Annotated in this window: 52 protein-coding genes; 19 read left to right on the top strand and 33 right to left on the bottom strand. The window is 42.3% G+C overall.

Annotated elements, in window-relative coordinates:
- The 4 genes from ACTCNA_RS05575 to ACTCNA_RS05560 form a co-directional block, all read left to right on the top strand.
- A partial coding sequence (locus tag ACTCNA_RS05575) for a hypothetical protein (RefSeq protein WP_462946909.1) occupies positions 1-276 on the top strand: 276 nt, incomplete at its 5' end.
- 441 nt (positions 277-717) lie between these two features.
- Positions 718-1107 (top strand): hypothetical protein, encoded by a 390-nt coding sequence (locus ACTCNA_RS05570; RefSeq protein WP_462946908.1) that lies wholly within the window; start codon positions 718-720, stop codon positions 1105-1107.
- Positions 1104-1349: a hypothetical protein gene (locus ACTCNA_RS05565; RefSeq protein ID WP_462946907.1), complete on the top strand. Its 246-nt coding sequence runs from the start codon at positions 1104-1106 to the stop codon at positions 1347-1349. The genes ACTCNA_RS05570 and ACTCNA_RS05565 overlap by 4 nt, the downstream gene beginning before the upstream one ends.
- Before the next feature lie 11 nt (positions 1350-1360).
- The gene (locus ACTCNA_RS05560; RefSeq protein ID WP_462946906.1) at positions 1361-1741 is read left to right on the top strand and encodes a hypothetical protein; all 381 of its coding nucleotides are present in this window, start codon (positions 1361-1363) and stop codon (positions 1739-1741) included.
- A gap of 3 nt (positions 1742-1744) precedes the next feature.
- Here ACTCNA_RS05560 and ACTCNA_RS05555 read toward each other — a convergent pair whose 3' ends face one another.
- Positions 1745-1873, bottom strand: a complete 129-nt coding sequence (locus ACTCNA_RS05555; RefSeq protein WP_462946911.1) for a DUF4395 family protein — start codon at positions 1871-1873, stop codon at positions 1745-1747.
- Positions 1867-2475, bottom strand: a complete 609-nt coding sequence (locus tag ACTCNA_RS05550) for a hypothetical protein (protein ID WP_462946905.1) — start codon at positions 2473-2475, stop codon at positions 1867-1869. The genes ACTCNA_RS05555 and ACTCNA_RS05550 overlap by 7 nt, the downstream gene beginning before the upstream one ends.
- A gap of 228 nt (positions 2476-2703) precedes the next feature.
- Between ACTCNA_RS05550 and ACTCNA_RS05545 the strand changes: the two genes are divergently transcribed.
- Both ACTCNA_RS05545 and pulA read left to right on the top strand, forming a co-directional pair.
- On the top strand, positions 2704-3249 hold the full coding sequence (locus ACTCNA_RS05545; protein ID WP_462946904.1) for a hypothetical protein: 546 nt from the start codon (positions 2704-2706) through the stop codon (positions 3247-3249).
- The gene (gene pulA, locus ACTCNA_RS05540; protein ID WP_462946903.1) at positions 3249-5195 is read left to right on the top strand and encodes a type I pullulanase; all 1947 of its coding nucleotides are present in this window, start codon (positions 3249-3251) and stop codon (positions 5193-5195) included. Before ACTCNA_RS05545 ends, pulA begins: the two co-directional genes overlap by 1 nt.
- Here pulA and ACTCNA_RS05535 read toward each other — a convergent pair.
- The 5 genes from ACTCNA_RS05535 to tsaE form a co-directional block, all read right to left on the bottom strand.
- The gene (locus tag ACTCNA_RS05535; RefSeq protein WP_462946902.1) at positions 5179-5964 is read right to left on the bottom strand and encodes a Fic family protein; all 786 of its coding nucleotides are present in this window, start codon (positions 5962-5964) and stop codon (positions 5179-5181) included. The genes pulA and ACTCNA_RS05535 overlap by 17 nt on opposite strands.
- Positions 5965-6021: 57 nt before the next feature.
- Positions 6022-7509, bottom strand: a complete 1488-nt coding sequence (locus ACTCNA_RS05530) for a B12-binding domain-containing radical SAM protein (RefSeq protein WP_462946901.1) — start codon at positions 7507-7509, stop codon at positions 6022-6024.
- Between the two features lie 136 nt (positions 7510-7645).
- The gene (locus ACTCNA_RS05525) at positions 7646-8500 is read right to left on the bottom strand and encodes a LytR/AlgR family response regulator transcription factor (RefSeq protein ID WP_462946900.1); all 855 of its coding nucleotides are present in this window, start codon (positions 8498-8500) and stop codon (positions 7646-7648) included.
- A gap of 29 nt (positions 8501-8529) precedes the next feature.
- A complete protein-coding gene (locus tag ACTCNA_RS05520) occupies positions 8530-9750 on the bottom strand; it encodes an alanine dehydrogenase (RefSeq protein ID WP_462946899.1) in 1221 nt (406 codons plus the stop codon).
- A gap of 90 nt (positions 9751-9840) precedes the next feature.
- A complete protein-coding gene (gene tsaE, locus ACTCNA_RS05515; protein ID WP_462946898.1) occupies positions 9841-10263 on the bottom strand; it encodes a tRNA (adenosine(37)-N6)-threonylcarbamoyltransferase complex ATPase subunit type 1 TsaE in 423 nt (140 codons plus the stop codon).
- Between the two features lie 153 nt (positions 10264-10416).
- On the opposite strand from tsaE, the gene gcvH reads away from it, so the two are divergent.
- On the top strand, positions 10417-10797 hold the full coding sequence (gcvH, locus tag ACTCNA_RS05510; protein WP_462946897.1) for a glycine cleavage system protein GcvH: 381 nt from the start codon (positions 10417-10419) through the stop codon (positions 10795-10797).
- A 100-nt stretch (positions 10798-10897) separates the two neighbouring features.
- Here gcvH and ACTCNA_RS05505 read toward each other — a convergent pair whose 3' ends face one another.
- The 3 genes from ACTCNA_RS05505 to ACTCNA_RS05495 form a co-directional block, all read right to left on the bottom strand.
- Positions 10898-13453, bottom strand: coding sequence for an adenosylcobalamin-dependent ribonucleoside-diphosphate reductase (locus tag ACTCNA_RS05505; RefSeq protein WP_462946896.1), 2556 nt, complete (start codon positions 13451-13453; stop codon positions 10898-10900).
- A 303-nt stretch (positions 13454-13756) separates the two neighbouring features.
- Positions 13757-15010: a 3-deoxy-D-manno-octulosonic acid transferase gene (locus ACTCNA_RS05500; RefSeq protein ID WP_462946895.1), complete on the bottom strand. Its 1254-nt coding sequence runs from the start codon at positions 15008-15010 to the stop codon at positions 13757-13759.
- A 23-nt stretch (positions 15011-15033) separates the two neighbouring features.
- Positions 15034-15723, bottom strand: a complete 690-nt coding sequence (locus ACTCNA_RS05495) for a lycopene cyclase domain-containing protein (protein WP_462946894.1) — start codon at positions 15721-15723, stop codon at positions 15034-15036.
- Between the two features lie 123 nt (positions 15724-15846).
- Here ACTCNA_RS05495 and ACTCNA_RS05490 point away from each other — a divergent pair, with 123 nt between their 5' ends.
- A complete protein-coding gene (locus ACTCNA_RS05490; protein WP_462946893.1) occupies positions 15847-16086 on the top strand; it encodes a hypothetical protein in 240 nt (79 codons plus the stop codon).
- Complete coding sequence (locus tag ACTCNA_RS05485) at positions 16077-16274, top strand: type II toxin-antitoxin system RelE/ParE family toxin (protein ID WP_462946892.1); 198 nt, start codon at positions 16077-16079, stop codon at positions 16272-16274. The genes ACTCNA_RS05490 and ACTCNA_RS05485 overlap by 10 nt, the downstream gene beginning before the upstream one ends.
- A 107-nt stretch (positions 16275-16381) precedes the next feature.
- Here ACTCNA_RS05485 and ACTCNA_RS05480 read toward each other — a convergent pair whose 3' ends face one another.
- From ACTCNA_RS05480 to ACTCNA_RS05445, 8 genes are all read right to left on the bottom strand, one after another.
- A complete protein-coding gene (locus ACTCNA_RS05480) occupies positions 16382-17908 on the bottom strand; it encodes a glycoside hydrolase family 30 protein (protein WP_462946891.1) in 1527 nt (508 codons plus the stop codon).
- 2 nt (positions 17909-17910) lie between these two features.
- Positions 17911-20031: a beta-galactosidase gene (locus tag ACTCNA_RS05475; protein ID WP_462946890.1), complete on the bottom strand. Its 2121-nt coding sequence runs from the start codon at positions 20029-20031 to the stop codon at positions 17911-17913.
- Between the two features lie 106 nt (positions 20032-20137).
- Positions 20138-20617 carry an HNH endonuclease gene (locus ACTCNA_RS05470; protein ID WP_462946889.1) on the bottom strand — a complete coding sequence of 160 codons (480 nt, stop codon included), beginning with the start codon at positions 20615-20617 and terminating at the stop codon, positions 20138-20140.
- 50 nt (positions 20618-20667) lie between these two features.
- A complete protein-coding gene (locus ACTCNA_RS05465) occupies positions 20668-22233 on the bottom strand; it encodes a DNA adenine methylase (protein ID WP_462946888.1) in 1566 nt (521 codons plus the stop codon).
- Complete coding sequence (locus ACTCNA_RS05460; protein ID WP_163347340.1) at positions 22233-22529, bottom strand: helix-turn-helix domain-containing protein; 297 nt, start codon at positions 22527-22529, stop codon at positions 22233-22235. Before ACTCNA_RS05460 ends, ACTCNA_RS05465 begins: the two co-directional genes overlap by 1 nt.
- A gap of 981 nt (positions 22530-23510) precedes the next feature.
- Entirely contained in the window at positions 23511-26723 is a 3213-nt protein-coding gene (gene lacZ / locus ACTCNA_RS05455; protein ID WP_462946887.1) for a beta-galactosidase, LacZ type, read from the bottom strand.
- 121 nt (positions 26724-26844) lie between these two features.
- Complete coding sequence (locus ACTCNA_RS05450; RefSeq protein WP_462946886.1) at positions 26845-28137, bottom strand: cysteate synthase; 1293 nt, start codon at positions 28135-28137, stop codon at positions 26845-26847.
- Between the two features lie 292 nt (positions 28138-28429).
- A complete protein-coding gene (locus ACTCNA_RS05445; protein WP_462946885.1) occupies positions 28430-29662 on the bottom strand; it encodes a pyridoxal phosphate-dependent aminotransferase in 1233 nt (410 codons plus the stop codon).
- A 219-nt stretch (positions 29663-29881) separates the two neighbouring features.
- Between ACTCNA_RS05445 and ald the strand changes: the two genes are divergently transcribed.
- The 5 genes from ald to ACTCNA_RS05420 all read left to right on the top strand — a co-directional run bounded on the left by ald (position 29882) and on the right by ACTCNA_RS05420 (position 34451).
- Positions 29882-30994 carry an alanine dehydrogenase gene (gene ald / locus ACTCNA_RS05440; RefSeq protein WP_462946884.1) on the top strand — a complete coding sequence of 371 codons (1113 nt, stop codon included), beginning with the start codon at positions 29882-29884 and terminating at the stop codon, positions 30992-30994.
- A gap of 120 nt (positions 30995-31114) precedes the next feature.
- Positions 31115-31468: an ion transporter gene (locus tag ACTCNA_RS05435; RefSeq protein ID WP_462946910.1), complete on the top strand. Its 354-nt coding sequence runs from the start codon at positions 31115-31117 to the stop codon at positions 31466-31468.
- 306 nt (positions 31469-31774) lie between these two features.
- Positions 31775-32569, top strand: a complete 795-nt coding sequence (locus ACTCNA_RS05430) for a thymidylate synthase (RefSeq protein ID WP_462946883.1) — start codon at positions 31775-31777, stop codon at positions 32567-32569.
- 153 nt (positions 32570-32722) lie between these two features.
- Positions 32723-33220 (top strand): dihydrofolate reductase, encoded by a 498-nt coding sequence (locus ACTCNA_RS05425; protein WP_462946882.1) that lies wholly within the window; start codon positions 32723-32725, stop codon positions 33218-33220.
- Position 33221: 1 nt separating this feature from the next.
- Entirely contained in the window at positions 33222-34451 is a 1230-nt protein-coding gene (locus ACTCNA_RS05420) for a cation:proton antiporter (protein WP_462946881.1), read from the top strand.
- Between the two features lie 481 nt (positions 34452-34932).
- Here ACTCNA_RS05420 and ACTCNA_RS05415 read toward each other — a convergent pair whose 3' ends face one another.
- Entirely contained in the window at positions 34933-36054 is a 1122-nt protein-coding gene (locus ACTCNA_RS05415; RefSeq protein WP_462946880.1) for an aldose epimerase family protein, read from the bottom strand.
- A gap of 102 nt (positions 36055-36156) precedes the next feature.
- Here ACTCNA_RS05415 and ACTCNA_RS05410 point away from each other — a divergent pair, with 102 nt between their 5' ends.
- Positions 36157-37743: a sulfatase family protein gene (locus tag ACTCNA_RS05410; protein WP_462946879.1), complete on the top strand. Its 1587-nt coding sequence runs from the start codon at positions 36157-36159 to the stop codon at positions 37741-37743.
- Between the two features lie 113 nt (positions 37744-37856).
- Positions 37857-38810: a methylenetetrahydrofolate reductase [NAD(P)H] gene (gene metF, locus ACTCNA_RS05405; RefSeq protein ID WP_462946878.1), complete on the top strand. Its 954-nt coding sequence runs from the start codon at positions 37857-37859 to the stop codon at positions 38808-38810.
- A gap of 15 nt (positions 38811-38825) precedes the next feature.
- Here metF and ACTCNA_RS05400 read toward each other — a convergent pair whose 3' ends face one another.
- From ACTCNA_RS05400 to ACTCNA_RS05375, 6 genes are all read right to left on the bottom strand, one after another.
- Positions 38826-39884 (bottom strand): DUF4837 family protein, encoded by a 1059-nt coding sequence (locus tag ACTCNA_RS05400; RefSeq protein ID WP_462946877.1) that lies wholly within the window; start codon positions 39882-39884, stop codon positions 38826-38828.
- Between the two features lie 112 nt (positions 39885-39996).
- A complete protein-coding gene (tatA, locus tag ACTCNA_RS05395) occupies positions 39997-40206 on the bottom strand; it encodes a twin-arginine translocase TatA/TatE family subunit (protein ID WP_462946876.1) in 210 nt (69 codons plus the stop codon).
- Between the two features lie 44 nt (positions 40207-40250).
- Entirely contained in the window at positions 40251-41588 is a 1338-nt protein-coding gene (gene rseP / locus ACTCNA_RS05390) for an RIP metalloprotease RseP (RefSeq protein ID WP_462946875.1), read from the bottom strand.
- A gap of 21 nt (positions 41589-41609) precedes the next feature.
- A complete protein-coding gene (locus ACTCNA_RS05385) occupies positions 41610-42770 on the bottom strand; it encodes a 1-deoxy-D-xylulose-5-phosphate reductoisomerase (RefSeq protein ID WP_462946874.1) in 1161 nt (386 codons plus the stop codon).
- A gap of 5 nt (positions 42771-42775) precedes the next feature.
- Positions 42776-43621 carry a M23 family metallopeptidase gene (locus ACTCNA_RS05380; protein ID WP_462946873.1) on the bottom strand — a complete coding sequence of 282 codons (846 nt, stop codon included), beginning with the start codon at positions 43619-43621 and terminating at the stop codon, positions 42776-42778.
- Positions 43622-43713: 92 nt separating this feature from the next.
- Positions 43714-44715: an SRPBCC family protein gene (locus tag ACTCNA_RS05375; protein ID WP_462946872.1), complete on the bottom strand. Its 1002-nt coding sequence runs from the start codon at positions 44713-44715 to the stop codon at positions 43714-43716.
- A 204-nt stretch (positions 44716-44919) separates the two neighbouring features.
- Between ACTCNA_RS05375 and ACTCNA_RS05370 the strand changes: the two genes are divergently transcribed.
- Both ACTCNA_RS05370 and rnhA read left to right on the top strand, forming a co-directional pair.
- Positions 44920-47064: a S46 family peptidase gene (locus ACTCNA_RS05370; protein ID WP_462946871.1), complete on the top strand. Its 2145-nt coding sequence runs from the start codon at positions 44920-44922 to the stop codon at positions 47062-47064.
- A 182-nt stretch (positions 47065-47246) separates the two neighbouring features.
- On the top strand, positions 47247-47708 hold the full coding sequence (gene rnhA / locus ACTCNA_RS05365) for a ribonuclease HI (RefSeq protein ID WP_462946870.1): 462 nt from the start codon (positions 47247-47249) through the stop codon (positions 47706-47708).
- Positions 47709-47843: 135 nt separating this feature from the next.
- Here rnhA and ACTCNA_RS05360 read toward each other — a convergent pair whose 3' ends face one another.
- Positions 47844-48716, bottom strand: a complete 873-nt coding sequence (locus ACTCNA_RS05360; RefSeq protein WP_462946869.1) for an energy transducer TonB — start codon at positions 48714-48716, stop codon at positions 47844-47846.
- A 124-nt stretch (positions 48717-48840) separates the two neighbouring features.
- Between ACTCNA_RS05360 and ACTCNA_RS05355 the strand changes: the two genes are divergently transcribed.
- A complete protein-coding gene (locus ACTCNA_RS05355; RefSeq protein WP_462946868.1) occupies positions 48841-50730 on the top strand; it encodes a glycoside hydrolase family 97 protein in 1890 nt (629 codons plus the stop codon).
- Here ACTCNA_RS05355 and ACTCNA_RS05350 read toward each other — a convergent pair whose 3' ends face one another.
- The 7 genes from ACTCNA_RS05350 to ACTCNA_RS05320 all read right to left on the bottom strand — a co-directional run.
- On the bottom strand, positions 50731-51339 hold the full coding sequence (locus ACTCNA_RS05350; protein WP_462946867.1) for a ribonuclease HII: 609 nt from the start codon (positions 51337-51339) through the stop codon (positions 50731-50733). It abuts the gene before it with no gap.
- Positions 51340-51374: 35 nt separating this feature from the next.
- Complete coding sequence (locus ACTCNA_RS05345; protein ID WP_462946866.1) at positions 51375-52031, bottom strand: GDSL-type esterase/lipase family protein; 657 nt, start codon at positions 52029-52031, stop codon at positions 51375-51377.
- Positions 52024-52806, bottom strand: a complete 783-nt coding sequence (locus ACTCNA_RS05340; protein ID WP_462946865.1) for a DUF2961 domain-containing protein — start codon at positions 52804-52806, stop codon at positions 52024-52026. The genes ACTCNA_RS05345 and ACTCNA_RS05340 overlap by 8 nt, the downstream gene beginning before the upstream one ends.
- A 212-nt stretch (positions 52807-53018) precedes the next feature.
- The gene (locus ACTCNA_RS05335) at positions 53019-53861 is read right to left on the bottom strand and encodes a polysaccharide deacetylase family protein (RefSeq protein WP_462946864.1); all 843 of its coding nucleotides are present in this window, start codon (positions 53859-53861) and stop codon (positions 53019-53021) included.
- 251 nt (positions 53862-54112) lie between these two features.
- Positions 54113-55636, bottom strand: a complete 1524-nt coding sequence (locus ACTCNA_RS05330; protein ID WP_462946863.1) for a hypothetical protein — start codon at positions 55634-55636, stop codon at positions 54113-54115.
- 132 nt (positions 55637-55768) lie between these two features.
- Positions 55769-56320, bottom strand: coding sequence for a hypothetical protein (locus ACTCNA_RS05325; protein WP_462946862.1), 552 nt, complete (start codon positions 56318-56320; stop codon positions 55769-55771).
- Positions 56248-56604: IS66 family transposase (locus tag ACTCNA_RS05320; protein WP_462946861.1), on the bottom strand; the 357-nt coding region annotated here is incomplete at its 5' end. The genes ACTCNA_RS05320 and ACTCNA_RS05325, both read right to left, overlap by 73 nt.

Raw genomic sequence — 56604 nt, 5'->3', positions numbered from 1 at the left:
TTTAATAACCAGAAAAATAATGATTACGGTTTACAGCATAAGTTTTCAAGAACAAATTTTAATGCTACCAAAAATTATTATCAGTTAATGCAAATTGCCAACATCATTAACCAGTTTACATACAAGCAAAAAGCGATACAACATTATCTTAAAGATCATGGATTCACAATAAGATCAATAATTGCAGGTATTTTGAGTTATCTAAAATCCATGATATTTTCTGATAAACTCCTGATAGAGCAAATTTTAACCCAGAATATCCAAACACGATATTAAGTGCCATGAATTTGAGATGTCCTGCTCGTGAATTCAGGAAAAAACCAAAGTAAAAAACCTATGTAAATTTAAAATATCACAATTGTTTCCTGCTGAATTTCAGCAGGACGGTAGTGTATTGTCTTTTCCTGAAGATCGATCGTGGCGACTATTTTTAATGCAAAATAGAAACAAATAAGCTGGCAGCAGATTATAAAAGCTGATGAATTACCTGGAATTTAAAAACAGGATGTTTGATTTGGGGTATTTTAATACGCACCAGGTTTATGCCTGAAAGTCGGATTTTGACAGGAACAATTTTGTCCGTTGGGTTAAAAAAGGCCTTCTGATTCGATTTACGACTGTTTACGACAGGGGTATTACACATTTCCTGAGTACAAAAGCAAACCTGATTTTACCCTGTTCTTTGCAAACCGTATTTATCGTCCTTCATACATTAGTTTGCATACCGCCCTGGCATTTTACGGGATTATTCCTGAAGCAGTGATGCAGATTACAAGCGTTACCTCGCTTAAAACAGCAAGTTTCCAAAATGAATTCGGTGAGTACGAATACAAAAGTGTTCGGGAGAAACTGATGTTTGGTTATGATATTAAACCTATTGAGAATGGACATTCACTACAGCTCGCCCTTTCCGAAAAAGCTTTGCTGGACCTGCTGTATCTCTATCCCTTTTACAATACAGAACAGGAAATGGAAGATTTACGACTTGACGAGGATTTTTTACTGGATGAACTCAACCTCCAGCGATTGGAAAATTATTTATCAAAATTTAAAAGTAAAGTTCTCCAAAAAAGAGTGAATTTATTGAAAAGCACATATAACTTATGATGCAACTTGAATTGATAAAAAACTTCTTTCCCTGCAGAAATAAGAGAAAACGCCTCATTTCAAAAATATATGCTGAAACCCTAAATATTCATAATCTTGGGGAATTAAAAAATGAAGTGTTCAAAACCTTAGAAACAGTTGATTTAGACAAAAAAAAGAGAGATTTTGAACACCTGTTATTTAATAAAAGAAACAGTGAGCGCATTCTTTCGGTTGGAGAATTTTTTCAGGATTTAAAATAAAGGTGCACTAAGTGAACAAACCAAAAACCAAAATATCGTTAATCGCCTCCGTTCTGGTAACCATTGTCCTGCTTATTTTTGTCCTTCGTCCCGGAAAAGAAAAATCCGAATCGCTGGTAAAACTGAATGCGTTGGTAACTTTTGACGGCGAAAAATTCACAGTCTCCAACCACGATACCATCGATTACCTGAATGCAGAAATGACGGTGAACGGCTACTACAAACTCACCGGGATGAACCTCCGCGCAGGTGAAACTTACATCCTTTGGCCGGTGGAATTTGCCCATGTTAACAGGACACGACTGCCGGCGAAACAAACCCCGCATCAGTTTTCCATCTGGTGTGAATTGAATGATGGGAAAAACGGGTTTTATTCCCGTAAATTTAAGTGAGGTTTATTTGTACAATGGCAGAATAAAATAGGTATAAATGATGCAGCCTACACAAATTCCGAATGCAGACTCAAGCGTAGCAAAAAATATCAGGATGCCTGCAACCACCATCGATGCCGTGTGATTTACGATACCGGAACGGGAATGGGACCGTCCAAAAATACATCGAGCAGTTGGCCGGTCTCATCAAATACGGCAATGCGTTCTTTATTTATCCACATAGCGCAAACCGGTCCGCAGTACTGTTCCCATTCCAGAATAAGTTTCACTACGTAAACCGATTCAAATTCTTCCGGTGTAACCGGTTCTCCCCGGGAGTTGGCTGAAGGCGAAAGGTAATTTTCATGAAATTCAACCGAAGCCGAATAGACTAATTCCGCGGTCTGGAAAAAACTATCCGACTTGTTTGCATTGAATTGGTCGATTAAATTTGAGTAGTATTCCACAGCCTCTTTTGTAATTGCGTAGGGAATATAAATTCCGTCGAACGAAGAATAGAACCAGTATTTTGAAGCCGGTATTTCCATTTGCGAATAGGCAGCCTCAACTACCGAATCGCGCGGCGGATAATAAGCTTCAGCTTTTTGAATTAAATCTTCTTCAAACTCGTTCGAGAAATTTCGTTCAACCGTTTTTGTGAAAACCCGTTCGGGCTCTTCCTCGCTTTCTTTTTTACAAGAAATAATTCCCAATGTTAGCGCAAAAACCAGTGAAAGAGACAGAATTTTTTTCATGGCTGAAAATGTTTTTAAATCAGACTATAAAATTTGAGAAAAGGTTGCGTCAAAGAAATATTTTAACTGATTATGAAGTAAAAAGTTAGAGATTAGAGATAAAAACCTGCCCAGGTTTCAAATTGCCGAAACGTCTTACGCTTCTGGATATTAGCGGCTTGCCGGTGGTTGATAACTTAACTCCATGTTTCAAAAAAATTCTGCTATTTTTGTCGCAAAATGCAGCGGATGAAAAGGCTTTTGATTCTGATTTTTCTGACAATATTAACGCAACCACTTTGGGCTCAAAACGAAATCGGCCCCGAAGGACACAAACTTCTGTGGCTTTTGCTGATGTTTGTAGCCGCAATAGTGGCGTTATTCTATTTTGTGAAGTTGCCCGCTTTTTCGCAAATAAAAGGAAGGCCGTTCATCAAAAGGAAAAAGGTGAGTATTGCCCTGGTGAAAGATCGCTTGTATTATCCTGATGAACTTATGCTGACTGTTACAAACGAAGGCAATACTGCGGTTGACATCGACCGCCCATTGCTGGTTCTCAGCAGTATATGGTATAAACGGAAATTCAAGCTTAAAGGAACCAATAATGCTTCATTTTATCCGTTGTATTTGGATAGAGGGCAAAGTCATTCTTTAAAAATTGATTTAAACCGTTTTTATTCACACGATAAAACCCTTAAAAAACTACCTAAAGCGAGTGTGTTGGTTAAAGAAGTGGAAGGGAAACGACTGGGCACAAAAAGTGTATTTTTAAGGAAAACATTATTTAAGTTTTAATGAGAGACTGGAAATTTAACCATATCGATTTTTCAATTTACCCCTCGTACAAAGGAGATGACCTGGGGGTGTTCTGGACACCTGAAAAAACAACCATAAAAATTTGGGCGCCAACGGCAAAAATGGTAGAGTTCAGGCTTTATAAAGATGGATTAACCGGGGAAGCTTTTCACAAAACCCAGTTGCAGGCCACTGGTGACGGTACCTGGTCAACTGTTTTGATGGGCGATTACGAGGGCAGGTTTTACACTTTCCGGATTAACGATGGTGAGTGGCTGGCCGAAACGCCGGATATGTACGCCCGTTGTGTTGGTGTGAATGGCAAGCGGGGAATAATTTTTAATCCGCAAAAAACAAATCCTGAAAACTGGCAAAACGACCAGGGACCGGAATTGAAAAAATTTACCGATGCCGTAATATATGAAACACACGTGCGTGATTTTTCCATCTCCGAATCATCCGGCATTCAGCATAAAGGCAAATTTTTAGGTTTTACTGAAGAAAAAACCAAAACCCCGGGTGGTGCAGCCACGGGTTTGTCACATCTGAAAGAACTGGGAATTACCCATGTTCACCTGCTGCCGGTGTACGATTTTTATACTGTTGATGAAGAAAAACCACTCGAAAAATACAACTGGGGATACGATCCTTTGCATTACAATGCGCCGGAAGGTTCCTACGCTACCAATCCGTATGATGGAACAGTTCGGATTAAAGAGTTGAAAAAGCTGGTTCAGGCTCTTCATGCCAACGGAATCGGAGTTGTTCTCGATGCGGTTTACAACCATACTTTTTTTACCAAAGAATCGGTTTTTAACCAAACGGTGCCGGGCTATTTTTACCGGCAGAAAAAAGATGGCAGTTTTGCCAATGCATCGGGGTGTGGTAACGAAGTAGCCACCGAGCGGGCTATGGTGCGGAAATTTATTGTTGATTCGCTGAAATACTGGGCAAAAGAGTTTCATGTAGATGGTTTCCGGTTCGACCTGATGGGGATTTATGACCTGGAAACCATGAAAATTATCCGCGACGAATTGGATAAAATCAGGCCCGGAATGTTACTCTACGGCGAAGGCTGGACCAGCGGCGAAAGCCCGATGCCGGAAGAGAAACGCGCCGTGAAACGTAACAGCCAGAAATTACCCGGTGTGGCCTGTTTTAACGACGATCTCAGGGATGCACTGAAAGGCAACCACGGCAGTAAAAAAACCAAAGGGTTTGTTAGTGGCCTCGAATTGCGTGAGGAGTCAGTCAAATTTGGTATTGTGGGAGCGGTACATCATCCGCAAATTGTTTACGACTATGTTGAATCGGCCAAACAACCCTGGGCCACCGAACCCACCCAATGTGTCAACTACGCATCGTGCCACGATAATTATACGCTGTGGGACAAGCTAAAGGCAAGCTGCCCAAAAGCCGGCGACGAAGAAATGCGCAAAATGGTGAAGCTGGCGGGTGCCATTGTGCTCACTTCGCAGGGAATTCCGTTTTTACATGCCGGCGTTGAATTTTGCCGTACCAAGGGTGGAAATCCGAATTCGTACAAATCGCCCGATTCGGTGAACCAAATCGACTGGACCCGGAAAGAAAAATATAACGACGTTTTTACCTATTTCAGGAACCTGGTTCAACTGCGGAAAAACCATCCGGCATTCAGGATGCCATTGGCCAGCCAGATTCAAAACCAGATTAAATTTTGTACCGAATATAAAATTGGTGTTGTTTCTTACTGTATTTATGGCCGCGAAGTGGGTGATCCGTGGGAAGAAATTCTCCTGATTTTTAACGCTAACCGCAAGGAGACGTTGATTGATCTTCCTGAAGGAAATTACCGGATTGCCGTTAAGGGAGATGAGTTTAACGCAGACGGGCATGGCGAACCGGTTTCAGGAGAGCTGAAAGCCGAGCCGGTTTCAATGACGATACTTGTTAAAACAGAAAGTTAAAATCCCGGTCTTTTTTTTTGAATTTTTCAATTTCTGTTTTAAAAAATTTCATTTGCTGCGCTGCAATAAACTCCCTGAAAATGTCGGGATTGTTTTTTTCTTCCGTATCATTCAGTGCTTTGATATATTTTGCCCTGTCTTCTGTGAAAATTTTAATCAGCGGTTCGCTGTGGTAAAGTTGTATGTAATTCATCATTAAACGCGAAACCCTTCCGTTACCGTCTCCCCAGGGATGTATGTTTACAAGGTTGTAATGAATATCGGCAGCAAGTTTAACAATGTCGTTATCCTCAACTTTGTCAATTTTATCGTTTATTTTTTTGCAAAGTTCTTCTACAAGACGAGGCACTTTTTTATAATCAGGAAAATATTTTTTATCAACATAAACCTGGGCCATACGAAAGTCGCCTTTTGATGTGTCAAATTCACCCATTGCTGTTTGATTAATTCCGCCTGTATTTTTCATTACCAGCGATGCTACTTCTTTTAAAAAGTATGGTGTTATTTTTCGCTGCTTGCCGGCTTCTTGTTTTATAAAACGAAAAGCTTCAAAATGATCTTTTACCATTAAATGGTCAGAAAGCGGTTTCCCCTTTGCCGTAATATTTTTGTCGAGCAATAGCCGGGTGTCATTTTCGTCTAACGAACAGCCTTCAATTTTGATAGAATTCCAAACAATGGAAATCATACTGAATGTTGAATAGTTGATGTTTTCATCCAACTTCAGGTTAAGGTATTCTTCCCTGAATTTTTTCAATTCTGCCCACATTTGGTGCAAGTTTAAAATATTACTTCAAAAGTAAGCATTTCAGTTTATTGCATAGCGTTAAAAGAAATTCATTTTTTTGAACACGCGGCGGTAATGGTACCCGTAAATGGAGTAGGTAATTGCCAGCGGGAAAACCTGTGGGCGGTTAAACAAACTCCAGAAAAACAGCTGCCAGTAATATTTCCGGTCTCTGTCGAAAATGCCGATGATGAAAACCGATTTTATCAGTGCCAGAATTTTACTGGAGGTGAGTTTTGTGCGGAATTTTACCTGCGGGTTGAAATCGTTTAAGAACGTGCGAATACGCTGATAGAAAGGTTTTCCGGCGTAAATTCCACGAATCACATCGCGGTAACCATTTGCCAAAACCTCTTTATTCATTTTCGGTATAAAATTCATTGTGGCATCGGTGTTGTCGCCGGTCATTTTGTTCAGGATGCGGCCCTCTTTGTGTAAACGCTGGTACAATCTCGATTTTGCAGGGGCATTCAGCAACCCAACCATAGCTGATATAATTCCGCTTTGCTGTATAAATTCAATTTGCTGTTTGAAAATATTTGGTGTGTCGCTATCGAAACCAACAATAAATCCTCCCTGTACTTCCATCCCGTTATCCTGAATGGATTTTACACTGTCTATCAGGTTACGGTTTCGGTTTTGTGCTTTTTGGCACTCCATTAAACTTGAATCCTGCGGCGTTTCAATTCCCACAAATACCGAGGAAAATCCTGCGCGTGTCATCAATTTCATCAATTCCGGATCATCTGCCAGGTTTATTGATGCTTCAGTAGAAAATGAGAAAGGGTTTCCGTGAGCGTTCATCCATTCGATGAGCGGCGGGAGCAGTTTGTTTTTCAGCACATTTTTATTTCCGATAAAATTATCATCCACAAAAAAGATAGCGTCACGGGCCCCTAAATCGTATAAAGACTGGAGTTCGGTTAAAATTTGCTGCGTGGTTTTCATTCGCAATTTATGGCCAAGCAGTGCCGTAATATCGCAAAATTCGCAATTGAAAGGGCAGCCGCGCGTAAATTGAATACTTTTCGACGAGTATTGTTTCAGGTTTATGAGTGAATAATCGGGTGTTGGCGATTGCCGGATATCGGCAAATTCATCGGTTTTGTAAATTCTTTGGGGATGACCGTTTTCCAAATCTTCGAGGAACCGGGGAAGTGTAATTTCCGCCTCGTTGAGCACCAGGTGATCCACTTCGTCAAATTTTTCATAATCTTCTGTAAACAAAGGACCACCAGCCACAATAGTTTTGTTGAACGATTTGCACAGCTGAATCACTTCAACTGTGGATTTGTATTGTGCCGACATGGCACCTATATAAATGGCATCGGCCCATAAAATGTCTTTTCCCCTGAGTTTTTCAACATTGAGGTCGATAAGTTTTTTCGGCCAGCTTTCCGGAAGCATCGGTGCAATGGTTAATAATCCGAGTGGCGGACATGCCGCTTTCTTCGATACAAATTTCAGCGCATGTTTAAAGCTCCAAAACGTATCGGGATATTCCGGGTAAATCATTAAAATTTTCATGACATTCTGTTTTTTTCTATTATGAAGGTAAGATCGATTGCAGAGTCAAAAAAATTTTTGGGATTTGTGGCAGGAGAATGTTGTTATTCCGGCAGTTTAGGGATGAAAGCCATTGGCAGGGGACAACCGGAGCTGGTCAGGCCGGATTTTCCAGTGCATTTTTAACAGAAAGCACATATTGCCGCGACACGTTAATTTCACGCGGATAATCATAGAGTTTTAATTTTAGGCCGTCGGAACTTTTATGAACTTTTTGAATAAAATTGGAATTGACAATGCAAGAACGGTGGCAGCGCATCAGAAATGGAAAATTTGAAAATTGCTTTTCGGTTTTTTTCATCGTGCTTCTAATTAACCGGCGGGCCACTTTATCTTTTTGTTTGTAAATTACCTCTATGTAGTTTGAAGCCGCCCTTACCAAAACAATCTGATCGGGAAAGAGGGTAAAATGTTCACCCTGGTTTTCCGATTCAAATTGGATGAGATCGTTGCTTCCTTTTCCTTCTTCCGGCGGACTGAAGTCGTTGTCTTGATTCAACAGGTGTTGTAATCGCAATTCCAGCGTGTGGTATTCATAAATAATGACTAAAAACAGCGTGGGGAAAAGTGAAATCAGAACGATTTTTACAGTAAGCGAAAAAGAAATTTCAATATTGGCAACATAGGCCGTGTAAAAGGCAAATGCAACACTGTTCAGCACCAGAAAAATGAGGTGCAGGACGATTTCTTTTTTCTGGGTCCATTCTTCCGGTAAAAATAATTTCGGAAAAATGGAGGGGGCAAATATGCGAATCAATGAAAGTAAAATCAGGGTAATAACTCCGTAACCGGCAATTATCAGTAATTTTTGGTTGAAATCAGTAACAGGAGGATCGAGTGGCTGCAAAAACAGCAGAAACAAAAATAGCCCGATACTGACACCGGAAATGGACTGCAGATTTAACTTCAGGTCGTTATTAAAAGGGTAGAATTTATTTAATGAATTGAACATTTTAATCGTATCAATCGGTTGCAGAAATTTCAGAACACCGCCAGCAACAAGTTAATATCGTTCGATGGAATATTAAAAAGGTTGCCCACTTCGCGGTTGGTCAAAATTCCGTGGTAAATGTAAACGCCTTTGCGAAATCCTTTCGACGTTTTAATGTAATTGTCAACACCACCGCTCTCGCCAATGGCAAGTAAAATGGGAATGAGAATATTACTCAGCGAAATAGATGCCGTGCGCGAAACAATTGACGGCGTATTGGGAACACAGTAGTGCACCACCCCATGTTTAACGTAGGTGGGATTGTTTAAATTGGTACATCTCGACGTTTCAAAACATCCTCCCTGGCTGGCGTTCAGGTCGATAATCACCGAGCCTTCTTTCATTTGCTTCACCAGGTCTTCGGAGACTTTAAACTTGGGAGTAGTGTTAAACGACATGGCCCCGATTACCGCATCGGCAGATACAAGCGCCTTGCGCAAAACCTTGGGGTAAAACACCGAAGTGAAAATTCTCTGCCCGAGTTTTTCTTCCAGTTTGCTTAAATCGTAAACCGAAGTGTCGAAAATTTTTACCAGAATACCGAGCGAGAGTGCTGCCCGTGCAGCGTACTCGGCGGCAGTGCTGGTGCCAATAATCACCAGCTCGGCAGGAGTTATTCCTGTTACTTCGCCAAAAAGAACACCTTTCCCTTTGTGGGCGTTGCTCAGGTATTCGCTGGCAATGGTAATGGAAGTGGCACCTGCAATCTGGCTCATCTGATGCACCACGGGCATGAAACCATCTTCGTTTTCAATGTTTTCAAAAGCAACGGTTGTCACCTTTTTTTGCATCAGTTTTTGTATGGATTCGTTGCAGTGGGCCTGAATCTGCATATTTGAAATTACTGTTTGATTGCCGCGGAGGAGTTCAATTTCGTCGGTGCTGAAAGGCGCTACCCTTAAGATGATTTCGCACTGAAAAACCTCCTCTTTCTTTTCCACAATTACAGCACCGGCTTTGCGGTAATCATCGTCCGTGTAGCTGGCATGCAGCCCGGCTTTGGTTTCAATGTAAATTTCGTGCCCGTACGAGGTTAAAAGGTCAACAGCTTGCGGCGTTAACGGAACCCGGTATTCCACTTTTGAATAGTCGGAAGGGATGCCGATTTTCATTTTTTTACCTCTGCTTTTTATCTCAAGCGTTTCTTCCTGGGGCATTAACATGGTTTTTGAAACCGAAACCTTTTCTGATGATTCTTTACGGGTTGTCATAGGTACTAATTATTTGCTGTAATTGGCGTAGCAAGTTACATTCAAATGTGCAATTTTCAAAATAGGGGTTTGCTGAATTTGCCGGAGCGGTTAAACCATCCGTGCAGTGATGATCCTGTTTTCGATTTGCTGTGCTTCAATTTTCACCTCCACAAAGTTTTCGGGAAGAAGCGGTTCAATTTTTTCCGGCCATTCAATCAGGCAGTATTCACCACTGTAAAAGTAATCTTCGTACCCCAGATCAAATGCTTCTTCCATGCTTTCAATCCGGTAAAAATCGAAATGAAAAATGGAATGCTGCTCAGCGCTTTTGTATTCATTTATGAGCGCGAAAGTGGGGCTGATAACATTATCAGTCGATCCTAAAACTTTACAAATAGCCTGGATGAATGTTGTTTTTCCGGCTCCCATTTTTCCGTAAAAGGCGAATATCCGCTGGCCGGGAAACTGCTCGACGAGTTTTTGGGCGGCCTTGTCAAGGGCTTTTATCGATGTTACTTTTTCTGAATACATTTTCAAAATCATTTATTTCAACCTGTGCAATAATACGAAAAGTGAAGCATAAATTTTCGGTCTGGTTTAAAATCAGGTAAAACGATTTCGGATTCGGGCTTTGTTTTCATGAAAATGTTTTAATTTTGAAAAAAACTAAAAAATGTAATTATTATGAAAATACCTGCAGATTTAAAATACACCGAAGACCACGAGTGGGTAAAAGTTGATGGTGACTTTGCCACAGTTGGAATAACCGATTTTGCCCAGGGCGAATTGGGAGACGTTGTTTTTGTTGAAATTGAAACCGAAGGCGAAGAGCTCGATAAAGGCGAAACCTTTGGGACAGTGGAAGCGGTAAAAACAGTTTCCGATTTGTTTATGCCCGTGGGAGGCGAAGTAACAGAAGTGAATAAAGCTCTTGAAGATGAGCCTGAAATAGTGAATAAAGATCCTTACGGAAAAGGCTGGATGGTAAAAATAAAATTCAATGATCCTTCTGAGCTGGATAATTTAATGTCGGCCGACGATTACAAAAAGATGATTGAAGCCTGACCTTTATAATCATATTTTGGCCTGTTGCATTTCGTAGCGGGCAATAAAAAACCAGGATTATTTGATAATCCTGGTTTTTTATTTTATTGGCAGTGGAATATTATCCGCATTTTGAGTTTCCACACGAGAGGCAGGTTAAACAACCTTCCTGGTAAACCACATCTTCCGAGCCGCATTCAGCACACTTGGCATCTTCGGCCAGCGTCCCGTTTGGAATGTATTTTTTCAGTGCTCTTGCCACACCGGCTTTCCACGAGTTAATGGTTTCGTTATCGAGCTGCAGGCTGGTTACCAGCTCCACCACTTTATGAATGGGCATTCCGTGCCGCAGTGTTCCCGAAATTAATTTGGCGTAGTTCCAGAAAACCGGGTTGAATTTATACGAAAGCCCTTCGATGGTGGTTTTGTAGCCGCGTTTGTTCACGTATTGAAAATCGTAGCGCGAAACCCCGTCGGAATCCTGGCTCTTAATAATGTAGCCCTTTGTAATTGAGCGGGGCAGAAGTATCCCGTCTTCGTCGTCAGACAAACCAGTGAAAATCTCGTAAGGTTTATTGTCCATCTGACCAATAAAGGCAATCCATTTTTCCTTGTTGTTTTGAAAACGCACCACATCGGCTTCCAGCTTGTCCGGCCGGTTGGTCGGGAAATTGTCGACTTTTTTCTTGTTCTTATCATCGTTCGAAATTAGCACCCCCGAGCGTGAGCCGTCGCGGTAAACAGTTACGCCTTTGCACCCGCTTTTCCATGCTTCAAAATAGAGTTCACCAACCAGCTCTTCGGTGGCTGTCGATGGCAGGTTAATGGTTACACTGATGGAGTGATCAACCCACTTCTGAATACGGCCCTGCATCCTCACTTTCGACAACCAGTCCACATCGTTGGAAGTTGCCTTGTAATAAGGTGATTTTTTCACCATTTCATCCAGCTCTTCCTGCGAATATTCCCGGTTAAGTTCGTATCCCTGTATTTCCATCCAGGTTTTAAATTTGTGATGAAATACGGTGAATTCTTCCCAGTGGTCGCCCACTTCGTCAACAAAATCAACACGAACATCTTTATCGTTTGGATTTACCTTGCGGCGGCGTTTGTAAACCGGCAGAAAAACGGGCTCAATTCCCGATGTGGTTTGTGTCATCAGGCTGGTAGTTCCGGTTGGCGCAATGGTAAGCAGGGCAATGTTACGTCGCCCGTATTTCATCATGTCTTCGTATAGTTTTTCGTCGGCTTCTTTTAACCGGTTAATAAACGGGTTACCGGCTTCTCGTTTGGCATCGTAAATGGAGAAAGGACCACGTTCTTTTGCGAGAAATACAGAAGAACGATATGATTCAAGTGCAATGGTTTTATGGATTTCTTCTGAAAAATCAACAGCAATATCACTTCCATACTCCAGGTCCAATGCTGCAAGCATATCACCTTCGGCGGTGATGCCAATTCCTGTGCGGCGGCCTTCCTGTGCTTTATGCCTGATTTTCTCCCACAGGCTTTTTTCAACAAACTTTATTTCTTCATCTTCCGGATCCGAATTAATTTTTTTAAGAATGGCATCAATTTTTTCCAGTTCCAGATCGATGATATCGTCCATAATGCGCTGGGCAAAATGAATATGTTCCTTGAAAAGCCCGAAATTGAATTTGGCTTCCCTGGTAAACGGGTTTTCAACATACGAATACAGATTGATGGCCAGCAGCCGGCAACTGTCGTAAGGGCAAAGCGGAATTTCGCCACACGGGTTGGTTGATACGGTGCGGTAACCCAGATCGGCATAGCAGTCGGGAACCGATTCGCGGATAATGGTATCCCAAAACAAAATTCCCGGTTCGGCCGATTGCCAGGCATTTTTTACAATTTTTTTCCAAAGACGGGTGGCATCAATCTCTTTTTTGTAGATGGGGTTTTTGCTGTTTACCGGGTAGCTTTGAACGTAGTTTTTCTCTTCTCCCACAGCTTTCATAAATTCATCCTGAATTTTTACCGATACGTTTGCCCCGGTAACTTTTCCCTGTTCCAGTTTGGCATCAATAAAACTTTCTGAATCGGGGTGTTTAATGGCCACGGAAAGCATGAGTGCCCCGCGACGGCCATCCTGCGCCACTTCGCGTGTGGAGTTGGAGTAACGCTCCATAAAGGGAACAATGCCGGTTGAGGTGAGTGCCGAGTTTTTTACCGGTGAACCTTTTGGACGAATGTGCGACAGGTCGTGTCCCACACCACCGCGGCGTTTCATGAGCTGCACCTGCTCCTGGTCAATTTTCATTATACCGCCGTACGAGTCGGAGTTGCCATCGTTGCCAACAACAAAGCAGTTGGAAAGTGAGGCAACCTGGTAGTCGTTGCCAATCCCTGTCATGGGGCCTCCCTGCGGCACAATGTACCTGAAATCTTTAAGTACCTGGTAAATTTCGTTTTCTTTTAACGGGTTAGGGTACTTTTTTTCAATGCGGGAAATTTCTTTTGCCAGACGATGATGCATGTCGTCGGGTGTACGTTCAAAAATATTTCCGAAAGAATCTTTAAGGGCATATTTGTTTACCCATACCCTTGCAGCCAAATCATCCCCTTTGAAGTACTCCTGGGATGCTTTTACCGCTTCTTCCTGCGAAAATATTTTTTCCCCGCTCGTGGTTTTTACTGTTACTTCTTCGTATGCCATAGTGTTCAGCTAATATATTTAATACATTAATAATTATCTATAATAAAAATAGCGCTCTGTCTTCTGTTTCGGATTTGTGCATTGCAAGATAAAACACATAACAAACATTTGGAATATTATTTTAGATAAAAAATTTAAAAGTTATCAACTTTGATTTGTTAGTGTGCTGGAATTCAATTTCATATCATGTTACTTTTTGAAAAAAGTTTACCAAATTTTAAATTTTAGGAACAAAAACACAAATTTTTGTAATAGGATTTTTGGTTCGAAAAATCAAATTTTTGGATGATTTTTTGCCGAAAATTAGTGTGCCAAACTGTGTTGTTTGTTGAAAACTTTTTTTATGATAACAGATGTTGCTCCCGTATTTTTTTCTACATATTTCTTACAAACTGCAGCTGAATTTTTCAAATTTTCAGGGTTTTCGAGTAGTGTTTTAAAAGTAGTGTTTAGCTCATTTTGGTTATGAATAGCATAGGCTCCGCCGCGTTCGGCCAGGTCAATCGCTTCTTTAAATTTTGAATAATTGGGGCCAAAAATTACCGGTAACCCGTAGGTGGCTGCCTCAAGAATATTGTGAATGCCGACTCCAAAGCCACCACCTATGTAGGCCATGTCTCCGTAGCGATAGAGCGATGAAAGTACCCCGATGGAATCAATTATCAACACCTGGCATTCACCGGGTACGTTATTTTGGATTTTACTGAACAATTGAGCGGGCTTTTTCAACATTTGCTTCAGCCTGTTAATATTTGCAGCTGAAACCTCGTGGGGGGCAACAATCATTTTTACATTGCCGGTATTGTTAATAAATGCTGCAAGTAGTTCTTCGTCTGGTTTCCAGGTGCTTCCGGCAACAATCAGTTTGGATTGGCCTTTGAATTTTTCAACTGCCGGAATTTCTTTGGCGGCGGCAGCTATAGCCGCCACACGGTCGAAACGGGTATCGCCCGAAACGGTAAAGTTGTTAACACCAATTGAAGATAGCAATTCAGCAGATTTTTTATTCTGAACAAAAAAGTGGTCGAAGCGGAACAGCATCTTTTTGTACCAACGTCCCCATGCGTTGTTTTTGAAAAAGTGCTGGCTTTCCCTGAAAATTCCTGAAATGAGATATACCGGAATGCCCCGTTTTTGTAATTCAGAAATATAAAAGTGCCAGAACTCATATTTTATAAAGAATGCCCTTTCGGGTTGTACAATTTTCAGGAATTTTTTTGCATTTCGTGGTGTGTCAAAAGGGAGGTAGGAAACGATATCGGCCAGCGGATAATTTTTACGGATTTCGTACCCTGAAGGGGAGAAAAAAGTGAGTATGATCCTGTATTCCGGATATTGCTTTTTAATTTCTTCAATAACCGGGCGGCCTTGTTCAAATTCGCCCAGCGAGGCACAGTGCAACCAGATGTAGCGCGAATTGGCCTCAATTTTATTTGCCAGGGTTTTGATCCAGTTTTTCCGGCCTTTTATTGCCATTCGGGCTTTGGGATTGAACAGAGAAGCCAGCCGGATAGCTATTGCATAAATGTGAATTCCGGTTTTGTATAGAAATTTCATTTTCAGCCTGGTGTTATTATAAATTAATAGAACTGTTGATTTTTGAGGTACTCATAAATAGTGAGGTTCATTAGGAGCAGCAGAAAGAAATAACCAAAATCTTCAATTGGTATGGTGAAAATTCTGAGGCCAATAATATGCATATCGTTGTATTCAACTACTGGCAGTGCAGTTAAAATACCATTTATAATTAACATGGGTACAAGTGCAATAAGATAAGTGAGGTAAAATTTGGTGTAGTGCTGCTTGAAACGGTTCCGGAAAACAGTATAACCAAAATAGATGGTAAGCAAAAAGAAGTTGAAAAAAGTGTAAAGTTTTTCACGGAAAAAATAAGCCGTTAAGGCAAAAACAACCAGCAAAACCAGGCTTACCCCAACAAAAACTTTGGGCTTTTCGAAGTGGGGGAGTTTCACGTTCAGAATTTCATATATAAAAACGCTGCAATAGGGAATAACAATAAAAAACAGCCACTCTTCAAATGGCAGGTTTAGTATATATATGCCCGTTACATATTCCGGATTAAATTTCCAAATTCCCAGCTCTTCGAAACGTAAATCCCAAATAATAAAAATGGCCCCTGAAAAAATAATTGCAGGGAGAAGATATTTCATCCTGGTGTAAAAACGCACCTGTTTTTCGAAACTGAAAGCCAGCGGAACAGCAAGCGATCCAAGCATTAATAAAAGATAGGTTAAATTTTTAAATTCCATTTTTTTGTTGTTTGGGGCAAAGGTAATTGAAAATCCCAAAAATTGAGATTTCTTATAAAAGTCAAAAAGGCGCAATTTGTTTAGTGAAAGGAAAAAATTGTACATTTGAATAAAGGTTATAGAATGAATACGTTGGAATTAAAAAGAAATTTTCATCAGTTGATCGACAGAATTGATAATGAGTCGCTGTTAAAGGATTTTTATGAGCTTTTGAAACACCGAGCTTCCAATGAAGGCGAATTGTGGAACAATCTTAGTAATTCCGAAAAAGAGGAATTATTACTTGCATTGGAAGAGAGTAAGAATCCTTACAATCTTAAAAATCATGATGAGATGAAGAAGAAACATAAAAAATGGCTTTAGAAATTTACTGGTCAAAACGGGCTGAAAAACAACTTGATGAAATTCTTCTTTATCTTCAAAATGAGTGGGGAGAAACTACAACAAGAAATTTTGCACAAAAGACATATAATTTCTTAGACCTTCTTTCGAAATACCCTAACCTTGGAACCATCGAGAATAAAGAAAACAAATCAGAGGTTTTCCGATAGTAAAGCAAGTGAACCTATTTTATAAAATTGATAACGGCAGAATAATATTGCTGAGCTTTTTTGATAACCGGCAAAATCCGCAGAAAAGAAAATATTAGGTTTTAAGTTCAAAAAACCAGTGTTGTCACACTCCGCGGAGTAACTTTTAATTCATCCCCGATTTTAAGCTCACCGAGCAAATCCAAATTATGCTGAGCGGATGTTTTATAAATTTTCCCTGTTTTTGAACTGCCGGGGAGATCGAATTGAAGCAATTTTTCTGAATTTCCACGGTTCAGAATAACGGCTACCACCTCTCCGTTTTTGTTCTGAAAAGCAGAAATTTTCAAATCCGGGTTTTCAGGATATTCAACCAAAATTCGTTTAGCTCCGGGCCTGATAAACCGCGAGTAATTTCCGAGCGCCCACAAAAGTTTCGATTCGTATATATTGCCGTCGGTTTCGTTTTTGTCGATGTAAACAAGGCCATCTTTGAAATCGTAAGGACTGACCGCCAGCCACCACTGCCAGGCGCTGGCATTGGCAATTGTGAGATCGGCGTGAATAACATTTGCAACAAAAAGAGCTGTTTCCATTCCCAAATCGCGGCCGTTTCCTCTGAACCCGTCATTGTCACCCAGAATACAAAATTCACTCATCCAAAATTCCAATTCCGGATCAACCTCCTGAATTTCCTGCCACAACTTGCTGCGCACCGCACGCAGAACTTCATCATTTGTGGTGGTAAAATAGCTGTGTGCCGCAATTTTGTGCGCCACATTTGGAATGTCTCTTACATAGTTTTCAGATGATGGTGAGAAGAACTCCCTGATTTGATTTCCCCGTTCAGCATCGTTGCCGGCTTCATATAAATGGTTGAGCTGTCCGGCCTCTGTAATCTCAACCTGCGTTGGTAATCCTGCATTTTTCAGGTCGTTGCCGAGAGCCCTGCACAGTTGGGCAATTTCCGAATTCCTCCATGGAGAGCCCTCCTGACCGCCTTCCCAGTCCCACTGGGGTTCGTTTACCGGCGACAGGTAATCAAATAAAACTCCCTCGTTTTGCTGAATGTTTTTGGTGATTTCTACCAGATATTTGCTGTATTCCGGCAGATTTTCTTCCGGCAGGTTCATGGAATTTCCACCATCGGAATGTGCTTTCCCGTTTTTAGTGAGTACTACCGGCGGGCTGTTCACAAACCCGATGAATGTTTCCACACCTCGTTGTTTTGCTGCTTGTAAAAACCAGCGCTGTCCGGCCTGTTTGTCCCAGTTGTAGCTGCCGTCATCCTGTAAAAAACTTTCGGCGCGGCGCCACGGGTCATCAATGCCCGAATCGTTTTCCTGCCGCGCGCTGCCGGCACCAATGTTAAACCGCCAGCAACTCAGCCCGATTCCTTTGGGCGAACCGTCTTCGTTTTTTTCAAGGCTGAAGAGCAAGTCTGCAATCCGGTTCTTTTTTTCATCGGGCCAGTTGCCAACAAACTGGCAACCCCAGGCATCCGAAGCGCCGAAATTATGAATTTCCTGATAGGTAACTTCCGGGTTAACAGTGATTTCAGCACTGTTTTTATTTTGATTGTTATCGCTTTCAGTGCCCGTACAGGAGCTGAAAAATAGCAGTAATAACAGGTTGGCAAGTATCATTTTTGTCATTTTCAGTAATGAATTGATGGTATTTTTTGAATGGTTTCATCAAACGGGGCTTCCTGTCCGCTGGCCACTTCATACATTTTGGTGTGGCTTTTTTTCGCCGCGTTTATCAACTCTTTGTATGGGCGGTTGCAAATGTCCATCAAACCGATGTTGTAGTTTTCGCCGTCGAAGCGACCAAAAACCGGCTGGTCAAGCCACTGGAAATAATGGATGCCAATCAGTTCGGGTCGTGAAAGTCCCTGCTCCAGGTAGTAACGGTAAGCTTTCCCCCTCGCTTCCTGGTTCAGCGCTCCCTGTATCCCGGTGGCCGGCAAACCGCGGTCGATAGATCCGAAATGGAATTCGCCAATCATCACCGGTTTTCCACTGATGCGGGCAATTTCTTCGGTTTCGGGCGGATCGGGATTCCCGTAGCCGTTAATGGAAAACACATCGAAACGGTCGCCGGCTTTGTAAAGCAGGTCGCTGCTAATCCAGGCGTAACGCATTCCGAGGTTCAGGTGGTTCGGATCGATTTTCTCCACTTCATCACACGGCACATCCACATAATGTGTTACCAGAATCTCGGAAAATTGCCAAAAATCTTCTTTTGCTTTTTCTGAAGGATATTCTTCGAAAACCTGGCTGGTCAGTGCTTCAAAACTTTCCATGTTCAGGTTCCATGCCTGGTTAAATTCCTGGATATTTGGATATTGAGTTGAAAGCCAGCGGGCAAACATATTTTTTGATTCTGATGATTGCAGTGTGGCAAACATTTCGTAAGCAATATCATGCGAACCAAAAGCCCAGTGGGGCTCATTGCGCAGAAAATACCCGATTAAATACGGATCATCTTTAAATTCATTCAACTGGCTGGCGTATCGTTTTGCATTTTCAGCATACTCTTTTGAAAACACATCCGGGAAATCGCGGAACAGTTTAACTTCGGTGGAAGGAAATCCGCCGAGCGGTAAAACATAGGGGATTTCAGCTTTCCGGGCATAATCAACATCCGACCAGTTGGCAATGGTGTTCAGCCTGAACTCACGAATTTGACCGGAAGTGATGGTTTCCCAGTTTTCGCGCCAGTTTTCACCAAAAACGCGCATCAGGTTGGTTTTGTAAAAATCAACCAGCACCTGATCGCCGCGGCGTGAGTAGGCATCTTTGAAAACCGCATCGGTGGAGTCGGGGAGCCATTCAAAAAGATCTTCCTGGCCGGTAATCACTCCCGTGGCATTGTCGCGGATGCAGTCAACACCCACCGAAACAAAAGCATATCCTTCCGGATCGACCAGCCACCAGCGGTTGCCGTCGTGGTGAGTGCGAAAGAATCCGGTGGCTTCAAACTGTTTCTCCTTCCAGCCGCCGTATTTGCTCCAGTTCTTAGGGAACTCTGAATGGGTGGCTTCTTCCAGTTGGTTTTCGAGCAAGGTTTTCAGTTCTGCTGTGCTTTTTGTTTTTCCCGGCCAGTCGCGTGCTGTCCATTGTCCGAGGCTGTCAACAACCGGAATTTCCAAATCCGGGAACGGTTCCGGAACTTCTTTGGTGAGATAAACGGCTGCCACTTCAAATTCAGGTTGAAAATAAGGCTCCTGAAAAGGTGCAAAACGAATGGCAACTTTTGAAATTTCTTCTGGTTTCATACGGTTCCCCAGTACGGTTCCTTTTAGTTGCCGGGGAAAACGGGGCATAAAAATTTCCTGACCGTTCAGGTGCTCAAGCGGGAAAATCACTTTGGTTTTCAGTTTGGGGAGTACCCCAATTTTGGCCGCCATTCGTGGCGTTTCCTCTTCATCACCTGCTGCCTCGCCACTTTGTGCCACGATAGTAGCATTGGCATTTTCATTCCTGAAAAACTCGAGGTTTATTACCCCGCTGAAATCGTTGGCATGCCAGATTTCGCAAATTAGGTAGTTGGCATCTTCCCAAATGAAAGCATCGTCGCCTTCCCAGATTATTAGGCTTTGACTTTTTGCGTGTGGCTGAATTTTGAGCACCTCGCTATCAAATACGGTTCCTGCATTGAATTCAGAAATTTCAGGATTATTTTTCTGAATGTATCCCAAATCGAGGTCGGTTTTATTTTTTGTGGTGCAGGAAGCTGCAAGAATTGTTGCCAGCAAAAGGAGCAGATTTTTCATTGGTTTCAGGTTTTTAATTTGGTTTAAAGATAATTGAAAAGCGTTGGCGTGAAAGCTCTTTGCAACCGCAGGAACGAGGATTGCAATGTGCTTGAAATTGCGTTGGCTAATTCGGAAAGTCTGCATATTCATGTACAACCACATTTTGATTTCTAAGTGTTAAATATTCAGTAAATCTATCGTTAACAATATCAGATGACAATACTTTTACAGTCGTTACTTCATTGAGATATTCTCTTTGATTTTCACTTAATTCTGTCTTGTATTTTACTGTGCAATCATTAAAAAGTCTAATGATATTTGCATCAAGTAGCTTATGATGATTATTGCATAACCATAAGCCATTATCTCCATCAATAGCACGTTCTAATTTTTCGTATTGACTAAGTTGGTTATCTCTTTTTATATCTGCAACAGGCCAAATATGAGCACCTTGTATTATTTGCGGTATTTCACATTCACATAGAGCACATTTTTTGTCTCCATATTTTTCTAAAAGGTTGTAAATATATCTTGGAGAACGTAAACTATCATTTTCTCTAAATTCAGACTCCTCCAATGCAATTGTTGCATTTGTTAACTTCATCTATGAAATCAACAGTATATTTTTTTTGCCCAGTTATTCTCTGACATACATCAGTCAATATAGCTGGGTTCAAGAGGTCTTGGTAAAGCCCTCCTTTTTGAAACCTGTTCTTTATTACAAAGTGTGGTATCTCCATTCTTATCGTAATTTACAATCAATACTTCTTTTCTTTGAATTCCTGGAACATCATTTACATTTATTAAACGATAACCATTAGTTTGAATCCACTCTTTTAATTCTTCATTTACGCTTTCTTTGTGCTCTATAACATAGGAAATCATAAAACGGATGGAATTACTATTCAAAAAATCTGCAAAATCAAATAATCTTTTTTCTTCTTCAATACCCCAACCATTGAACCCTCTTTTCCCGTCATTGTAGGAACCTGTTGTTAATCTATACGGTGGGTCTAAATAGACAAAAGATTCATTGTTCATTATTCCATATAGCTCAGAATAGTCCGAGTTTTTAAATGAAATATTCTTTTCCTTAACAATTCTTGAAAAACTAATCATTTTAGCCTTGCTTCCTATGTAGTTTAGCGGGGATTCATATTTAATCTCGTTTGTCTCCTTTTTTTCCACATAGAATAAATATTCAAAATGTTCTTTCCCTCTTCTGGATTTAAAATTTGTGTATTTACTATAGGAAATCTTTTTACACATATAAGTGTCTGCTTTCCCATACCTTTTTAGACTTGCTTCAATAAAACTTTTAGAAAGGAATCCATCAACGCTATAGCTAAAAATAATATATTTTGCTTTTGTTTTTGCAATTATTCTATCGAAAAGGATATGTGACTTATAATCTTTTGACCAATCTGAACGCATTGGCGTAGTTGGTCTTGAGCCTGTAATTGGACTTATTGAAGGTGTATCATTTAAAACCAAAGTTTGCAATAAGTGATATTGAGTTCCATATTGGTTTTGAGTATACGGTGGGTCTAAATATAAAATATCACAATCTACATCCTCAATTATATCTTCAATTTTATTATTGAAGGTTTGTATGTTCATCGGATGTGATTCATTCGAATCAACTTTTTGAAAAATTATTGGTTTTTTCGCTCTTGGGTCCCAATGTTTTAAGAAAGCACCGTAAACACCTGCTGTATTTGAAACAAACGAAATTGATTCTATCAAACTCGCTAATAAAAAAGAGTATTCCGAGTCATTAATTAAATTCTCTTTTTTCCACTGTTCAATTGTTTCTCTAAAATAGTCAATTCTTCCTGCGTTTTCTGGAGTAAAATACATTCGTTTTGAACCACCTGGGGAATAATTCTTATAAAAGAAATTTTTTCTAATTTCTTTATTGTTATTAAAAAATGTAAATGGGTTAAAACCAAGTTTTTTAAAATCACAATCAGCTGAAGTTAACCTCCCCCTAGTGTAAACAACAGACCATTTAATCATATCGTTTACAACCAAATTCAAATGCCCTTTTAAAGAATCTGCAACTGCACCTGTTCCGCAGAAAGCATCGAAAAAAGTTAAAGGTTTTTCATATTCTTTAACCTTACTGAATAAATTGTGTTGTATACAAACAAGACCCTTTTCTTCCAAAAGGTCAATTATAGCGGTTGTAATTAATTCTTTATTTCCGATAAACCTCATTAATGTACTTTTTGTGTTTTTTTATATGCGTTTGCTGCTTCTTTAAGAACATTTAAGCCTTGTTCCTCATATTCAATTATTTCATATACTTTATCAGTTAACCATAATTTTTCAAGTTCTTTTATTTCAACTTTATACAGTTCTGAAAGTATTGGTAAATATTCTCTTTTTGCTTGTCTGGCTCCAAGTTCTATCTTCGATAAAGTTGCAGTATCTATATCAAGAATAGCAGCGACTTTTCTTAAAACAAGTCCATTTTTCTCTCTTAGCTCTCTTAATTTGTTGCCAAATAGCATCTATCTCAAATTTGTTTAGACAATATTTGTCAAATATAAAAAATTATATTGGAAATTGAGAAATGTTTACTCTTTTTTTAGTGTCGGGGAAGGGCAAGCTCTTTTGGTTTTTAGTATTGGCTTTGTGTGTCGGCAAAAAATCGATTGTGCTTGACCGAGCGGTGGGTTTTCTTTATTCTGCACAACGTAATAGTATATGCTCCTTTGTATTTTGATAATCTTTTCATTAAAAATGTTGATTACTAGTGCATTACTCGTTTTTAAGTGTTTTACAGTCGTTTTATAAAGTTTAACATGACAACTAAATTAAGAATTTTTTGTAAAACTCGATTGAAAAGGCTTACATCATGTGATGGATGAGAGTTGGTAGAAATAATAAGACACAGATTGCAAATCGATGCCAGCGTGGTTTTAACTTTTCTTCTTAGATGAGAAAAGTAACAAAAGAATCAAGAAAAAAATAAGCTTCTCCCCGCTCCCGACTTTCTTTTCGGCTTACGTATTACGGCAACTTCAGCCGGAAAGTTGGTTCACGCCCACCCCGGCCCGCATTTTTTTCAGGCCCGCGCGCTTATCTTGATTTCATCAAGATTTCAGAACGCTGCAAATTTTGCAGTCTTGTGGCCTATTTTCATCAAAACCGGAATTAAAATAAAACTTTACAGAGACCGGGAAGCTCCGAGTTTACGAGGAGATCACCCGGCCGAAGTTAAGTTTTATGAAAATGGAGGTTGAAGATGAAAATCAGCCTTGAATTTTCTGCTTCGTCTTTGCTTCAAGGCAAAGATGAAGGCTCCCGGCAGTGAAATTAGCCGTTAAAATTCATAATTTTTTTTAGTCCAACTAATTTTTGAAATGTTCCGGAATGCTATACTTTTAATATAAAGAGCTGGCAACAATTGTAAATCGATATCAGCAATAAAAAAACCACAGAGGCTCAGAATAACTTCCCTGCGGCTTTTTCTTCTCAAAAGAAATTTATTACAACTCCTGGTTCCCGAGCTTTACCGGATCTTCTTCCGGTGTAATGGCTTTCATTCTGAATGAATAGCTGTATTCATCTTCAGTGAGGCGGTACTCGTCGTGCGTCCAGGCACCCCAGCTGTTGTCGCCGCCTACTCCCATTTGTTTGTAGTCGATGTTTACCGAAGTCAAATCGCGTGGTTTTACATCGGTGGTGTGGCGGTTTTCCACACGCACGCCTTCCACCTGTCGGCCGTCGGTGCGTTCCATCGATTCAAAATCTTCCGGCAGGTTGTGGTGTGCGCTTACACTTAGCAGTGGTCTGCCGTCGAAGAACAACCCGTAACCTTCTGAATTGGTAATGGCTGCCCAGCGTACATCGGTGCGGTTGCCATTCTCCTGCGGACGCAGGTATTCCCAGCCCAGGTCGGCAACATCTCCGTCGTAAAGCCCCACGAATGCCGAGGTTTTGCGGTCCCAGTAGTTTTCGTGCGGACCACGCCCCAGCCAGGTCATGTGATCATATTCGCGCGGCATCACCAGGTTCATTCCCATCCGGACAATTTCCGGGAGGTCTTCCTGGGTCATTTTGAAATGATTTTCCACCAGTACATCGCCCGAGCCGTAAACCGAATATTTCGACTGGTAATCAGCAATTTCCTCACCTTCGTTATTTGTCAGGTTGAAATTGTAAACTACTTCTGCTATATTTTCGGATTTCTTACTTACGCTCACACTTTCCACTTTGCGGTTTTCGCCGGCTTTTCGCCACACCCGGCTGCGTTTGTGCAGGTTGTTTCCGAAATCGTTGTCGATAGGTGCGCGCCAGAAATTGGGAACCGGGCCGGATTGCAGAAATTCGCGGTCGCCCATTTTGTAGCTTGAAATGAGGCCTGAATTTTTGTCGAATGTTACGGTGAAACCTTCACCTGAAACGACTACTTTATTATCGGTTTCATCCACTGAAACTTCCGGCATTTCAGCAACTTCTATTTTTTCTGCGGGAGCAGAGAAAGGCAGCTCAAATTGTTCGGCAGCCAGTTCGGTGCCGGCAGGAACCAATCCGTCATCCTCTTTCAGGCTGGCTGAAATGTTGAGGAAATATTCCACTCCGGCTTCAGGTTGGAGCGAAAAATCAACCGTTACATTTTCCGATTCTCCCGGGTTCAGGTTAATGTTTTCAAGTTCACCTGATTTGATGGTTTCGCCGTTGCCGGTTACATTCCATTCAAAATTGAATTCGGAAAGATTTCGGAAAGCATATTTATTTTTGATGCTGAAAACGCCGTTTTGCAAATCAACCGGTTCAAAACCGATGTATTGATACACTTTTTTTACTTCCAGTAAATGGGGTTTTACGGTGCGGTCGGGTTCTACCAAACCGTTGAGGCAGAAATTTCCATCGGAAGGAACGGTGTCCGGCCCGAAGTCGCCGCCATAAGCAAAAAATTCTTCGCCTTCTTCGTTGGTTGTCAGCAGTCCCTGATCGACCCAGTCCCAGATAAATCCACCTTGCAGTGCATCATATTTTTCAATCACATCCCAATAATCCTGCAGGTTACCCACACTGTTTCCCATTGCGTGCGCATATTCACACTGAATGAGCGGTTTGGTGGGATTGCCCCGGGCGTACTGTTCCATCCGGTCGATGCCCATGTACATGGGGCAGTAAATATCGGTGTTTTCGCCACCGTGAGCCTGTTCGTACTGCACCGGTCGTGTTGGATCGGCCATTTTCAGGTAATTGTAGGTGGCCATAAAATTCACACCATTGCCAGCTTCGTTGCCCAGCGACCAGATGACAATACTTGGTTGGTTTTTGTCGCGTTCATACATGTTTTTGGTGCGGTAAAGATGCGCCTGCTTCCAGGTTTCGTCTTTTGCAAGCGACTCTTCTCCGTAGCCCATTCCGTGCGATTCGATATTGGCTTCGTCAATGATGTACAACCCGTATTCATTACAGAGTTCGTACCAGAGTTCCGGTTGCGGATAATGCGAGGTGCGTACTGCATTCAGGTTATGCGATTTCATCAACTCAATGTCTTTCAGCATGGTTTCTTTATCAACCACATGGCCATTAACCGGGTGATGTTCATGTAAATTGGCACCTTTCATATAAACGTACCGGCCATTTACATAAAGTTTTGCATCTTTAATTTCTATTGTTCTGAAGCCTACATCCTGCCTGATAACCTCCACAATTTCATCATTGTTTTTCAGGGTAATAATCAGTTCGTATAGGTTGGGAATTTCAGCCGACCATATTTTTGCGTCGGGTATTTCTTCCTCAAACTGAATGCTTTGTTTTCCGTTGCTTACACTCTCTGAAAAAGCTGCCAATTCGTTACCATTGTCGTAAAGTACAGCTTCAACCTCCGTTGAACCGGCACTTTCTCCTTCGTTTAACACATCGATGACGAGTGAGAACTGACCGTTGGTGTAGGTTTCGTCAAGCCCGGAGAGAACTTTGAAATCTTTAATTTGCTGTGGATTTCGGGCCAGAAGGTAAATGTCGCGGGTGATTCCGCTCATCCGCCAAAAGTCCTGGTCTTCGAGATAAGAAGCATCAGACCACCTGAAAATTTCGATGGCAAGCGAATTTTCCCCGGGTTTCAGGAATTTGGAAATATTGAATTCTGCAGGAGTTTTGCTGTCTTCGCTGTATCCCACGTATTGTTCATTCACCCAAACATTTACCATTGAGCTGGCAGCGCCAATATGCAGAATGATGTCTTTGCCGTCCCAGTCGGATGGAATGGAGAACGTACGCTTGTACGAACCCACCGGGTTGTAATGATCCTGAATGACAGGCGGAGTTTTTTCGTGCGGATAGGTCACGTTGGTATAAATCGGATAGTCGAAGCCTTCCAGTTCCCAGTTCGACGGAACTTTAATTTCGTCCCAGTCGCGGGTGTCGAAATCATCTTTGAAAAACCAGTAGGGCCGTTCCGAGGGGTTTTGGGAAAGATTGAATTTCCAGGTCCCGTTTAACGACTGCAAAAAAGGTGATTGCCATTTATCTTTGGCGCGGGCCTGGTCAACGGTTTTATAGGGGATAAAATGTGCCCGCGGTTCCAACTTGTTGATTTGGAACACTGTGGGGTCTTCCCACGCCGGTGGATCGTTCTCTTCATAAGGTACATCGGAATAATTGGTGTACCGGTTGCATGAGGCAAGGACAAGGATCGTAAAAATCAATGAGGGCAGCGTTAAATACATTCGTTTCACCATGGCAGGAATTTTTATTTATTTACTAATTAGTTCTTTCTATTCTGACGAGAAAATGAGGTATTGCACCTATACCAAAGGTAATGTAAAATTTAAAGCAGTTGGTAATTTAAGAATCCAGGATTCAGAAGAGTGCTGTTACCTTTTTTCCTACATAAGCAGGATCGGGTTCAATATCAAAAACGATATCGGGTTTCAGGTAGTGCAGGTTTTTTTCAGTTTTAAACCGTTTTTCACCCCCGCCGGTAATGTTCAGCATAATTAGCGCCTCTTTATCAATTTGGTTCTGGTGAGTTGTATTGATTAAAGTAGCAGTTGCTATGCCTGCTGCAGGATGAACGTCGATTCCTTCTGTTTCTTCAAATAATTTTGCCGCAGCCCTGCCTTGCTCGTTGGTGGCAATCAACACATCGCCGCCGGAATTTTTCAGCGCATCGTACAAACCGCCGGCTATTGGATAAGGCGGTTTCCGGTTTGAAAGCACTTTGGCATCGATTTCTTCCACATGTTTGCGGGCCAGTGATTCATCTAGCGGCAGCATAGCACGCGAACCGGCTTTCCATGCTTTTAATATGGGAACAAACGGCGCATTCTGCGAAACCATCAGTTTCATTTTATTTTTGCCAAAACGACCGTCTTCCAGCAAACGGAGGTTGGCTTCCCACGCTGCAATAGCGCCTGTTCCGCTTCCAACGGCCTGGAAATAATATTCCGGAATATGCCCGATGGTAGTGGCTGCCGATAAAACAGTTGTGCCCATTCCGTCGCGGCGGGCCACGTTTTTAGCTCCGCCTTCAGGAATAAACCCATCCAGGCCGGCAACTATATTCGAAAGATGAATGGCATCAAAATAATCGCTTCCCGAGCGGCTGCAGATGAGTTTTACACAGTCGTTGAGCGGCTCTTCAAACCAAAGCGCATCAATATTGTCTTCGGGCACGCATAAAAGCAGCGGGATATTATTTTCTGAACAAACTTTTGCAAACGAACGAGAGGTGTTTCCGGCCGAGGCAACCACCAGGATTTTATTCATTTCCGGTGTCATTCTTCCGCAAACTGAATAGGCTTCGGTTTCTTTAAAGCTGCAGGTGGTCATAGTTGTACCTTTTTCGGGCCAGTAACCGCTGAAGGTAATCCACAGGTTTTTCAAACCGAGCTCGGCCGCCAGTTTTTCGCTTTTATAAGTAACCGGAGCCGACGATCCTTTTAATGTGCGGCTCACCGGCAGCCAGTCAGCAAACTTGTAAAGTCCCCATGAATCGTCTTTCACCTCAAGTTGCTTTTTTTCATAGATAGCCCGAATCAAAGTGGGATCTTTTTCATTGGGTGCATCCAGCATCCAGCCGGCATCTTCAAAAGTTTTTCCCGATTTTACAGATTGCAGAAGGTAATTGGTTTTCGCAAACGTGCTGTTCATTATATTGATTTTTCAGTAAACCACAAAAGTAATAATTTGGTGTTGACAAAAAAGATTTGGATTCCTCTAAAAGAAGAGAATTATTTTGTAAAGCAGGCAAGCCAGTGCGAGATGGTCAATGTAATGGCAAGTTTTAATTTTGCCGGGGTAACCTGATAAAACAGTTATATTTTTCCAGATAGAAAAAATTGTCAGAGAATAAGCCTGTTTAACTCACATCTCATCACTTCCGAACCCGAACGATGGTAGATCGGAATCATTGAAAAATGAAACTGCCGTTATCAGCAAGAAATCATTTCATTTCATCATTTGCAACAACGGTTTTTCGCACTTTACTTCCCGGATAAACTTTCAACGCTTCCTCCAGAATTTTTAGGCTTTTGGCCAAATCCTGCCGGTTGAGCACGTAGGCAATCCGCACCTCATCTATCCCTTTGTCGGATGCGGTATAAAAGCCCGACCCCGGTGCCAGGTAAATAGTTTCGTTTTGGTACTCAAAATCAGCAAGCAGCCAGGCACAAAATTTTTCTGCATTATCGACCGGCATTCGCGCCACAGTATAAAATGCGCCCATCGGGATGGGTGAATACACTCCTTCTATTCGGTTCAAGCCATCGATTAAATACTTCCGGCGATTTACGTATTCATTGTAATTGTTGAGCATGTATTGCGGGTCGGCATCCAGCGACGCTTCGGCAGCAATCTGTCCGATAAGCGGCGGGCTCAAACGAGCCTGGCAAAATTTCAGTACATTGCGTTTCACCTCTTCGTTTTTGGTAATCAGCGCCCCAATTCGCAGTCCGCACTCGCTGTAACGCTTTGAAACCGAATCAACAAGTACCACATTCTGCTCGATTCCATCCAGATGAAACGACGAAATATACGGCGAACCAGTGTAGCAAAACTCGCGATAAACTTCATCGGAAAACAGGTACAGGTCGTACTTTTTCACGAGGTCGCGGATTTTGTTCATCTCCTCCTGCGTGTATAAATAGCCGGTCGGGTTGTTGGGATTGCAAATCATAATCCCCTTGGTTTTCGGGGTAATCAATTTTTCAAACTCCTCCACCGGGGGCAATGCAAAACCATCTTCAATACTGGCAGCAATGGATTTAATTTCCGCGCCAGCCACAATGGCAAACGCCTCATAGTTGGCATAGGCCGGTTCGGGCACAATAATTTCATCGCCCGGGTCGAGACAGCTCATAAACGCAAAAGTCACCGCTTCGCTTCCGCCGACAGTTATAATGATATCATCAACATCAACATCAATTTTAAATTTGTGGTAATATTTCGCCAGTTTTTCGCGAAAAGAACGAATCCCCTCGCTGGGAGTATATTCCAGAATTTTGCGATCGATATTTTTAATTGCTGCAAGCGCTTCCGGCGGGGTCGGCAAATCGGGCTGACCAATGTTTAAATGATAAACTTTAACTCCCCGTTTTTTAGCTTGTTCGGCCAGTGGCGCTAATTTTCGAATGGGCGAGTCAGGCATGGCCTTTCCTCTTTCTGAAACTCTTGGCATGTTGTAAAATATATTTTAAAGGGAACAAAGATATAAGTATCAATCTGAAAACAATAGATAATAAAAAATTTCATTTCAGTGTATTAGTAAAATCTTAACTTTCAAATTGACATTCACCTGTTGCACAAAACCATTGGTGGTATAAATCCTTAATATTTATCATATTTTGGTAAGCTGCAGGTTTTTATTTTTGGACTGAACAATTAAAACTATCAGGTTATGATTATTGGAGTTCCAACAGAAATAAAAAATAATGAAAATCGCATTTCACTTACTCCTGCAGGTGCAGCAGAATTGGTTAAACGCGGACATGAAGTTTATATTCAGTCGGGTGGCGGGAATGGCAGTGGTTTTAAGGATGAAGACTACACAGAAGCGGGCGCTAAAATCCTGCAGACCATTGAAGATGTTTACGGCATTGCCGAAATGATAATGAAGGTGAAAGAGCCCATTGAGCCTGAATATAAACTGATTAAAAAAGACCAGGTGCTTTTTACCTATTTTCATTTTGCATCGTCGGAAAAATTAACCAAAGCAATGATTGACAATGGTTCGGTTTGCATTGCTTACGAAACCGTGGAGCTCGACGATCGTTCGCTGCCGTTGCTTGTGCCCATGAGCGAAGTGGCAGGACGCATGTCGGTACAGGAAGGTGCCAAGTTCCTCGAAAAAACGTTTGGCGGGTATGGCGTACTGCTGGGTGGGGTTCCCGGGGTTGCACCTGCAAAAGTGCTGATTTTGGGCGGTGGAATTGTAGGAACCGAAGCTGCTAAAATGGCTGCCGGACTGGGTGCCGATGTTACCATCATGGACATCAACCTGAAACGCCTGCGCTACCTCGACGATATTATGCCGGCAAATGTAAAAACTTCGATGAGCAACGATTACAACATCCGCGATTATGTACAAACGCACGACCTGATAATCGGGGCGGTACTGATTCCGGGGGCAAAAGCTCCGCGACTGATTACCCGCGACATGCTCAAAACCATGCGTCCGGGAACAGTTATGGTAGATGTGGCTGTTGACCAGGGAGGCTGTTTTGAAACCACAAAAGCAACCACGCACGCCGATCCGACTTTCAACATCGATGACGTCATTCACTACTGCGTGGCAAATATGCCGGGAGCCGTTCCGCGTACTTCTACCATCGCGCTTACAAACGCTACGCTTCCTTACGCGCTGCAAATTGCAGAAAAAGGATGGAAACAGGCTTGCACCGACAGCATTCCATTACGCAAAGGATTGAATGTGGTAAACGGGAAAGTGGTTTACCAGGGAGTTGCCGAAGCTTTCGGTCTGCCTTTCGAAAAAGCAGAAACTGTGTTGTAAAAATCTAACCAAATCAAATATTTCAAAGCCTTCTGTTCTTTTACAGGAGGCTTTTTTAATTTGGTTTCATTCGCTTATCTTTAAACCTGAAATAAATGGAATGAACCACTTAAAAAAAATATTTACGAAATCATTTTTGAAGCCGATACCCGGGCAGGAAAAGTATTCGACATTATTCTGCTGATTATAATTTTGGTAAGCGTGGTGCTGGTCATGCTTGAAAGCGCTCCCGGAATCAGGCAAAGTCACGGCGAACTGCTGACTATCCTGGAGTGGATTATCACATTCATTTTCACTGTTGAATATTTTGTACGGATTGCAGTGGTCAGAAAACCCCGGAAATACATATTCAGCTTTTATGGAATTATTGATTTTCTGTCAATTTTGCCCACCTATCTCAGCCTGATCCTGATTGGTTCACATAGTTTGGATGCGGAGTACTGCAAAAAGTGTGGTGCAAAGTTAAATCCCTGAAGGGAGAAGGAGTTTCCAACTCCTTCATTAATCATGGATTTGGAAAATCCATGTCCTGTTCACGGATTTCGGAAAATCCATGTCCCCGGTTAACAACACTTCAATAGTTGTGGATATCTAAAACTGATTTTTATGAAACAAAAAAATTGATTTGATTATTTTTGTGAAGTGTTTGTTGGATTTCATTAATAAGAAACCCGATAAAAAAGATAAAAATATTCATGATTAAAGAATTTGAAACACAGAGAAAAATGAATTCCTTTCTTGTGTCTCATAATCTTGTGTCTTGATTCTAACTTGTAAATTATGAAACAATATTTGCACCTTCTGGATACCATCCTGAAAAACGGGACAGAAAAAGGCGACCGCACCGGAACGGGCACCATCAGTGTTTTCGGGCACCAAATGCGCTTCGATTTAAACGAGGGTTTTCCGGTTGTCACAACAAAAAAACTGCACCTGAAATCTATTATCCACGAGCTGCTGTGGTTTTTGGCGGGCGATACCAACGTGAAATACTTGCAGGAAAACGGCGTGCGCATCTGGAACGAATGGGCGGATGAAAACGGCGAACTGGGCCATATTTACGGCTACCAGTGGCGCAATTGGCCAACACCCGACGGCCGGCACATCGACCAGATTTCGCAGGTGATCGATTCCATAAAAAACAATCCCAACTCGCGCCGGCACATTGTGAGCGCCTGGAATGTGGGCGAACTCGACAAAATGAACCTGCCGCCCTGTCACATTCTTTTTCAGTTTTATGTGGCCGATGGAAAATTGTCGTGCCAGCTGTACCAGCGCAGTGCCGATGTATTTTTGGGCGTTCCGTTCAACATCGCTTCCTACGCCTTGCTCACGCTAATGGTGGCGCAGGTAACCGGATTGCAACCAGGCGATTTTGTGCATACTTCGGGCGATGTGCACATCTATTCCAACCACATCGAGCAGGTAAAACTGCAGCTCACCCGGGAGCCGTATCCGCTGCCAACGATGAAAATCAACCCGGATGTCAAAAACATTTTCGATTTTAAATACGATGATTTCGAATTGGTGGGCTACCAGTCGCATCCGCATATAAAAGGGAAGGTGGCGGTTTAAAAAAAAGCACCAAAAAACAAATTACAAATGACAGTTAAGTTCCAATATTACAAAACTCAAATCACAATTGAGTTTCAGACCGTTTGAAAATTTTAAAATTGGAATTTGGAGCTTATTTGGATATTGCGTATTGAATATTGTAATTTCATAAATATGATTCATAAAAATATCTCAATTATCGTGGCTATTGCCGAAAATTTTGCCATTGGCAAAAACAACGACCTGCTGTTTCATTTACCAAACGATTTGAAACGGTTCAAGGAAATCACCACCGGGCACAGCCTGATTATGGGCCGGAACACGTTGCTTTCGTTGCCAAAATGGCCGCTCCCCAACCGCCGGCACATTATTATTACCGATAAACCGGATGACAATTTCCCGGGCTGCGAAACTGTATTTTCTATTCAGGAAGCACTTGAAAAAGTAAAAAATGACGAAGAAGCGTTTGTAATTGGCGGCGGAATGGTTTACAAACAGTTTTACCCGCTGGCCGGAAAACTCTACCTCACACTGGTGCACCAGCCTTTTGATGCCGATGTTTATTTCCCTGAAATCAATTTTTCGGAGTGGGATGAAACTGCACGCGAAGATTTTTTCGATGAAAAAAACGGGTTCAACTATTCCTATTTAAATTTGAGAAGAAAAATATAAAATGAATATTCTGCTGGCAATAGGGCTGCTGTTAATTATTGGCTACTCACTTGGATTTTTAGCCGACAAAGCAGGTTTGCCAAGAATTATAGGTTACATCGCCACCGGGATACTTTTCAGTCCGCACACATTCAGTTTTCTTGAAGAAGGAATGGTCACCAAAACCGAACCGTTAATCGATGTCAGCCTGGCATTCATTGCGTTTGAAGTAGGTGGCTCATTAAAATGGAGTAAACTCAAAAATTACGGATCAACACTGTCCCGCATCCTTTTACTCGAAAGCCTTACACCATTTTTCCTTGTCTTGATTTTGCTGGGCAGTGCCGGTTTTTTATTCCCTGAAATATTTTCTTTAAGCAGTCAGTGGGTCGTTGTCCTTGCCTTACTAATTGCACCTTTGGCCAGCCCAACCGATCCTTCGGCTACCATTGCTGTTATGCATCAGTACAACGCAAAAGGCGCTGTTTCCAATACCATAATGGAAGTGGCAGCACTTGACGACACAATGGGAGTTTTTCTGTTTAGCATCTCGGTTACAGTGGCTTCAATAATAGCAGGCAACAGTGATGCAAGTATTGGTGGCTCTCTTTTCCATGCGCTTTACAAAATAGTTGGGGCAATTATTACCGGAGGTATTTTGGGATGGCTTACAGGAATAATTTCCAGATTTTTCAACATTGAAAGTGAAGGCCAGTGGATTGTTTTACTTTCCGCTTTTATCATCCTTACATTTGGAATTTCAAATCTTTTGGGACTGGACGAATTGCTTGCGGCAATGGCAACCGGCGCTTTTATTACCAACTTTAATAAACAAAGCAAATTTCTTTTTAAAATCATTGAACGATACACAGAAGATCTTATTTTCTTATTTTTCTTCATTTTATCAGGGTTGCATCTGGATATTACTGCAATTCCCGCAGCAGCTTACCTAATTGCTGTGTTTGTCGTTTTACGAATCACTGGTAAATACTTTGGAGCACACCTTGGAGCTATCTGGGGACGAGCACCCATAAAAGTCAGGAAATACACTGCCGGCGGGCTTATTCCGCAGGGAGGCATTGTAATTGGGCTGGCGCTGCTGATTTCGAAGAATCCTGATTTCTCACAAATTTCAGATACACTACTCGCAGTTGTTATGGGTAGTGCCATTTTCCATGAAATTATAGGGCCGCTTACCGCTGTTCATGCCCTAAAAAAAGCGGGTGAAACCAACGCTGAAAATTCAGAATAACATCTGTTTTAAACGAATTCATATTACATTTGTTCCTTCAATTTTAATTTCAATGTTGAAAATGAAATCTACAAACCCTACCCCGATCGTGTAAAATCGTGTTACCAGTTTATTCAGGTTTTGGCAGAATACACTTCCGGAAACAGCAAGAACATTCAGGAATTGCGAACCGACGGAATTCGCGAATCGATGGCAATGAAGGAGTTTCCGGTGGAACTTTTTCGACAACATCCTCGACCAGCGCGAATATTTTTCATCGTACGGATTTGAGGGAAACGCACTGAAATACCTGGAAGATCATCCGGAATTTAAGGCAGAATTTTTAAAGGCGCGGGAACAGGATCCCGAACTGTCCAAAAATCACCGGACCCAACTGGCGTGGATTTACAACAACTCAGTGTGGAAAGAAAAAACCTGGAAACGTTATCCCGGTGGGGCGTATTTTCCAATCAGTTTCAGAAAAGCAGTGCGTAAATTGGCACTACTCTTCTACCCCGAACTCATAAACACAAACCGAATAGTATTCTTCTCCCGGGTTTAAAATAGTTGAAGGAAAATTTTCCTGGTTCGGGCTGTCTGGAAAATGTTGCGTTTCGAGGCAAAAAGCCGAACGATGCTCGTAGGTTTTTCCATATTTCCCGGTGTCGCTACCATCGAGGAAATTACCGCTGTAAAACTGCAATCCAGGCTCGTTTGTGTAAACTTCGAGCGTACGTCCCGATTTGGGTTCCAGTACCCTCGCGGCAAAAGTCAGCGCTTCGTCGGCGGAAGGCAGCAGCACCCAATTGTGATCGTAGCCTTTGCCAAACTCCAGTTGTTTAAAATCAGCGTCAATCCGCTCGCCAATGGGAGTCGGCACCCTGAAATCCATTGGAGTTCCTTCAACTGGTACAATTTCGCCGGTAGGAATCAAACCGTCATTTACCGGAGTGTAAAAATCGGCATTAATCTGCAGGAGATGGTCGTTAATTGTTCCGTTCCCGGCACCTTTCAGGTTAAAAAAGGAGTGGTGGGTTAAATTTACCGGTGTAGCTTTGTCAGTTGTAGCCCAGTATTCAATTTTCAACTCGTTGGCATTGGTAAGCCGGTATTGCACTTTTACATCCAGGTTGCCCGGGTAGCCTTCCTCCATGTGCGGCGATGTGTAGGTTAAAACCAACGTATTTTCGTCGGGTTGGTTTGCATCGAAAACCACATCGTTAAATCCTTTAACGCCACCATGTAAATGGTTATCTCCATCATTCTGAGCAAGATGATAAATGGTATCGTTCAACATAAACTCACCATTGGCAATCCGGTTTCCGTAACGGCCAATCAGTGCTCCGTAATAAATTTCGTTGGAGTTGAGATATCCCTCAAGTGTTTCGTAACCTATAACAATATCTTCGAAATTGCCGTTTTTATCGGGTACCCAAAGATTGACCACCCGGCCACCAAAATTGGTAATCTGCGTAACAATTCCGTTATCATTTTTCAGGGTAAACAGGATTACTTCTTTCCCGTCAATTACACCTCCAAAATCAGATTCATCAATAAGCGCAGGTTCATTTGAACACGATAATAAAACGATTGAAACCAATAAAACAGCAATTTTCTTCATCATGGTTAATTTTTGATTTGTTGAACGAATCTGCTAATTTAAGCGATAAATTTACACTTTGAAAGTTCAGATAAAAGTATTTTAGATTTTAAAATGAATTCAACCATGAAACTACATTCGTTTTTATCAGCTTCCTTGTTCGTTTTTCTATTTTTACTCACTGGTTGCCAGCAAGAACCGGAACCGGCAAAGCGCCCCAACATTTTATTTGCCATAGCCGACGACGCATCGTGGCAGCATTTCGGCGCTTATGGTTGCAATTGGGTAAAAACCCCGGCGTTCGACCGTGTGGCAGAAGAAGGAATTTTATTTTCGCGAGCTTACACGCCAAACGCCAAATGTGCGCCTTCGCGGGCATGCATCCTTACAGGTCGAAACAGTTGGCAACTGGAAGAAGCCGCCAATCACTCGCCCCATTTCCCGGCTAAATTTAAAACCTATGTCGAAGCGCTTTCTGAAAACGGTTACTGGGTAGGCGCCACCGCAAAAGGCTGGGCCCCGGGTGATCCGGGTGAAATAAACGGAAAACCACGCCAACTGGCCGGAACCAAGTTCGATGAATTTAAAACAACGCCGCCCACAAACGGCATTTCAAATGTAGATTATGCCAAAAATTTCGATGCTTTTCTGGCAGCACGACCGGAAGGAATGCCGTTTTGTTTTTGGTATGGAAGCCACGAGCCTCACCGGCGTTATGAATTTGAATCAGGTATAAAAAAAGGTGGAAAAAACATGGCTGAAGTAGATGGAATTCCTACTTTCTGGTCCGATGTTGATACCGTGCGAACCGACATGCTCGATTATGCTTTCGAGATTGAATATTTCGACAAACAATTACAAAAAATGCTGCAAAAGCTGGATGAAATCGGGGAACTCGACAACACACTGGTGATTGTTACGGCCGACAATGGGATGCCGTTTCCACGCATCAAAGGCCAGGTGTATGAATATTCGAACCATCTGCCGCTGGCCATAATGTGGCCCAACGGAATTAAAAACCCGGGACGTGTGGTCGACGACTTTGTGAATTTTATTGATTTTACACCTACTTACCTCGAACTGGCAGGGCTGACTGCAGAACAGGTTGGAATGCAACCGGTAACCGGCCGAAGTTTAACCGAATATTTCAACACCGAAAAACAGGGAAAAGTAATTCCGGAACGCGATTTTGTTTTGGTGGGCAAAGAACGTCACGATGTAGGCCGCCCCAACGACGAAGGTTACCCGGTGCGGGGTATTTTAACCAACGGTTACCTTTACCTGCACAACTTTAAACCCAACCGCTGGCCGGCCGGCAACCCTGAAACCGGATATCTTAACTGCGACGGAAGTCCTACTAAAACTTACATTCTCGATACCCGCCGAAATAAAGGAATAATGGAATACTGGCAGCTGAACTTTGGGAAACGCCCCGGAGAGGAATTATACCATATTAAAGAAGACCCTTTTTGTATGACAAATCTTGCGGGCAATCAGTCCTTTTCAGAAATAAAAGCAGACCTTTCGAAACTGATGGAAGAAAAACTCAAAGAACAGGGCGACCCAAGAATCCTGGGAAACGGTGATATTTTTGACAACTATGAATACGCCGGTGCAGTACGAAACTACTATAACCGTTACATGTCGGGTGAAGATGTGCCTGCAGGATGGGTGAACGAAACAGATTACGACCCTGATTTGGCTAAAAAATAACTTCTGCCAACCGACTGGCGGCTTTACCTAAAATTCAAATTGCTGTCGATTTATATTTTATTTCCTGAAAGCCGGAACGATTTATTAATTTTGCAGCGTTTAAACTGGACAGAATGAAAGTTATTGATATCATAAATACTGCGAAAAAACCTGTTTTTTCGTTCGAATTGCTGCCTCCTTTAAAAGGGAACGACACAAGCCGGATTTACCGGACCGTTGAAAGCCTGACAGAATTCGATCCCAAATACATTAATATTACCACACACCGCGATGAGGTGAAATTTTACGAGCAACCCGACGGGTCGATTGTGAAACGTACTACCCGTAAACGACCGGGGACTGTTGCTATTGCAGCATCTATTCAATACCGTTACGGAATTCCGGTTGTGCCGCACATCCTTTGCGGTGGTTTTACCAAAAGTGAAACCGAATACGTGCTCATCGATTTGCATTTTCTGGGAATAGAAAATGTACTTGCCCTGCGCGGCGATGGTACGAAAAACCAGCACATTTTCAAGCCTGAACCCGGGGGACATGCCCATGCCAATGAACTGGTTGAACAGATTGTAAACCTGAAAAACGGAATTTATCTCGAAAAAGATTTGAAAAACAATACCCCACTCGATTTTTGTATTGGCGTGGCCGGCTATCCTGAAAAGCATTTTGAAGCACCTAACATGGACCAGGATTTGGCTTACCTGAAACAAAAAGTGGATGCCGGGGCCGAATACATTGTTACCCAAATGTTTTTCGACAACAAAGTGTATTTCGATTTTGTGGAGAGATGCCGTGCGATCGGGATCAATGTTCCCATCATTCCCGGAATTAAGCCCATTAATTTAAAAAATCAGCTCACTGTTTTACCCAAAATATTCAGTATTGATTTGCCCGCTGAATTATCGGGCGAACTGACAAAATGCAAAAATAACGAAGAAGCCAGGCAGGTAGGTACCGAGTGGGCTATCCACCAGTCGAAAGAACTGGTGAAACATAACGTTCCCTCGCTCCATATTTACACATACGGGGTTTCGGACAATGTGAAAAAAATTGTGAAGGCAGTTTTCTGATTCTTCCCCGGCAACTTACTGGTTGGCCTGAACATCAATTTCAATGGCATCCTGTTCGTTCAGTAAATCATTCTCTTTCTGATTGTTCAGCTTCAGGGAATAAATCATGGCTTCCACCTGGCGCAGGTAATTCCGCTTATCTTTACTGGGCGCATAAACATAGCCAAAAGCCACAACTATCCGCTGATTTGCTGCATCCAGCTCAGCCAGCGAAATATAGGGCCCGCCCATATAATCGTTCCGTAATCGCCAGAGGCCACGCATCTCGGAAGCGTAATTGCCATTGTGTTTAATAATATTCTGAACTTGTTCAATTCTCCTTTCGGTGGTCATGTAACTGCCTTCGGTGGGACCGGGAACGTTGGCACGCAACACACTGTCGCGTACTTTTAACAAGTAGTTTTCGGTGAAAGCACTGTCGGAAACATAAGGAAAAGTGTACAAAATAATGCCTTGCGAGATGGCTGGTGTTTCATACCGTAACCAAATAAAATCCTCTTTTTGTTCGGCTATCTGAAACCCGGGAGCAACTTTCATGGTCACACCAAATTCATCGTTCAGCACATTATAAACTCCCCGCTCAAAATACTTGTTATAATTATTTGACAACCTGTCTTTTTCTGCTTTAATAAAATAGGAAAGTATTCGATCTATATTCTCATTAAAAAGCTTTTTAAACTCTGCCCTGTTTTTTGCCTGGATAATAACTGTTGCCTGGGGCTGTGCCCAAACATCATTTTTAAATACAACCCTGGATGTATCAACAGCTGAAGAGATTTGAGTCTGCAGGATATTCCGTGTGGTTTTAAAAATTTTGGTGAAAGCATTATGCGGCACTTTAACCAGATCGAACAATGGCTCGTCCTGTGGCAGGGCGACATGTTCCTGCGCCAGGTGCTGACGAATAAGCTGGCCAATATCACTGTTCCACTCTTCGTCGGAAATTACAACTACTACCTCACCGGCCTTTCCGGTAACATTTGTATGTATTCCGGTATTGGTGTCTTTACATGAAGAAAAAAACAACACCGCAAAAAACAGTATTACTATTCGTGTTACATTTTTAATGTCCATTTTATCAGTTTTTTAGTTTGAAAAAGCTGCAACAAAAATCTTACCAGTATAAAATAAAAAATCCCGTTCATACACTCTGGCATAAACGGGATTTTTTAGTCTTTTTCAGTTATCAACTGTTTATTTTTTCGGGTTCTTCTTTGTTTTCACCCTTCGCCTCTTCATCATTCTCCTTGGTGGCTTTTTTGAATTCTTTCATTCCTGTGCCCAAGCCCTTCATTAACTCTGGTATTTTGCGCCCTCCAAAAAGAAGTAGTACTATAATTAAAATAATAATTATTTCCTGTGGCCCGATAAATCCTGCAATTACAAATAAATTCATGTTTCAAAATTAAAAAGTTCTGATACAAAAATAGAATTTTTTACTTAAAAAGTCCCATTAATCATCTTAATTATATCATTTGCGTTGGCAAACAGTACTAATGCCAAAAGTACAATCATTCCGGCAATTTGTGCATACTCCAAAAATTTCTCTCCGGGTTTTCTTCCCGACACCATTTCAAAAAAGAGGAACATCACGTGTCCGCCGTCGAGTGCGGGGATGGGCAGCAGGTTCATAATGGCCAGGATAATGGAAATGAACGCGGTCATGTTCCAGAACGAAAACCAATCCCACTGCGACGGAAAAATATTACCGATGGTGGCAAAACCGCCAAGCGATTCATACGCTTTTGTTTCGGGACGGAAAAGCAGCTTAAATTGCTTCAAATAATCTTTTGTCGTTTGTGCCCCCCGCTGAATTCCTGCCGGAATCGATTCGAAAAATCCATAATCAACAGTGGCCAGTTCGAACACATCAGTGTTGGTAAATGTGGGATAAAAACCCAGTTTACCATCTTCTGTAACCCCTACTTCTTTTTCAATTTCATTTCCATCGCGAAGCAACGTAAGTGTAACTTCTCCATTACTTTTGGCTGCCAAATAATCGGCAAACTGGTCGTAATACTCAAAAGTGTTTCCGTCAACACTCACAAAAACATCTCCTTCCTGAAGTCCTGCCTTTTCTGCCGGAGATTCTTTGACGATTCTTCCAACCTGAATATCAAAAGGCCGGCGTGGTGCCATCACTTCTTTGCTTTTCAGCATCATGGCCAAATCAGCATCGCTGATTTCAACATTCACCTTTTCGCCGTTTCTGTTAACCTGCACCGAGCGGGCATCATCCAAAACAATGGTTGGGACAATTTTCATGAAATTTTCAACCTGCTTATTGTCAACGGTTAAAATTTTATCGCCATCCTGAAACCCGATTTCTTCGCCAACCTCGTTCACTTCAATGCCGTATTTTACATTTTCGGTAGGGAGGTAAGTTTCGCCCCATGCATACAAAACGCCAATGTAAATTACCATGGCAAATAGGAAATTCATCAGCACACCACCAAGCATAATCAGCAACCGCTGCCATGCCGGCTTGGCCCTGAATTCGTAGGGTTTTGGTGGCTGTTTCATGGCCTCCTTGTCCATTGACTCATCAATCATTCCTGAAATTTTGACATATCCGCCAAGGGGCAGCCAGCCCACTCCGTATTCGGTTTCGCCTTTTTTAACTTTAAAAAGCGAAAACCAGGGATCAAAAAACAGGTAAAATTTTTCGACTCTTGTTTTAAACAGGCGGGCAAACGTAAAATGCCCGAATTCGTGCAGCACCACCAGTATTGAAAGGCTTAAAAGTAACTGGGCGGTTTTTATTAATATCGTCTCCATTCTTCTTTTTTCTGATTTTTCTTAATTCCTGACTCCTGTTAACAATTCTGTTACTCTTCTTGTTTCGGTATTGGTATGAATTAAATCATCCATGTCGGGTTTTTCAATAAAACTCACTTTTTGCATTGCTTCTTCAACCATGTCGGGCATTTGCAAAAACCCTGTTCTTCCCTCGAGGAAAGCCTGAACCACCACTTCGTTGGCGGCATTTAATGCACAGGGAACATTTCCGCCATCTTCCAAAGCTTTAAAAGCAAGTGCAAGGTTACGAAAAATTTTTGTATCTGGTTTGGCAAAGTCAAGCGTTGGGTAATCGAGAAAACTAAACCGGGGAAAATTATTTTTTATCCGGTACGGAAAACCGAGGGCATATTGAATGGGCAGGCGCATATCGGGCAGGCCCATTTGGGCTTTTACCGAGCCGTCTTCGAACTGAACCAGCGAGTGAATGATGGATTGCGGATGCACTACCACATCAATTTGCGAGGCGGGGAGCCCAAAAAGCCAGTGGGCTTCAATCACTTCAAATCCCTTGTTCATTAACGAGGCCGAATCGATTGTAATTTTTGCGCCCATGTCCCAGCTGGGATGGTCCAGCGCATCGTTCACCGTTACATTTTCAAGTTCTTTTAATGACTTTTCACGAAATGGCCCTCCCGAGCAGGTCAGAATTATTTTCTCAACCGGGTTGGTAAATTCACCCACCAGGCACTGAAAAATTGCAGAGTGTTCAGAATCAATAGGAATAATATCTACCTGGTTTTCTTTGGCGAGTTGTGTAATTATTCTTCCGGCCACCACCAGTGTTTCTTTATTGGCAAGTGCAATATTTTTCCCGGCCTTTACAGCGTGGTAAGTTGGTATTAATCCCGAGTAGCCCACCATTGCCGTAAGCACAGTATCAACAGTTTCCATTTGCACAATCTGGTTCAGGGCATCGGTTCCGGCAAAAACTTTAACAGGTTCATTTTCCAATGCGGCTGAAACTTCTTTGTACTTCTTCTCATTGGCAATAACCACTGCATTGGGCTGAAATTTTCTGGCCTGTTCAATTAATAAACCAACGTTATTGTTGGCAGTTAACACTTCCACCTCAAACATTTCGGGGTTTTCAGCAATAACCTCGAGCGATTGGGTTCCGATTGACCCCGTTGAACCAAGAATGGCAATTCTTTTTTTCATAAAACTTAGAAATCAATATATTCTGCCGGGTTAACAGCAGTGCCGTCGTGCCAAAGTTCAAAATGAAGATGCGCCCCTGTTGTCATTTCACCGGTATTGCCAATTATCGCAATGGCTTCGCCGGCCCTGACCCTGTCGCCAACCTTTTTTAGCAACTCGGCGTTGTGTTTGTAAACTGAAATCAATTCAGCATCGTGCTGAATGTATATAACGTAGCCCGTTTCAATAGTCCACCCCGAAAAAATAACTGTGCCGTCGAGTACCGATGAAATTCGGGAATTGGGCTCGCCCACCAAATCTACTCCAAAATGATCGGCCGACGAATTAAAATGGTTTGATACAACTCCTTTAACAGGCAAAAAGAAATGAATCTGGCTGAGGCTCAGGTTTTGCCTGCTGCCACTCCCCAGCGACAGGCTGGTTTGTTCGGCCAATAGTTTGTCCTGAAATACAGAATCATGGTTATATTCTTGAAAATCAACCTGATTGGGCTCCACTATTGAATCAACAACAATTTGATCCCCGGGTGTTTCGCCCTCCAAAATAGCCTGGATACCATAAAAAAACTTATCCCGTTTTTCCAGTTCGTTTTCCAGCGAATCGAGTTTTAAGGCAGTTTCAACCATCATTTGGCGGTATTCGGCTCTCGGATAACCGGGAATGTATTCGCGAAGGCCGGTTGTGGCAATCAGCAAAATAACGAGCACAACAATCAGCGCCGACAAAAGGCTGGTTATGGTAAACACCTTAAGCCGTGTCAGTTTCATGCTCCAAACCGATTGAAATGTGGTATCGTTGTAAATGATCAACCGGTACCGGTCGCTAAGTTTTTTAAACAGTTTTTTCTTCACTTTGCCCTGCCATTTTTGCAAGCGACAAATTTAGTAAGAATTGATAAACCACAGCAGGGTTTAGGTTTTTTTAACCACTGACAACTCTGGTTTTACCTCACCGGATAGCAGATTTTTGTATGCCATTTGTCAGGGTCTGTTTCATTGGCCGGATTGGTGGCATACATTTCAATGGGCGATCCTGCAAGTTTAAATTTCCGGGTTTTAATCCAGTTTTGTATGGTACTATGTGCAATTTCCAGTTGCTGGTAGTCGCCAAAATAGCTCAGGGTTGCGCATGTATTTGCCGGAAATTCACCTGATTGAAACGGCTCCCGGGGTGTGATTTCTGCTGAAACAGGGAACCCGCATTCCAAATCAATGGTCCCGTCAGCAATTTCATGATAAATGGCAAACGGCATTCCGGCAATTTCAGCCTCTGAATTTTCGATGAAAGCGGCCACCTCATCAAACATGTCGCCCATTTTTTCACTCACTTTTTCAGCATTTACTTTTTCGCGAATTCCGGAATAATAGAACGGTTCAACGCTTGTCAGCTCAACAATCAGCGCGTTTTCATCATCCAGTACTTCGCATACAGTTTTCAGGTAATCAAGGCTCTCCTGTAATCCGGGCCCCACAATTTTATTCTTCAGCAAACCCGCCCAGCGGGCAAACGGATTGTAGCCCACGTCGCAAACCAGCAGCCAGGTCAGTACTGTTTCTTCTCCTTTCTGTTGAAGGGAAAACTCCATTTCTGCAGGTTCCCTGTCAGGGAATTCAATTTTAAAATGAATCAATTTGTAAGGATCCGACTCAACAATCGTTAACCGGCCTCTTTTATTTTTTAATTGTTCACTTTCCCAAACAACTCCTGCGCTGTCGCCAACACCGTTATTTATAAACCTCAGTTTGAGTTCGGGATCATCAATGTGCCATTTCGACCATTTCTCCCAGTTGTGCAAATCGTTTACCTGGCTGAAAACAATTTTTGGGGAAGTGTTTATGGTTGTATTCCGCTCAATTTCAACTTTACGCGGCAACAAATAGGCCAGCAAAATGAAGAGGGCAAAAACAAACAAAATCCACATCAATGTGCGTATAAACTTTTGCATAGTTGTATTCATTTTTAATGTACTGAAAGTAATTCATTTTTAGTTGAAATCAAAAACCGGTAATTTAATTTCTTTTGTTGTTTAGTTCGTTTGAACCAGGTTCCTTTAACACATTCACCCAGGAAAAAAACAAATGTCACCAGCCAATGAATTTTGAAATATTATATTTGCAGTTTTAATATTTTAAATGAAGAATAAAAAAAGATGAGAAAATTGAGTTTTTTACTGCTCCTTGTAACACTGTTTGCGGGCAAAGCAGTTGCAGATGAAGGGATGTGGCTTCCCTCGTTAATTCACAAACTGAATATCAACGAAATGCAGGAGATGGGACTCCAATTGAGTGCAGAAGATATCTACAGCATAAACAATTCAAGCCTCAAAGATGCAGTGGTTGCCCTCGACCGGGGGTCGTGCACCGCCGAACTTGTTTCAGAAGACGGTTTGCTGCTCACCAACCACCATTGTGGTTTTGGAGAAATCCAGGCCCACTCAAGTGTTGAAAACGATTATTTGAAAGATGGTTTTTGGGCCATGACACGCGATGCAGAACTGCCCAACCCGGGTAAAACAGTTTCTTTTCTGGTTCGCATTGAAGACGTAACCGACAAAGTGCTGGCCAATGTAACCGATAACATGAGCGAAGAAGAAAGAAGAAATGAAATCCGCTCGGTTTCAAGCAAACTGGAAAATGAAGCCAAAGGCGATACCCATTACGAAACGTACGTGCGCAGTTTTTTCAACTCAAACCGATACTACCTTTTTGTGACGGAGACATTCCGCGATGTCCGCCTTGTGGGCGCACCGCCACAGGCTTTGGGAAAATTTGGCGGCGACACCGACAACTGGATGTGGCCCCGCCATACCAGCGACTTTGCTATATTCCGCGTTTATGCCGGCCCCGATGGAAAACCGGCCAGCTTCTCCGAGGAAAATGTTCCATACCATCCCAAACACTTTCTGCCCATTTCTTTAAAAGGTATTGAAGAAGGCGATTTTGCCATGATAATGGGCTACCCCGGCAGCACCAACCGTTACAAAACATCGTACGGGGTAGATTACACCATGCAGGTAACCAACCCGGTACGCGTTGAAGTTCGCGAAAAAAAACTCGATATTCTCGACGATTATATGAATACCAGTCAGAAAGCACGTATTCAGTATGCCTCAAAATATGCGGGCAGCTCCAACTACTATAAATACAGCATCGGCCAAAACAGGGGGCTGAAAAACCTGGAAGTTATTGCCAAGAAAAAAGAGCTGGAAGATAAATTTACAAGCTGGGTTAATGCAAACAGCGAACGCCGTGAAAAGTATGGAGAAGCCCTGAAGTACATTGCCGACTCCTATGCTGACAATGCTGACAATAAAGCACGCGAATATATGGCCGAAGCTATGATCCGCGGACCGGAAATTTTCATGTTTGCCTATCGCGCCCTTCCGCTCTACCGCATGCTTGAAGAAGGTGACCATGGCCCCGATCGCGTACAAATGATTGCCGACAGAATTGCCGGGAGCCTCGACAATTTCTATAAAGACTACCATGCTGAAACCGACATGAAAATTGCGGCGGCGTTAATGGAGCTTTATGCTGAAAACAACCCGGTGAAATACCATCCTGACTTTTTTGAAGATGCGCGGAAAAAAGGCTTTGAAAAATACACCGAAAAAATGTTCAGAAAGTCGATGTTCGACGATCAGGAAGAATTGACTGAATTTCTGAAAGCCCCAAGATTCAAGGATCTAAAAAAAGACTGGGTTTTTCAGGCTTCGCGCGACATTTTCGACAAATTCCGTGAAATTGGTGAATTGGCCAGCCAAAAAAATGACCAGCTTGCCAAAGGCCGCCGCCTGTTTGTGGCCGGCTTAATGGAAATGCAGGAGGACAAAAATTTCTACCCCGATGCCAATTCAACCATGCGCCTTACTTACGGACAGGTGCTCGGTTACGAACCCCGCGACGGTGTAATTTACAAATACTACACTACTACCGACGGTTACCTGGAAAAAGAAATTCCGGGCGATAACGAGTTTCACGTGCCGGAAAGAATGAAGAAATTAGTGCTGGCCGAAGATTTTGGCCGCTATGCAAACGAAAACGGCGAACTGGTTACCTGCTTTATTACCAACAACGACATTACTGGTGGTAATTCAGGAAGCCCGGTAATGAACGGTCGGGGCGAACTGATTGGCATTGCATTCGACGGCAACTGGGAAGCCATGAGCGGCGACATTGCCTTCGAACCCGAACTGCAACGCTGCATTAATGTGGACATCCGGTTTGTGCTGTGGGTGATCGACAAATATGCCGGTGCCACACATCTGATTGACGAAATGTTGATTGTGGAATAGGGAACCGGACTTTCTTAAGTCCGGCCAAACATGTTGAGGTTAAAAACTTCAACTCCAGGAACTTGCTCAAAAAAAAAGAAATACCTAAATCCCGCTGCTTACCGGCGGGATTTTTTTATTCTTCATTTGCTTATTACTGAATTTACTCACTACTTTGTACGATTTACTCACGAAAAATTAAAATGGCAAAACCCAAAATAACGATATACACTGACGGCGCTGCCCGCGGAAATCCCGGTCCGGGAGGCTACGGAATTGTGCTGATTTCGGGACAACACCGGAAGGAACTTTCGCGGGGTTACCGCAACACCACCAACAACCGGATGGAACTGCTGGCGGTAATTGTGGCGCTTGAAACACTCAAAATTCCCGGCAGTGAAGTCACTATTTACACCGACTCGAAATACGTGGCCGATGCCGTGGAAAAAGGCTGGGTGTTCAACTGGGTAAAAAAACGGTTCAAAGGCAAAAAAAATCCCGATCTCTGGATGCGTTTTCTGGATGTGTACAAAAAACACCACGTAAAATTTGTGTGGGTGAAAGGCCATGCCAACAATCCGCTCAACGAGCGATGCGATCAGCTGGCCGTGGAAGCTTCCATGCAACCAGGCCTGTTGGAAGACACTGGTTATCAAACTTCATGAAATACTCAAAAAAAGGATTTTGTCATAAAATAAAATGCCATTCCGCTTTAAATTGCAGCTTTCTTTCAGAAATAAAAGAAATTCTGGACAAAAAACAGCAGTAAAAAAATACTGGCGAATTCTGAAAAAGTAATCTCAGTTGATTTCCCAGTATAGCATGCTGCCTTTCAGTTCAAGGTAATCGAAATACCGGTAAATAAAATTAATGGGGAAAAGCTGGTAGTAACGAACGGGCTGTCCGTTGAGTTGCGCCGGCACCCATTTGCCGGGAAGGGCATGAAATGCCTGCAGGGCAAGATTATTCAGCTCCAGGGTCATGCCCTCTTCAATGCGTATGCCGTCAATTTCGCCATTTTCCATAACAACAAAACCTATCACAATCCGGCCTTCAACCTCCGAAATATCTACTTCCGATTTCTTAAATGTTGTCAAAATGTGGTCGTGCAAATAGGGCATCCCCAACGAAAAACGCGGTTCAGTATCAACCGAATAATAAATATTGTCGATGTATCCTACTCCGTTTTCCTTCCAGTTTCTGTTCGAAACCAGTTCATTTTCAGTATATTCTGAAACTGATTTTTTATTCCCGTTCGGATAAAACTCGGTAACCGTCCCATGCAATATCAACGGTAATTTTGAAAGCGTAAATCCTTCGCGTTTAATTTGTCCCTCCTGCCAGTCAGTAAATTTGAAAAGTGAATCGTTTTGTGGCAAGAATGTCCGTTTTAGTTTTTCCCTCGAAAAGGTTTTTCCTCTGACAGTAACAGAAAAAACTGAAGGTTTTTCAATTTTAATTTTTTCAGTAAACGCCCGCACCCATTCACCATCGTCCCATCTGCTGGTGCGCACTCTCACTCTGTTATCAGAACGGAATTTAATTTCTTTTTTGAATATTTTGCTATTTACTTCTCCGATTTTCCCGTTCACACCAATGAATAAAACTGTATCATTTTGCCCGGAAAGTCCGGACGGGAACAAAAAAAGTAGTATAACAACCAGTTTCTTCATTTTTTAATACTTGCATGCGAGCCTGGAAAGTTCAGACTCAATAACTGAAATTAATGAAAAGAAAACACAATCAATAACTTCTCCTCTTCTTTTTATATTTTTAAAGCCAAAATTCAATTGAAAAATGAAGAACCTATTCTACTTACTCATCACTTTGCTCCTGTTTTCCTGTGCACAAAATCAATCAGCAACTGTTCTAAGTCCCGATGGAAAAATTCAGTTACATTTTGGAGTAAACGATTCGGCCCGACTATTTTACTCGGTTGATTACAACAAAAACAATGTAATCCGGGAATCGCAACTGGGCTTTCAGTTTTCAAAAAATGATTTCTTCGGAAAAAATCTTGAGCTTGTATCAAGCGAGCAAACTTCAGCCGATGCCACCTGGAAACCTGCTTACGGCGAACAGGCTGAAATCAGTAATCATTACAATCAATTAAAAGTTCATCTACGGGAAACAACTGCTCCGGGCCGGAAATTCGAAATGACTTTCCGTGTTTACAATGAAGGTGTTGCTTTCAATTATACTTTTCTGCCAAATGATGGTGATAATTCGCTTACAATTGAAAAAGAGCTAACCGGGTTTCACCTTCGGGGCAATTATCACAGTTGGGTGGCCAACCGGGCGCAGGCAGAATACCGCAAAATTCCGGTGAACGAAATATCAGAACCTGCTGAACGCCCGCTCGTAATTGAAACAGATAAAAATTTCCTGGCCATTGGCGAAGCCAAACTGATTGATTTTTCGCGGATGAAACTGATGGCCGGAAACACTGAAAATTCGCTGGTGGCTGCCCTTCACGACGAACCAACAGTTGAACTACCTTACACTACCCCGTGGCGCACCATCATGATTGGGAATTCACCCGGAGAACTGCTCGAAAACGACTATTTTTTGCTGAACCTCAATGATTCGTGTGCCATTGAAAATGCTTCGTGGATAAAACCGGGAAAAGTGATTCGTGAAGTCACGCTCACCACAGAGGGAGGTTTGGCTTGTGTTGATTTTGCCGCTGAAAACGGATTACAATATGTGGAGTTCGATGCCGGATGGTATGGTCCTGAAGGCGATGAAACATCGGATGCAACCACGGTTACAGTTGACCCTGCCCGTTCGCCAGGCCCGCTCGATTTACACCGGGTAATTGAATATGCCGAAAGTAAAGGAATCGGGATAATTGTTTATGTGAATCGTCGCGCACTGGAAAAACAGATTGACAAAATTCTGCCGCTTTACAAATCGTGGGGAATTAAAGGCGTAAAATACGGTTTTGTGCGGGTGGGTGACCAGGAATGGACAACCTGGCTGCACGAAGCCGTGAAAAAAGCAGCCGGCAACCAGTTGATGGTCGATATTCATGACGAATACCGCCCCACCGGATTCTCACGAACCTATCCCAATTTAATGACACAGGAAGGAATTCGTGGCGATGAAGAAAGTCCGTCGAACCAACACACGCTGATTACACTTTTTACACGTATGCTGGCGGGAGCAGGCGATAATACCATTTGCTACTACGCCCCGCGTGTGACGGAAGAAATGGGCGGGCACGTTTCGCAGCTGGCAAAAGCGGTGATGATGTACAGTCCGTGGCAGTTTCTGTATTGGTACGACCGGCCACCTTCAGCGTCCACAAATAAAGGTGCGGTTCCGGGAACCGACGGTTACATTCAGGATGACCCGGAACTGAAGTTTTTTAAAGAAATGCCCACCGTTTGGGACGAAACAAAAGTGTTGGAAGGTAAAATCGGGGAATATGCCACCATCGCCCGCCGATCTGGCGACGAATGGTTTATGGGGTCGCTCACTGGTGAAGAATCCAAATCGCTCGAAATGGATCTTTCCTTTTTAGATTCCGGCGAAAGTTATGAAGCAACGATTTACACACACGATACAAATTCGCCCTCATCAACAAACGTGGGAATTGAAAATAGAGAAGTTGATTCTGAAACTGAGCTCAAATTTGAGATAGCTGCCAATTCGGGGTTGGCGATACATTTTCAGAAAAAATAATTAGAAATCCAACGCCAACTGTTCATCTTTTAACCGAAACGATTGTCGGTGATATTTGCATATTCCGTTCACTGCAATTGCTTCGCGGTGAAATTTGGTGGCGTATCCTTTATTACGGTCCCAGCCGTAACAATCAAACTCGGCATGAATTTTTTCCATGTACTCGTCGCGCCAGGTTTTGGCCAGCACCGAAGCCGCTGCAATGGAAAGGAAACGACCATCGCCCTTTATCATGCAGGTAAACGGAATGTCGGTCTGTGGACGAAAACGGTTCCCGTCGATGAGCAAATGCTGCGGTTTTATTTTTAATTTTTGAATCGCCCGGTTCATGGCCAGAAATGAAGCATTCAGGATGTTCACTTTATCGATTTCCTCGTTGGGGACCATTTCAACTGCCCAGGCCAGTGCTTCCTTTTCAATGAGTGGCCGCAGTTCATTTCGCTGTTTTTCAGAAAGTTGTTTGGAATCATTCAGAAACGGGTGTTCAAAATTTTCAGGCAGAATAACCGCTGCTGCCACCACCGGTCCGGCCAGGCAACCGCGTCCGGCCTCGTCGCAGCCGGCTTCAATAATTCCTTCCTTAAAACACTTAAGTAATGTAACAGCCATCCGGATATCGTTTTTTCGGAAGACAAAACTAATCGTTATAAATAATCTGCAATTACTTCGGCCCACAAATCGTATCCCCTTTTATTCATGTGCAGGCCGTCATCAATAAAAATGTCTTCATAAACATTTCCGTCATTATCCAGCATATTATTCCAGACATCAGCAAATTCCAAGTAGCTTTTCCGATTGCAATAACGACTTAATTTCCGGTTCAGTTTTTCATATTTCGCCTTAAGATGCTTGCGGGCAATACTTGGTTTCGGAGAGATAAAAACGACTTTGGTTTGCGGCAAATCTTCCTGAATCATTTTGACCAGTTTTTTGGCCTCCCGCTTAATTTTTGAAGGCTTTTTATTTCCCGCAATGTCGTTGTCACCCTCATAAATAAAAAGTATTTCGGGCTTGTGTTTCAAAATAAGTTCATCGTAATAAAACAGAAGATCACTGAAATGTGAACCTCCAAAACCATTATTAATTACATTATATTCAGGAAAATAATCCTGAACGTCCTTCCACATTCTGATACTTGAACTGCCAGCAAAAACAACCAGTTTTTTATCTGGGTTGAAGTTGTATTCTTTAGTATTAAGTTTTTCTATCTGCTCCTTAAAACGTGTGGGGTCCTGCGCATTGGAGACAAGTATTCCGAAAAAAAGAAATAGCAGGACAAAATAAAATCTACGATTATTCATTCCTTGTTAATTTATAGGTTCGCATTTCAACATTTTGAATTTCAGGTAACTGATTTGTGGGTTTGTCGAGATAAAAATAAGCGGTAGAAGACCAGTCGTCGGAGCGGTAAAAATTGGTCCATCCGTCGATTAAATCATCGTTTTTCAAATCTGCCGGCTCCTCAAAATCGAGTAACCGCACAAATGAAGATGCATTCTGGATTGTAACCGGAATCATCGGAGCTTCCTCATCCATCATCTCAATCACCTTTTCTTTCTGATTTCCTCCCATAGCTTGAATAGTCACCCGGATATCATTTTCAAAAAAGATTGGATCGGGAATATGGTAGCGGTAAAATGTCCAGTAGCCGTTTTCACTGTCGGCCACCAGGCAGCCGGTGTACCGGTTAATAAATTTCCCTTGTCCCCAGGCTGTCCCGATATAATCTTCGGTGCCGGTACCAACGAGTGTCGGCAGTTCACCATCACCGTCGAGGTACATTTTAACTTCACCCTCGCCCCACCACGATTTGTGGTAAGCGGGATTTGCCATTACGCCAAAATTTACTCCGAGGAATCTGCCTTTACCGGAAATTTGTGGCAGGATTTCAGGCGAACGATCCTGGATGGTAAACCACATGCGGGTGATGATTCCCGGTCCTTCAACATCCATCAACACTTTGGATTCACCAGCCAGCAGCGAGTCAAACGGATGGCCTTTGGCTCCTTTGTTTTCCTGCCCTCCGGTTCCTTTTTCCGAAGTGGGATTTTCAAAACTATTCCACCGTGGTTCCAAATTCTGATATTCAAAAAGCGGAGCAGTGAGAAGTTCACTGGTGGTTTTAACGTTTTCAGTTTTACAGGAATACAAAACAAAAATGAATATTAAGGCTAAAAACAAAAATGAGATATACCGTTTCATTGTCATACTATTACAGAAGATTTCATTCAAAGATAAAATATTCGTAATAAAGCAAAAAATTAAAAAACAGTTGAAACCACTGCCTGTTAATTTTTTAAATCAGCATAACTAATCAGCTTAATCCCTTTTTTCTGAATGGTCTGTTTTACCTTTTCGCTCGTGAAAACCCGGGTTACCCACTCGCGGTCTTCGGCCACATTTTCATACCCAACATGCCCCACGGTTATCATTTCATCCGAAGCAACTACCGGATGTTCTACAAAAAGGTATTTGCCGGGGGTAAGTTTTTCGAGGTTTTCGCAAAATTTATCGATGCGCTGTTCCAGGGGCACATCCCTGCCCCAACCAGGGAAACGCTGCAATCCTTTGGTATTTACTTCCAGATTGTACTCTTTGGCCAGCCGGTTCACCAATTCGGCAATTTTCGGGTCGAGACCGGTAAAACCCATGTGGTTTGAAAGGTGTGAAATGTGTGCCACATGTTTCAACGAAAGTTCGATTTGAGCACGCAGTTCCTGTTCAATTTCCTCCAGTTTCCACTCCGATTCAGAAATGGAAGAACCAGCCGGAAAGTTAGGATTCTTCCACACCATCGGGAAAAAGTAGCCGTCCTCATCAACCAGGCCCGGGCAATGGGTGAGCGGGCGCCACTTCACGCTGCTCCATTCGCTGGTGAGTGTTAAATGAATGCCCACATCGTAACCCGGATTTTCGTTCAGCAGTTGCACTGCCTCTGGGAACCAGGCACAGACCGGCATCAACTCCACCGAGCGGGCAATGCCGTTTTGGTACGACTCGATACAACCCACGTTTGCCGCATGAAACGAACCGATATCGTCGCCGCGAACAATTAGCCGGATGTCGCTTTCCTGTGCTTGTGATATCATAAAAAAACAAATAAATAGAAGTGTTAATAATTTCCGTTTCATAAATAATTGTTTTAGATAGCTTCATTAGATCGTCATACAGAGTCAATGAAAGAAAAATTTCAAAATACAATCTTCAAATCACAAATAAATTCCAAATTTCAACCATTCCAAATTCCAGAATTTACTCGTTTCGAATTTCATCTTTTGATTTTTGGAATTTATTTGAAATTTGGTTTTTGTTTATTGTTATTTCACATATAATCAGAATAATAAGCAAAGCAACCATTGGCATTTCCGGAACAATGTAGTTTTTATCCATACCACTGTCTTGTGCGGCCTTCCAGATTGTTCAGCGTATCGATGGTAATGTTTACATCATTTACAATCTGGAAATCGAACATGCCCACGCAGATAAAATCGGCCCCGTTTTTAAAAGCCCAGTTAAATCCGTCTTCCGGTTTAATGGCTCCGGCCGCGAGCACTTTAAACCCCATCACCGGAACTTTGGCCCGTTCAACAAAAGCAGTGGTTTTATCCGGAAAGAGACAAAAACAGTTGTCGTGAAACCGGTTGTGGTCGAGGTATTTTTTGCCGTCCACCTCAAACGGGACACGGTTTTCGCGCGGGTGAGCCGACCAATAGCGGTCGTGGTGCATGGTTTTCATGTAATAATCCGGGATGATTCCCTGTTCCTCGCAGGCAATGAGTGAATCAACCGTATGCGAAGCCAGACCTGCAGTGTAACCTTGCGAACGGATGCGGTTCATCATCTTCTCAATTACATCCATTTTATTGTCGCGTACCAGCCAGTCGCACCAGTTACCCTGAATTTGGATGACATCCATTCCCGAATCGATGGCTTTATCGATATTGACGTAGTAATCGTTATTATCCATGTCGGGATGAACCTGTACAATCACTTTAATATTGCTGCCCGTCATTTTCCGGTATTTCACCATGGTTTCAATGGTGGGAAAGCCGATGTTTATGGAGTCGATTCCGGCTTTTTCGGCCAGCATCAGGGTTTCAAAAATTTTCATTTCGGTGTTGTACGCCCTGAAAAGCGATGGCACATAAATGAGGTCGCGCGAATGCGCCCAGCCGCCAATGAGGTTTCCGCCCAGCACCAACCGGCTGAATTCCATGCCGCCGATTTTACCTTTGGGCAGTTCACCTTTCAGTTCCGAAATATCTGCCCCTCCTACCTGGATGGTTGCCCCGGATAATGTATCAACGCCATACTCCTGACTTTCGCGGAAAGCACCCCAGCCAATGATTCCAAGGGCAGGCAAGGCAGCTAAATTTTTCAAAGCTTCACGGCGGGAAGTGACAGCTTCCTTTTCATTAAATTCCGGCTCTATTTCCAATTTCTTTTTAGGCAAGAAATATTGAAGAGCATAAATTCCGTATCCTCTTTCTTTTATTAGAAGCAACAACAGCAATGCAGCGGCTTCAATAAAATTTTTATTTACAATGTAGTAATTTCCCTCAACCGGTGCCAGCATGGAACCGCCAAACGGTGGATATGCAAAGTAATATAACGCCAGCAGCAAAATACCTGAAACCGATGCTGTGCGTATAAAAACACCCAGGAAAAGGGCCAGGCCGATTAACAGCAAAGCCGCAATATTCATAGGATCAATAACCTTCATCAGCCCTTCAGAGGCAGCCATCCAGTGGTAAAACCCTGCAAACGGGCCGGTTGCATTGGCCAGGTAACCGGCAGCCGACCAGTTGGCAGCCCACAACTTTACAAGGCCTTCGTATAAAAAATGCCAGCCAATGGCCACGCGAAACAAGGTGATGATGAGTTTTTTTAGGTTCTGTTGATTCATGGTATTTCTAATAAAATTTGGTTTCGTATTCCAAAGATAAATGTTTTTATCGATCTCCTTCAATTACATCCAGCCAGTTTTGAATAATCTGCCTGGCAATTTTCTTCTGAGATTTTGGTAATTCGTATGGCACTATTCTATTGATTTTGGCATTTTGTAAACATAGTCGAGATAATTTGATCTGGCATGAAGAATCTCCAGATAATGGTTCAGGTTATCGCGGTATTCAATCCGGTAATCCTCGTGCAATTTTTTTGTTACGAGGTTATAAAGCCGGTTGGTTGTAACCGCCAGTTTTGAATCGAAAGCTGTCCAGCAGGTACCCAATTCATCGGTATAGTTCTCAAATACATCATCCAGTAAATTCCTGAGTAAATCAGCTTCTCTGTTTTTGTTTTTTGTCACTTTTACGAAATGATTGATGTATCCCACTGATTTAGTAATGGCTTTGGCAAGATTTTTTTGAACGATACCGCGTTCACTTAAAAATAAAATCTCATCCGTAATTTTCTCTATTGTCTCTTCAAAAAGTTCTTCCTCTGCATCATCTCTTTCAACATAATGAAGATTTACAAAATCGTAGATTTCTCTGTTTTTGGAAGTAAATTGAATCACCAGTTTTTGAAGTTCTTCAACCGGAATTTCCTTAATGGCTTCTTTGAATTCTTTTGATAATCGCGGCATAATATTATTTTTGTTACAACATCCCTAATTGCCCTTTCCGAACCATTGTTGTCAGGTGGGACTTCCCAATGATATAGAAAGGTTAAAATCGAATCTCGGTTTTTTATTAATCTTTTTATAAATGACCTAAGTTTTTGGTGCTTACCTGAATAATCAACATCTAATAGTTCGGTTAATTGATTTTCAAATTCTTTTACTTTTTGATTTGTCCTCAAATAATCTTCAGCTGTCATTTGCTTTTTATAAGAAATCGCATCTTTGAAGAGTTGTTTTATTGTAACCCC

The sequence above is a fragment of the Tangfeifania sp. genome (assembly GCF_055108615.1).
Note: the sequence above shows the minus strand (reverse complement) of the source record. Positions and strands in the feature narration are given on the sequence as shown.

Bases quoted from the DNA above. Each gene is read 5' to 3' on its own strand.
- rnhA (WP_462946870.1), top strand. From the start codon at position 47,247: ATGGCAAAACCCAAAATAACGATATACACTGACGGCGCTGCCCGCGGA.
- ACTCNA_RS05520 (WP_462946899.1), bottom strand. From the start codon at position 9,750: ATGACAACCCGTAAAGAATCATCAGAAAAGGTTTCGGTTTCAAAAACC.
- ACTCNA_RS05500 (WP_462946895.1), bottom strand. From the start codon at position 15,010: ATGAAATTTCTATACAAAACCGGAATTCACATTTATGCAATAGCTATC.
- ACTCNA_RS05355 (WP_462946868.1), top strand. From the start codon at position 48,841: ATGAAGAACCTATTCTACTTACTCATCACTTTGCTCCTGTTTTCCTGT.
- ACTCNA_RS05485 (WP_462946892.1), top strand. From the start codon at position 16,077: ATGGCTTTAGAAATTTACTGGTCAAAACGGGCTGAAAAACAACTTGAT.
- ACTCNA_RS05490 (WP_462946893.1), top strand. From the start codon at position 15,847: ATGAATACGTTGGAATTAAAAAGAAATTTTCATCAGTTGATCGACAGA.
- metF (WP_462946878.1), top strand. From the start codon at position 37,857: ATGAAAGTTATTGATATCATAAATACTGCGAAAAAACCTGTTTTTTCG.
- ACTCNA_RS05425 (WP_462946882.1), top strand. From the start codon at position 32,723: ATGATTCATAAAAATATCTCAATTATCGTGGCTATTGCCGAAAATTTT.
- ACTCNA_RS05420 (WP_462946881.1), top strand. From the start codon at position 33,222: ATGAATATTCTGCTGGCAATAGGGCTGCTGTTAATTATTGGCTACTCA.
- ACTCNA_RS05480 (WP_462946891.1), bottom strand. From the start codon at position 17,908: ATGACAAAAATGATACTTGCCAACCTGTTATTACTGCTATTTTTCAGC.
- ACTCNA_RS05385 (WP_462946874.1), bottom strand. From the start codon at position 42,770: ATGAAAAAAAGAATTGCCATTCTTGGTTCAACGGGGTCAATCGGAACC.
- lacZ (WP_462946887.1), bottom strand. From the start codon at position 26,723: ATGGTGAAACGAATGTATTTAACGCTGCCCTCATTGATTTTTACGATC.
- ACTCNA_RS05525 (WP_462946900.1), bottom strand. From the start codon at position 8,500: ATGTTCAATTCATTAAATAAATTCTACCCTTTTAATAACGACCTGAAG.
- ACTCNA_RS05460 (WP_163347340.1), bottom strand. From the start codon at position 22,529: ATGCTATTTGGCAACAAATTAAGAGAGCTAAGAGAGAAAAATGGACTT.
- ACTCNA_RS05350 (WP_462946867.1), bottom strand. From the start codon at position 51,339: ATGGCTGTTACATTACTTAAGTGTTTTAAGGAAGGAATTATTGAAGCC.
- ACTCNA_RS05370 (WP_462946871.1), top strand. From the start codon at position 44,920: ATGAGAAAATTGAGTTTTTTACTGCTCCTTGTAACACTGTTTGCGGGC.
- tsaE (WP_462946898.1), bottom strand. From the start codon at position 10,263: ATGTATTCAGAAAAAGTAACATCGATAAAAGCCCTTGACAAGGCCGCC.
- ACTCNA_RS05550 (WP_462946905.1), bottom strand. From the start codon at position 2,475: ATGAAAAAAATTCTGTCTCTTTCACTGGTTTTTGCGCTAACATTGGGA.
- ACTCNA_RS05535 (WP_462946902.1), bottom strand. From the start codon at position 5,964: ATGTGGGCAGAATTGAAAAAATTCAGGGAAGAATACCTTAACCTGAAG.
- ACTCNA_RS05565 (WP_462946907.1), top strand. From the start codon at position 1,104: ATGATGCAACTTGAATTGATAAAAAACTTCTTTCCCTGCAGAAATAAG.
- tatA (WP_462946876.1), bottom strand. From the start codon at position 40,206: ATGAATTTATTTGTAATTGCAGGATTTATCGGGCCACAGGAAATAATT.
- ACTCNA_RS05375 (WP_462946872.1), bottom strand. From the start codon at position 44,715: ATGCAAAAGTTTATACGCACATTGATGTGGATTTTGTTTGTTTTTGCC.
- ACTCNA_RS05400 (WP_462946877.1), bottom strand. From the start codon at position 39,884: ATGGACATTAAAAATGTAACACGAATAGTAATACTGTTTTTTGCGGTG.
- ald (WP_462946884.1), top strand. From the start codon at position 29,882: ATGATTATTGGAGTTCCAACAGAAATAAAAAATAATGAAAATCGCATT.
- ACTCNA_RS05530 (WP_462946901.1), bottom strand. From the start codon at position 7,509: ATGAAAATTTTAATGATTTACCCGGAATATCCCGATACGTTTTGGAGC.
- ACTCNA_RS05470 (WP_462946889.1), bottom strand. From the start codon at position 20,617: ATGAAGTTAACAAATGCAACAATTGCATTGGAGGAGTCTGAATTTAGA.
- ACTCNA_RS05545 (WP_462946904.1), top strand. From the start codon at position 2,704: ATGAAAAGGCTTTTGATTCTGATTTTTCTGACAATATTAACGCAACCA.
- ACTCNA_RS05345 (WP_462946866.1), bottom strand. From the start codon at position 52,031: ATGAATAATCGTAGATTTTATTTTGTCCTGCTATTTCTTTTTTTCGGA.
- ACTCNA_RS05430 (WP_462946883.1), top strand. From the start codon at position 31,775: ATGAAACAATATTTGCACCTTCTGGATACCATCCTGAAAAACGGGACA.
- ACTCNA_RS05475 (WP_462946890.1), bottom strand. From the start codon at position 20,031: ATGAAAAATCTGCTCCTTTTGCTGGCAACAATTCTTGCAGCTTCCTGC.
- ACTCNA_RS05415 (WP_462946880.1), bottom strand. From the start codon at position 36,054: ATGATGAAGAAAATTGCTGTTTTATTGGTTTCAATCGTTTTATTATCG.
- pulA (WP_462946903.1), top strand. From the start codon at position 3,249: ATGAGAGACTGGAAATTTAACCATATCGATTTTTCAATTTACCCCTCG.
- ACTCNA_RS05410 (WP_462946879.1), top strand. From the start codon at position 36,157: ATGAAACTACATTCGTTTTTATCAGCTTCCTTGTTCGTTTTTCTATTT.
- ACTCNA_RS05330 (WP_462946863.1), bottom strand. From the start codon at position 55,636: ATGAATCAACAGAACCTAAAAAAACTCATCATCACCTTGTTTCGCGTG.
- rseP (WP_462946875.1), bottom strand. From the start codon at position 41,588: ATGGAGACGATATTAATAAAAACCGCCCAGTTACTTTTAAGCCTTTCA.
- ACTCNA_RS05495 (WP_462946894.1), bottom strand. From the start codon at position 15,723: ATGGAATTTAAAAATTTAACCTATCTTTTATTAATGCTTGGATCGCTT.
- ACTCNA_RS05360 (WP_462946869.1), bottom strand. From the start codon at position 48,716: ATGAAGAAACTGGTTGTTATACTACTTTTTTTGTTCCCGTCCGGACTT.
- ACTCNA_RS05325 (WP_462946862.1), bottom strand. From the start codon at position 56,320: ATGCCGCGATTATCAAAAGAATTCAAAGAAGCCATTAAGGAAATTCCG.
- ACTCNA_RS05505 (WP_462946896.1), bottom strand. From the start codon at position 13,453: ATGGCATACGAAGAAGTAACAGTAAAAACCACGAGCGGGGAAAAAATA.
- ACTCNA_RS05335 (WP_462946864.1), bottom strand. From the start codon at position 53,861: ATGAAACGGAAATTATTAACACTTCTATTTATTTGTTTTTTTATGATA.
- gcvH (WP_462946897.1), top strand. From the start codon at position 10,417: ATGAAAATACCTGCAGATTTAAAATACACCGAAGACCACGAGTGGGTA.
- ACTCNA_RS05445 (WP_462946885.1), bottom strand. From the start codon at position 29,662: ATGCCAAGAGTTTCAGAAAGAGGAAAGGCCATGCCTGACTCGCCCATT.
- ACTCNA_RS05450 (WP_462946886.1), bottom strand. From the start codon at position 28,137: ATGAACAGCACGTTTGCGAAAACCAATTACCTTCTGCAATCTGTAAAA.
- ACTCNA_RS05465 (WP_462946888.1), bottom strand. From the start codon at position 22,233: ATGAGGTTTATCGGAAATAAAGAATTAATTACAACCGCTATAATTGAC.